Below are 57,253 nucleotides of genomic sequence, written 5' to 3'. Positions count from 1 at the left end.
GCAGCTCGGATCGAAGAGCGATTCCTGAGCCTTGCGCTTTGTTCGCGTGAGTCAGCACCCCCAGCTTCCTAGAGAGCGCGCCGTTTCGGGGTGGAACGCGACCAGCCTTATTACCCTCGATTCCGAACGGCGGTTTCGACCAGAGGCTCAATGTCCTTTTCAAATCTCGGACTATCCGAAAAAGTCCTCGCCGCAGTGGCGGCCACCGGTTACACCACCCCCACCCCCATTCAGGAACAGGCGATCCCTCACGTCCTCGCACGCAAGGACGTCCTCGGCATCGCCCAGACCGGCACCGGCAAGACCGCGGCCTTCGTGCTGCCGATGCTCACCATCCTCGAAAAGGGCAGAGCCCGGGCGCGCATGCCGCGCACCCTGATCCTGGAGCCAACCCGCGAGCTCGCGGCACAGGTCAAAGAGAATTTTGATCGCTACGGTGCCGGCCAGAAGCTCAACGTCGCCCTGCTGATCGGCGGCGTTTCGTTCGGCGACCAGGATGCCAAGCTGACGCGAGGCGTCGACGTGCTGATCGCAACCCCGGGCCGCCTGCTCGACCACACCGAGCGCGGCGGCCTGCTGCTCACCGGCGTGGAACTGCTCGTCATCGACGAAGCCGACCGCATGCTGGACATGGGCTTCATTCCCGACATCGAGCGCATCTGCAAGCTCGTCCCGTTCACGCGGCAGACCCTGTTCTTCACCGCGACCATGCCGCCGGAAATCCGGCGCATCACCGAGACCTTCCTGCACAACCCGCAGAAGGTCGAAGTCTCCAAGCCCGCCACCACCGCCGTCACCGTCACGCAGTCCCAGGTCCCGGCCGGGCGCGAGGCGCATGAAAAGCGCGAACTGCTCCGCCGCCTGCTGCGCGAGGCCAAGGATCTCAAGAACGCGATCATCTTCTGCAATCGCAAGCGCGAAGTCGCGATCGTGCACAAATCGCTCCAGAAGCACGGCTTCAGCGTCGGCGCGCTGCACGGCGACATGGACCAGCCGGCCCGCATGGCCGCACTCGAGCAGTTCCGCAAGGGTGAGCTGCCGTTGCTGGTCGCCTCCGACGTCGCCGCCCGCGGCCTCGACATCCCCGAGGTCAGCCACGTCTTCAATTTCGACGTCCCTCACCATCCCGACGACTACGTCCATCGCGTCGGCCGCACCGGCCGCGCCGGCCGCAGCGGTACGGCGATCTCGATCGTCACGCCGCTCGACCAGAAGTCGATGGTTGCGATCGAAAAGCTGATCGGCCAGAGCATTCCGCGCGCTGAAGGCGACTACGAAGTCCACGCAGAAGCCGGCGATGCGACCGACCGTCCGCGCGAGCAGCGCGGCCGCGAACGTTCACGCGGCGGACGCGGCAAGCCGCAACGCGGCCGCGACCGTGAGCGCAGCCACGAGCCGCGCGAGGCGCGGCCTTCAGCCGAAGCACGCCCCGCCCCCGAGGCGAGGCCCGCACGCGAGCCGAGACCTCCGCGCGAAGCCAAGCCATCACCCGAGCCGCGTCACGGCTCGCGCCCGCAGGCCAATGCGTCGCATGTGCCGTCGATCGGCCGTCCCGAACCGCGCCGCCAGCGCGAGGCCGACACCGAGCCGGGCGATCATTCCCACCTTCCGGCGTTTCTGTTGCGCCCGGTTCGCTCCCCCGCCGGCGCCTGAAGCGCGACGCGTTTCAGGTTGGTTGAGACAGAGCGCCGCACACGTTTTCAGACGCATTCGTGAACGTATTATTTACGGGTCGTTCACGATCGTCCGTTAGCCTACGAACATAATTTAAGCATTGCTGCGGTCGACGATGCATTGGCCGCCGTGGGGTATGTTCCGTGGTCAAGGTGCTTGACGAACACGAACGCACGATGGCGTTCGCCGAGGTGGCGCTCGGTCAGATCCGATCGCTTCGGCAGACGGCAATTCCCCGCAATTACGAGATCTGGTACGTCTACGCGACCGGCTACAACGCACCGTTCAACAAGATCATCAACGAGACGCTGGCCCGCCACGGCAAGCTGACCGAAGCCGATCTCGAGCAGATCTACGAGACCTATCTCTCCCACATCAAGACCACCGACCGCATCGACAAGGTCGGTGCGCGCGTCATCGGCGAGATCGATGACGTGATGAAGGTTCTCGGCGATGCGCTCGGCATGACCGGCTCCTACGACGCCAGCCTGTCGGGCGCGACAGAACGGCTGTCGTCGGCCAAGAGCCGCGAGCAGATCAAGGCGATCGTCGAGACGCTGGTGCGCTCGACCAGCGAGATGCGTGAGACCAACAAGGCGCTGGAAGACCGGCTGACGCTGTCCAGGAACGAGATCAGCAATCTCCAGCAGAGCCTGGAGGCGATCCGTGCCGAGAGCCTGACCGACCCGCTCACGGGTCTCGGCAATCGCAAATATTTCGATCGCATGATCGGCATGGCGGTACAGAGTGCGCTCGCATCAGGCGAGCCGCTGTCGCTGCTGCTGTTCGACATCGACCACTTCAAGTCGTTCAACGATTCCTACGGCCATCTCACCGGCGACCAGGTGCTGCGCCTGGTCGGTCTGTCCATGAAGCAGACCATCAAGGGCCAGGACATCACCGCGCGCTATGGCGGCGAGGAGTTCGCCGTCCTGCTGCCCAACACCGCGCTGCGCCAGGCCCTCACGGTCGCCGACCACATCCGCCGCGCCGTGATGGCGAAGGAGTTGAAGAAGAAGTCCACCGGCGAGATTCTCGGCCGCGTCACCATCTCCGTCGGCGTCTCCATGCTCAAGCCGGGCGACGACACCGACGCGCTGATCGAACGCGCCGATGCCTGCCTCTACGCCGCCAAGCGCAACGGCCGCAACCCCGCGGGTCACTTCAAATTCCTCCGGGTGTGGTCAGTCAAATTCCTCCACCCGCGAGGCAGGACAAGGGACTGTTAGTTTGAGTTTGTTTCCCGGGCAAGAGCTTCAGCGGCTTCTTTGAGCCGATAGCTGCGTCCGTCGAACTCAAGCAGATGGCAATGATGCATAAGGCGATCGAGGATCGTCGTGCTCATAGTGTTGTCCCCAAGGTATGCCCCCCAATCCTGCACGACGCGATTGGAGGTGACGATGACGCTGCGGCGCAGTTTGTAACGCTGATGGATCAGGGTCTGCAGCAAAGTGCCGGCGTCGTCGGGGATGGCGCGTGCGAGGAATAGATCGTCCAGCACGAGGAGATCGCAGTCGATGATGGTTCGCAGCCGGACCTCGCGTTGTGCCGGAGAGTTCAGGGCGTAGCGGTGGAAGAAGTCGTCGGTCTCAAGATACTGGACCTTGTGGCTTTGCAGGATCGCCTGATAGGCAATCGCCTTGGCGATGTGCGACTTCCCGGTGCCAGGTTTGCCAACAAGCAGAGCGTTCTCGCCAGCGGCAATGAACGCCAGGGTGTGGAGCTGGAAGCAGGTCTGACGTGGCAGTTTGGGATTGAAGGACCAGTCGAACTCGGCGAGCGTCAGCTTTTCGTCGAGCCCGGATTGCTGGTATCGCCGCTCGATAAGACGGGACTGACGACGGTCCAGTTCATCCTGCAGGATAAGGGAGAAGGTCTCGAGGAAGGGCTGGTTGGCGCCCTGCGCCTGGAGCACGCGCGTCTGCAGCGTGTCGCGGACACCCGACAGGCGCAGCTGTCGTAGGCAACGCTCAATTTCCGGCATGGTCATCATGTGGCTAGGTCTCCAGTTTAAGGTGAGAAGGTGCAGCGGGAGCGCTCGTGGCGCCGGAGTTGGCCGGGGTTGCGCAGGCGACACGAGCGCGGATTGCCGTGGCGTGATCGTCGTGAGCCTCGGCCTGCCGACCATTGTCGTCGGCGTCGCGCCGCACAGCGCGGCTGAAGAGGTCGCCGTATTCCGCGGGGGTACGGATCAGCGGATGATCCTGGGTGAGCGGCGATGCCGGCTGTGGCGTCACTCCAACCTGCTCGATCGCCTGTTCGAACAACCGCTCGACGGTCGCACGCACGTGCTTGTAGCGGTAGATGCGGTTGTCGATGGCGTGCGCGCAGGCCTGCTCGACCAGCCGCGCCGGGTACTTCCGGCCCAGCCCGACAATGCCCCACATCGCGCGCTGTCCGGGGCGCCCTTCGGTGTCGAACACCTGCTGGCACAAGGCCCTGGTCTGCGGTCCGATGCGCTCGGCGCTCGCCAGCAGCACGGCGGTTTGCCGCGACGGGTTGAACGGCCGTTCGCTGGTCGGCAGGACGACAGAACCGGGGTGCGCCATCCGGGAATGAACACGCAGCAGCGCACGGGTGTGGCGATCACGGATCTCGATCGTGGTGGTGTAGATGCGCACGACGACCTGGCTGCCGATCGGCGCGGGCCGCGCGGCGTAATAGCTGTTGTCGACGCGTACGGTGGTGTCGTCGCAGACAGTCCGGACGACTTCGGTGAAGATGCGGAAGGGAGCGACAGGCAGCGGCCGCAGGTGCGGCTTCTCTTCCTGGAACATCGCCTCGACCTGACGGCGCGTGCTGCCGTGGATGCGTTTGGAAGCCCAGTTCTCCTCCCAGTGCCTCAAGAACTCGTTTTGCGCCTCCAGCGTCTCGAAGCGCCGTCCGGCCAGCGCAGTGCCCTGGGTATGTTGAATCGCATTCTCGACGCATCCTTTCCGATTTGGATCGGCCACGCGCGCGGGATCGGCGACCACGGCGTAATGAGCCAGCATCGCGCTGTAAATCGGGTTGAGCTGGGGCTCGTACAAATCCGGCTTGAGGACGCCTTCCTTCAGGTTGTCGAGCACGACATAGCTGGGGACCCCGCCAAAATACCGGAACGCCTCTTCGTGGAGCTGCGCCCAGACTTGTTGGCTGGACTTCCAGACTACCCGCCGGAAGCTGCGCCGCGAGTAGCGTAGCGTCATCACGAACAGGCGGGGACGACGGTACCGCCCGCTCTTCGGATCAACCGTCGGCGCGCCCTCGCCATAGTCGACCTGAGCTTCCTCGCCGGGGAGGAACTCAAGACGATCAAACTGCTCAGGATCAGCGTGCCGCAACCGGCGCACAAACCGCTTGACACTCTGGTAGCTGGACGGAAAGCCAAATTGATCAACCAGGTCCTGGTAAATCGCCTGCGCGTTCCGCTTCAGCCGGACCTGTTCTTCGATCCACGTCCGATGCGCTTCGCAAGCCGAACGGGCCAGGCTGCTGGTGACCGTCGCTTCCGATGTCCCAAAAGCCGGTGGTCGGGGTGGAGGAATTTGGCCGTCCGCGCTCACCGAGCCGGTGGTCACTTCCCCGGGGGAATTTGCCTCCGCACCGGCCCGCAGCGCCTGATAACGCCGGATCGTCTTGCGATCGACACCCGTCAGCCGGTGAATCTCGCGCTGGCTGGTGTTGCGATCAAGTAATGTAAGTACGGTGCTTTGCAGATGTCGCTTCAAGACGTTCAACTCCCCGGCCCCTTGCTGGCTAAAGGGGTCGAACATAAACGTCCTGCCTGACCGGCTACTGCTGTTCAGCGGCGCTGACGGCGATCATCAGGTGGGGGAGTTTCAAGTGACCATACCCGGGGGATTTTGACCGACCCACGGGGGCAACCGCGTGATCTGCGAAGCGGATCCGGAATTCGCGGTGGAGACGCACAGCCGGGTGGCGTGACGGAAGCACCGCGCCGAACCGCGCGCGCTTGACATTCTTTCCTGACGGGCGACATCTTCCGCGCTGGCTCAACGCGCCTGACGCGAGGACACGTCGTCTTGCCCAACCCTCATGATTTCCACACGCCGCAACCGTCCTACACCAGGGACGAGCTGCTGAGGTCGAGCGAAGGCGGCTATTTCGGTCCCGGCAATGCGCAATTGCCGGCACCGCCGATGCTGATGATGGACCGCATCTCCGAGATCAGCCTGGACGGCGGCGAGTTCGGCAAGGGCCATATCGTCGGCGAGCTCGACATTGTACCGGGCCATTGGTTCTTCGACTGCCACTTTCGCGGCGATCCGCTGATGCCGTCCTCTCTCGGGCTCGACGCCATGTGGCAGATGATCGGCTATTGGCTCGGCTGGTCGGGCTCACCGGGCAAAGGCCGCGCCATCGGCGTCGGCGAGGTGGAATGTACGGGCGAGATCACACCGACCGCGCGACGCGTGCGCTATGAGGTCGCCATGCGCATGGTCCGGCGCGGCAAGCTGGTGCTCGGAATTGCCGACGGCCGGGTGCTTGCCGATGGCGCCTGCGTCTTCACGGCCAAGGACATGCGGGTAGGCCTGACCAAGGCGGTGGAGTGAAGTCCTGTAGGGGTGGGTAAAGGCGCGCAGCGCCGTGCCCACCATGTCTCTCCGCACCAGCACCTCAACGGTGGGCACGCTTCGCTTTGCCTACCCTACGAACCGCTTTCTTGGCTGGCCGCTTCCTCGCAACGGGCTTCTTCGGCGCGACCTTCTTCGACGCCTTCTTGCCCTTGGGCCGCTGCTTCACCTTGGCGCGCTGGGCGGCGGCGAGCGCCGCCCTCGCCCATTGCGCAAGCTCCTGGGAATCGTCGAACAAGCGCGCGGGCAGCTCCCAGTAGGAGTTGACCGTCACGGTCTTGGCGCGGGTCGAGTACTGGAACGGCTTTGAGCCTTCTGTCTCGAAGTCCGGGATGGTCAATTCGTCGGCACGCAAGAACAGGCCCGCGCGCAGGGCGAGCGCGAAGTTGGTACCGTCGGCGGAGATGCCGTAGCCGGAGAACATCTTGCGGATGGTGACGGGGCCGAAATCGGCGAACAGGTCGATCAGGAATTCGCGGTCCATGGCCCCCCTCTCCTCATCGTCGTCCTGGCGAAAGCCAGGACCCATTACCCCAAGGAGGAGTTTAGCGAAGACTCGAAGTCACGCTACGCGGCACCGGCACTTCCCACAATCGAGAGATCACGCGGTATGGGTCCTGGCTTTCGCCAGGACGACGGCGGAGTGAAACGAGAGAGCCGGGCCTACCCGTCGATCTTGGCCGGCCGCAGCTCGACCGATTCGCCGCAGCCGCAGGCGGAGACCTGGTTGGGGTTGTTGAAGACGAACTGGGCCTGCATCTTGTCGGCCTTGTAGTCCATCTCGGTGCCGAGCAGGAACAGCACGGCCTTGGGATCGACCAGGATCTTGACGCCCTTGTCCTCGACGACCTCGTCGGTCGGGCGGACATCATGGGCGTACTCGACGGTGTAGGACTGACCGGCGCAGCCGCCGTTCTTCACACCGACGCGCAGGCCGACGATCTCGGAATCGGCGCGCTGGGTCAGCTCGCTGATGCGCTGGGCGGCGGCATCCGTCAGCCGCATCACCTGCGGGCGCGGCCGCCGCGGCTTCGGAGTGGAGGATGCTGGTGTTGCCTGTGTCATGTCAGTGATGTGGTCCGTTGCGGAGCAAATTCAATGCCAGGAATGAAAAGCAGAACGTACGCGTCACCACATGTTGAGCACGAGGCGGGCCTCGTCGCTCATGCGTTCGGGCGTCCACGGCGGCTCCCAGACGACCTTGACGTCGACCACGCCGACGCCGGGGACGCTGGCGACCGCATTTTCGACCATGGTCGGCAGCTCGCCGGCGGCCGGGCAGTTCGGCGTCGTCAGCGTCATCTGAACGTCGACGGAGCGGTCGTCCTTGATCTCGACCTTGTAGATCAGGCCGAGCTCGTAGATGTCGGCCGGAATCTCCGGATCGAACACGGTCTTGAGGCCCGCGATGATCTCGGTGGTCAGCCGCTCGGTTTCCTCCGGCGGCAGCGCCGACCGGGTTTCCATCGGATTGGCTTTGATTTCGGCCGTGTCACTCATGCGAACAAATCCCGCGCCTTCAAAAGCGCCTGTGCCAGATGATCGACTTCTTCCCGCGTATTATACATGCCGAACGAGGCCCGGCATGTAGCCGTCACGTTGAACCGCTCTAAAAGCGGCATCACGCAATGGGTGCCGGCGCGCACCGCGATGCCCTGGCGGTCGATCACGGTGGCGACGTCGTGGGCATGCGCGCCCTTGAGCTCGAAGGAGATCACCGGGCCCTTGCCGCGGGCGGTGCCGATCAGCCGCAGCGAGTTGATCTCGCGCAGCTTCTCCTGGGCGTAGGTGACGAGATCGTGCTCGTGCGCGGCGATGCGCTCCTTGCCGATCGAATTGACGTAGTCGATCGCGGCGCCAAGGCCGACGGCCTCGACGATCGCGGGTGTGCCGGCCTCGAACTTGTGCGGGGGATCGCCGTAGGTGACGACATCGCGCGAGACCTCGCGGATCATCTCGCCGCCGCCGTTATAGGGGCGCATCGCGACGAGATGGTCGTACTTGGCCCAGAGCACGCCGATGCCGGTCGGCCCGTAGACCTTGTGGCCGGTGAAGACGTAGAAGTCGCAGCCGAGATCCTGGACATCGACGGGCATATGCACCGCGCCCTGGCTGCCGTCGACCAGCACGGGGATGCCGCGGGCGTGGGCGATCTTCACGACGTCCTTGATCGGGACGATGGTGCCGAGCGCGTTCGACATCTGCGTGATCGCAACCAGCCTGGTCCTCGCGGTCAGGAGCTTCTCGAACTCCTCGATGAGGAAATTGCCCTCGTCGTCGACCGGCGACCATTTGATCACCGCGCCCTGTCTTTCCCTGAGGAAATGCCAGGGCACGATGTTGGAGTGGTGCTCCATGATCGAGATGACGATCTCGTCGCCCTCTTTGATGTTCGGCCCGCCCCAGGACGAGGCGACCAGGTTGATGGCCTCCGTCGCGTTGCGGGTGAAGATCACCTCTTCGGTGCGGCCGGCGTTGATGAACTGCGCGACCTTGGTGCGGCCGCCCTCATAGGCTTCGGTCGCGGCGTTGGCGAGGTAATGCAGGCCGCGATGCACGTTGGCGTATTCGCTCGTATAGGCCTGCGTCATGCGGTCGAGCACGACTTGCGGCTTCTGCGCGGAGGCGGCGTTGTCGAGATAGACCAGCGGCTTGCCGTAGACCTGCATGGCCAGCGCCGGGAAATCCTGGCGGACGCGGGCGACGTCGTAGGAGCCGTTCCTGACTGCCGGATGCGTGCTCATGACCGCCGCTCCAGCCAGCGCTCGGCAATGCCGATCACGTGCTCGCGCAAGCCGTCATCGGCGATCTGCTCGATCGCCTCGCCCACGAAGGCCTGGATCAGCAGCGCCTGGGCCTGCTTCTCGGGCAGGCCGCGCGCCTTCAGATAGAACAGCAGGCTGTCGTCCAGCGCGCCGGCGGTGGCGCCGTGGCCGCAGGAGACGTCGTCGGCAAAGATCTCGAGCTCGGGCTTGTTGTCGGCCTCGGCTTCGTCCGAGAGCAGCAGCGCCCGCGTCATCATCTTTCCGTCGGTCTTCTGCGCGTCGGGACGGACGATGATGCGGCCCTGGAACACCGAATGGGCGCGGTCGTCGATCACGGCGCGGAAGATCTCGCGGCTGACGCAATTCGGCACGGCATGGTCCACCACCAGCGTGGTGTCGCCATGCTCGGTCTTCTGCAACAGGTTCACGCCATTGATCGCGAGATCGCTGCCCTCGCCCGCCAGCGTGATGAAGCCCTGGAGGCGGCTGACGGCGGCGCCGCTGGTCATGTTGAAGAAATTGACCTTGGTGTTGGCGCCGACGGTGACGAATTGCGAGGTGATGTTCACCGCGTCAGGCGCGTCGTCCATCAGGCGGATATGCGCGACGTCGGCGTTGTCGCCGATCGTCACGACCACGGCGTCGCTGACCTGGTAGGCCTTGGCACCGGCCGCAACGAAGCTTTCGATGATGGTGGCGCGCGCGCCATTCCCGACCGCGACCTGCGAGCGGGTGAAGGCCGAAGCGGAAGCCGCGGTCGCAATATGAATGATCTGGATCGGCGCGGACAGCTGCGCGCCATCGGCAATTGACAGCACGACGCCGTCGGTCGCCAGCGCCGCGTTCAGCGCGATCACGGCGTCGGTGGACGCCGTCTTCAGGAGAGCGGCATCCTTCTCCAGCGTCTCCCGGAGCGTCTTGAAGCCTACCTCGGAGGCAAGCGCCTTGACGTCGGAAAGGTCGGCCGCGAACACGCCATCGACCAGCACCAGCTTGCGCGCGCCTTCGATCGCGTGCGCCTTCACGGCGTCCGCAGCGCGTTTCAGCGCGGCCGCATCGGGCGCAGCCGCAAGCGGCAACACCTCGCCGACCAGCGCGCGCAGGTCGGTGTATTTCCATTCCTCGATCCGGCGGTGCGGCAGGCCGAGACGCTCATAGGTCTCGAACGCCTCGCGGCGCACTGCTACGACCGCCGGCGAACCCGGCAGGCGGCCTTCGGCGCTGGCGAAGAGATCGCTCACCGCGCGGCCGTTTCCGGTCTTTGCCACAGCAACGTTCATCTCCAACAATCCTTACGCGTCCTCGAACTGGGCGTAGCCGGAATCTTCCAGCTCCAGCGCCAGCTCCTTGCCGCCGCTCTTCACGACGCGGCCCTTCGACATCACGTGCACGAAATCAGGCACGATGTAGTTCAGCAGCCGCTGATAATGGGTGATGACGACCATCGCGCGCTTGGGCGCGCGCAGCGCGTTGACGCCGTCGGCCGCAATCCGCAGCGCGTCGATGTCGAGGCCGGAATCCATCTCGTCGAGAATGCACAGGCTCGGCTCGAACAGCGCCATCTGAAGCACCTCGTTGCGCTTCTTCTCGCCGCCGGAGAAGCCGACATTGACGCCGCGCTTGAGCATGTCCTGCGGGATGTTCAGCGACTTCGAGACTTCGCGGACCTTCTTCAGGAAGTCCGGGGTCGAATATTCGCTCTCGCCGCGCGCCTTGCGCTGCGCGTTCAGCGCGGTGCGCAGGAAGGTCATGGTGGCGACGCCGGGGATTTCCACCGGATACTGGAACGCCAGGAACACGCCCTTCGCGGCGCGCTCGTCCGGGGCCATCTCCAGGAGGTCCTCGCCCTTGAACAGGATCTGGCCGCCGGTGACTTCATAACCGGGCTTGCCGGCGATGACGTGGGAGAGCGTCGACTTGCCGGAGCCGTTCGGCCCCATGATCGCGTGCACCTCGCCTTCGTTCACGGTCAGCGTCAGCCCGTGGAGGATCTCACGCTCCTCGACACGAACCTGCAGGTCTTTCACTTCAAGCAAAGCCATTTTGGTGTCCAGTCTATTCAAATGATGCATGGAGCGCCGAAGCGCACCGCGAGGGTCGGTGTTAACCGACCGACCCTTCAAGCGAGATCGAGATCAGCTTCTGCGCTTCCACCGCGAACTCCATCGGGAGCTGCTGGAGCACGTCCTTGACGAAGCCGTTGACCACGAGGCCGACGGCTTCCTCCTGGGAAAGGCCGCGCTGGATGCAGTAGAACAGCACGTCCTCGGAGATCTTCGAGGTCGTCGCTTCGTGCTCGAACGTCGCCGAGGAGTTCTTCGCCTCGATATACGGCACGGTGTGCGCGCCGCATTTGTCGCCGATCAGCAGCGAATCGCAGGCGGTGAAGTTGCGCGCGCCGGTCGCCTTGCGATGCGCGGTCACGAGCCCACGATAGGTGTTCTGCGATTTGCCCGCCGCGATGCCCTTGGAGATGATGCGGCTCGATGTGTTCTTGCCGAGATGGATCATCTTGGTGCCCGAATCGACCTGCTGGAAGCCGTTCGAGATCGCGATCGAGTAGAACTCGCCGCTGGAATTGTCGCCGCGCAGGATGCAGCTCGGATATTTCCAGGTGATGGCGGAGCCGGTCTCGACCTGGGTCCAGGAAATCTTGGAGCGGTCACCGCGGCAGTCGCCACGCTTGGTGACGAAATTGTAGATGCCGCCCTTGCCTTCCGAATTGCCGGGATACCAGTTCTGCACCGTCGAATATTTGATCTCGGCGTCGTCATGCGCGACGAGCTCGACCACGGCGGCGTGCAGCTGGTTCTCGTCGCGCTGCGGCGCGGTGCAGCCTTCGAGATAGGACACGTAGGAGCCCTTGTCCGCGATGATCAGCGTGCGCTCGAACTGGCCGGTGTTGCGCTCGTTGATGCGGAAATAGGTCGACAGCTCCATCGGGCAGCGCACGCCCGGCGGCACGTAGACAAACGAGCCGTCGGAGAACACCGCTGAGTTCAGCGTCGCGTAGAAATTGTCGGAGGTCGGAACCACCGAGCCTAGATACTTCTGCACCAGTTCGGGATGCTCGCGGATGGCCTCCGAGATCGGCATGAAGATCACGCCGGCCTTCTTCAGCTCCGCCTTGAAGGTGGTGGCAACCGAGACCGAGTCGAACACCGCATCGACCGCGATCTTGCGCCGGGCCGGGTCTTCCTCGCCCACCTTCGGCTCGACGCCTTCGAGCATGGCGACTTCCCGCAGGGGAATGCCGAGCTTCTCGTAGGTCTTCAGGATCTCCGGATCGATCTCGTCGAGCGAGGTGATCGACTTCTTCGGCTTCGGCGCCGAATAGTAATAGAGGTCCTGGAAATCGATCCTGGGATAGTCGACGCGCGCCCAGGTCGGCTCGGTCATGGTCAGCCAGCGCCGATAGGCCTCGAGCCGCCACTGGAGCATCCAGGCGGGTTCGTTCTTCTTTTCGGAGATGAACTTGACGGTCTCTTCCGACAATCCCTTGGGGGCCTTGTCGGACTCGATCAGGGTCTCAAACCCATAACGATACTGATCGACGTCGATGCGCTTCACGCGCTCGACCGTCTCTTGCACGGCTGGCATTCTATCCTCCGCTCGCGGTTTCAAGGACCGCGGTGGATCAAACTCGGACGAGTATTACGATGTTTTCTGGCCGAAAGCACGCGCTTAGAACCGTTCAAGCCGTGTTTCGTCGCTTAGTCTCTAAGTAGGGTATTACCGAGCTTTCGCCAAGCCTCTAACGCCCTATTGATGTCGTCCGGTTCTGTAGACCAGCCCAGACTGAGGCGCACCGCTCCCTGGGCCACGGCTGGATTGAATCCCATGGCGGACAGCACGTGGGACGGCTGGACCTTGCCCGAGGAACAGGCGGAGCCGGAGGAAACAGCGATGCCTTCGAGGTCGAAGCCGATCACCGCGGTTTCGGCCTTCAGGCCGGGGGCGGTGAACAGGATGGTATTTGGCAACCGCTCGGTGTCGTCAGAGAAGATCGTCGCTCCAGCGATCGCCCGGATGCCATTTTCCAAGCGATCTCTGAGGCTTGCCATCCGCTTTGCATCCTCCGGAAAAGCCTGAAGCGCGACCTTCACGGCCGAGCCGAAGCCGGCAATGCCCGCGACATTCTCGGTTCCCGCGCGCCGGTTCAGCTCCTGCCCGCCGCCGCGCAGCACCGGCTCCAGGCCCGCAAGCCCTTCGGCCACGACCAGCGCCCCGATGCCCTTGGGGCCACCGATCTTGTGTGCAGAAAAGGTCGCAAGGTCCGCGCCTACCGCGTTAATATTGAACGGAATTTTGCCCAGCGCCTGGATCGCGTCGACATGCAGGAGGCCCCCGGCCTCGTGAACGATCCGGGCGGCTTCCGCAACCGGCTGGAGCGCGCCGGTCTCGTTGTTGGCCGCCATGATCGAGACCAGCGCCGGCGGGCCGTCCTTCAGCAGCGCCCTGAGGTGGTCGAGATCGACCACGCCGGCGCGGGTCACCTTGATATGACCGACCTTGTCCGCCGGGAACCGGCCACCCGCCAGCACCGAGGCATGCTCAACGGCGGAGACCAGAAGCCGCTCGACCGGGCCGCCGGATGGCCCCCGCAGACCGGGCGACAGCGCCAGCGCATTGGCCTCGGTTCCAGCGGAGGTGAAGACGACGTTCCGCGGCAACGCCCCCACCGCCGCGGCAAGCGTGGCGCGGGCGTCCTCGACCAGCCGCCGGGCCTGCCGCCCCTCGGCATGAACCGAGGACGGATTGCCGATCAAGTCGAAGGCAGCGACCATCGCCGCCCGCGCCTCGGGGCGCAGCGGCGTGGTCGCATTCCAGTCGAGATAGACGCGGCTTGGCATGGCGCCCTCTTAGCACCTTTTATCAACGCGCCAATCGCGAGCCGTCGCAGATCAGGCCGGCTCGCGCAATCCCGGCCGCGGAACGGGACTCGATTCGCAGTCCGAACAGCGGCCGCAGCCAGGCGATCCGGCGCGCGATCTCGTAGCTGATCAAACACGTGAGCGCGGTACCGGCAATCACGATCACGGCCTCGCTTCCGGCTGACAGCCCGCTGTCCCGCAGCGCGTGCGCAATCACGATAATCGCGGTCTGATGTACGATGTAATAGGGAAAGATCGCATCGGTCAGATAGCGGCGCACGGGGCTGTCGGCCGTCAAATGGCGTCGGGCAAAGCCGAGCACCGCCGCCATCGCCAGCCATTGGTGGCAGCCATAGACCGAGCCGGCGAACCAGCTCAGCATCGGCGACCGCGGGAACAAGCCGGCATAAACGAGGGCGAAGGCGGCGAAGCAGGCGGCTGCAAGCGTCAGCGCCACCCACCGTTGCCGCTCGATGTCGCGCCAGATGCTGTTCTCGCGCGCGAGCAGGAAGCCGATCAGAAACGCGGTCGCATAGTCTGCGTGATTGTACCAATCGCCGAACAGCGCATGGGTCGACGGGAAGATTGGCGAGAGAAACAGCCGCCAAGCTGCAAACAGCAGGCACGGCAGCAACAGCAGCCATGGTCCGGCGAGCGCGGCCGCCACCCTCTCGCCGATCCAATCCGCGGCTGCCGGCCACAACGCCAGCACGCCGACCAAGACCATGGTGTAGATCCAGAGATAGACCACGAACCAGAGATGGTTCCAGGTCGGCTGTACGATGCAGGGGTTCGGACAGAATTGCGAGCTGAACGCGAGGTAGTGCCGGATGTAAAAATCGACGAAGCCTCCTGGATAGCCGAGGCTCTCGACGATCTGGAGGTAGGATTGCGGCGGCACGATCACGAGCATGCCGAAGATCAGCGGGATCAAAAGCCGCGCCGACCGCGCGCGGGCGAAGGCGGCGAGCCGGTACTTTCCCAGCATGAAGCGGCTGGCGACCCCGGAGACCAGGAACAGCAACGACAGCCGCCAGGGATTGAGGAACAACATTACGGGCTCGAGCCAGGTCAGCCGATGCACGCTCTTGATGTGAAATCCCCACGACACGTAGAGCATGCCGACGTGGTAGAAGATCAACAGCCCGAAGGCTAAAATCCGCACCCAATCCAGATCGATGCGCCGTTCCGAGATCGAAATTTGCTGCGGTGTTGACATGGTGTTCTGCTCCTTCACGGGACGACAAACGCGGTTTTCGGGCCATGGCTGACGGCCAAAATGCCCCCGAAACGAAGCGCGTCGAGACGGTTTGGGATCAGGACCGGGCGCGCGGGGACGAGGCGTCGGCGCCCGGGACAAGCGGTTGGCGCGGCGGGATCAGCGGCGGCGATTGGACGATTTTCGGTGCGATCGCGGCCGTCGCGTTCGCCATCGGAATCGTCAATGCACTCTCCGGCGCGCAGGACGCCGCCTGGCGCGGCGACAGCTATGACATTGGCCGGCGACTGTTCTGGGAACTGTCGAGCATCATCGTCATCCTGCTGCTGGTGCCGATCCTGGTGCTGGCCGTCCGGCGCATGCGCCAGCCACGGGGGCTGGCGATACGCATCGGAATCGCTGCGGTCGCCCTGCTCGGCTTCTCGGCCCTCCACATCACCGGAATGGTCTGGGTCCGGAAGCTCGCGCTCTGGCTCGCGGGAAGCGCCTACGACTTCCATTTCTCGCTCGCGGTGATCCTGTACGAGTTCCGCAAGGATGCCGTGACCGCTTCGCTGCTCGGAGCAACACTCTGGCTGATCGAAAGCCGACGAGAGCTGAGGAAGGCCGCGCGCGCGGCGATGTTTATGCCTGCCGCTCCACTGGAGCAGCCGCCCCCCGGTTTGATCTGGCTCCGGGACGGCGCCAGCCGTATTCGCGTCGCACCGCGCGACATCCTGTGGGTCGCCTCCGCCGGCAATTACATCGAATACAGCCTCGCCGACGGCACCCGGCGCCTGATCCGCGGCACGCTCGCCGCGACCGAAAACGACCTCGCCCGCTTCGCCATCGTGCGCGTTCACCGGACAAGGCTCGCCAATCTCGACCGGGTGCGTGGCGTGGAGTTCAAGCCGTCAGGGGATTTAGAGCTCACCTTCGACACCGGGCAGACGCTGGGAGGCAGCCGCCGCTACCGGCCCGCGGTCGCCTCGCTCGGAGACCGCACCGCCTTGTGTGAATCGCCTCCGAAGGCGCCCGACAGCCGATAAACAATCGTGATTCCAATTGGTTGTCGGCGCAATGGCGCTCCTCGTCATCACCTTGTTCGATCCCGACCGCTGTTGGCGTGACATGCGGACGACAGGTTAAGCTCTTGAGCCCATTGCGATATGTCGAAGATGCTTGCTTTTTGACCCACGCCTCATGTTAGAACGCGCGCGTCAGTTCACCGCGCGCCGCTCGCGCATCATCCGAGGGCGCCACCGCTTCCTTCCATTCGCGCTTTCGTCGGCATCGCTGTCGATGAGGCCACAATCGGTTGATTGCCAAGGACCGCTTCTCCACGGAATCAACCAAGAGATCATCGATGCCTGAAGTTATTTTCGCCGGCCCCGCCGGCCGTCTCGAAGGCCGCTACCACCCGGCCAAGCAGAAGAACGCGCCGATCGCGATGATCCTGCATCCGCATCCGCAGTTTCACGGCACGATGAACCATCAGATCGTGTACCAGTGCTACTACGCCTTCGCGCACCGCGGCTTTTCGGTGCTGCGCTTCAATTTCCGCGGCGTCGGCCGCAGCCAGGGCTCGTTCGACCACGGCACCGGCGAATTGTCGGATGCGGCGGCAGCGCTCGACTGGGCGCAGACCATCAACCCCGAAGCGCGTGCCTGCTGGGTCGCCGGCTTCTCCTTCGGCGCCTGGATCGGCATGCAGCTCCTGATGCGCCGTCCCGAGGTCGAGGGCTTCATCTCGATCGCGCCGCCCGCCAACCTCTACGACTTCTCCTTCCTCGCGCCCTGCCCGTCCTCGGGCCTGATCGTGCATGGCGAGAAGGACGCGGTGGTGCCGCCCAAGGACGTCAACACGCTGGTCGAGAAACTGAAGACGCAGAAGGGCATCGTGATCGACCAGCAGGTCATCCCCGGCGCCAACCATTTCTTCGACGCCAAGCTCGAGCCGCTGATGGAAACCATCACGGCCTATCTGGACATGCGTCTGGCGAACGTGCGCTGAGGCCCCAAATGGGCTCGTTCGTCGCCTTGCTGCGTGCCGTGAATGTCGGCGGCACCGGCAAGCTGGCGATGAGCGAGCTCAAGGCGATGTGTGAGGATCTCGGCTTTGCCGCCGTGCGCACCTATATCGCCAGCGGCAACGTCGTCTTCACCAGCCGCAAATCAGAAGCTGCGATCAAGAGCGCACTCGAACAGCGCCTCCATGCCTACGCCGGTGCGCCGGTTGGCGTGCTTGTGCGCAGCGCCGCCGAAATGGCGCAAGTCGCGACCGACAATCCCTTTCCGAAAGCCGCGCCCAACCGCACGGTTGCGATCTTCCTCGACAAGGCTCCGCCCGCGGATGCGCTGTCCGGGATTCGCGGCCAGAAGAACGAGGAGCTGCGCCTCGGCCGCCGCGAGATCTACGTCCACTATGGCGACGGCATGGGGACATCGAAGCTCGTCATCCCCGCCGCGAAAACCGGCACCGCGCGTAACATGAATACGATCGCGACGCTGGCCAGGATGGCCGCGGAGCTCTAGGCCAGCTTCAGCGCGGCGATCCCTGTCAGCACCAGCACGATACCGGCGATCTTCATTGCACTCAGGGTCTCGCCGAACAGCACCACGCCCATGACGAAGGTGCCGGCAGCACCAATACCGGTCCAGACCGAATAGGCGACGCCGACCTCGAGCACCTTCAGCGCGCGTCCGAGCAGGAACACGAAGGCCGCGAGCAGCGCGAGCGACGCGATGCTCCAGCCCGGCCGCGTGTAGCCTTCCGCATATTTCATCGAGATCGCCCAGCCGACATCGAGCACGCCGGCGATCACCAGCATGAGCCAGGCCAATGATGGTGACATCGGTGCGGGCTCAGGCCGCGAGCTTGAGCAGGTGCGCGTCGTGGCGCACGAGGAAGGCGCGGAGCAATTGCGGATAGTCCGCTCCGACCGCGCTCCGCACGCTCGGACGCTTCGCCAGCTCAGCTCGCCACGCCCGGACCTTCGGCACATCCGTGAAGATGCCATGCTCGGTCAGCTCATCGAACAGATCGAAATAGCGGAAGACGGGTGCGAACACGGCATCGACAAGGCTGAACGCCTCGCCCGCAAAATACGGACCAGCGCCGAGCGCAGCTTCGACACGCGCGAACTTGGCCGCCAGCGCCTGACGCTTGCTCTCGAACGTCGCGGGATCGGTCGTCGTCTCCAGCCCCCAGAGATCGCCAAGGATCGCCGAACCGAACTCCATCCAGGCGCGGTGCTCGGCACGGCTCAGCGCATCCGCCGGATGCAGCTTCGCGCCCGCTTGCGTCTCCTCGATGTATTCGCAGATCACGTTGCTCTCGAACAGCGCGACCTCGCCCTTGTCGGTCGTCACCACCAGCACCGGCACCTTGCCGAGCGGCGACAGCTTGAGAAACCAGTCGGGCTTGTTGGCGAGATCGATGTCGACGCGCTCGAACGGCACGCCCTTCTCTTTGAGCGCGATCACCGCGCGCTGCACATAGGGGCAAAGCTTGTGGCTGATCAGTTTGAGCGAAGCGGTCATGGCCAATCCCGGCGGTTGGATGCAACTGCACCCATAATAGATGCATTTGCATCTATCCGTCAAGATCCATGCACTTGCATTAACCGACCTTGTTTTTAAGGCCTGGACCTCAGGGCCGCGCGATCACCCCGCCCGTCATCGGCATCGGCACGCCCGTGGTAGCCGGATAGGACAGCGGCAGGCCCTTCAGCCCACGCGCGGCGAGGAAGCCGAACGCTTGGGCCTCGATGGCGTCGGAGGCCCATCCGAGGGCCTCGGCGGCCTCGACGGTGGCCGACCCCACCCGCTCCCGCAACATCCGCAGCATGGTGAGGTTGCGGGCGCCGCCGCCGCAGACGATCCAGCTTCGCGGCCGCCGCGGCAGCAGCGGAATGATGCGGGCGATGGCGGCCGCGGTGAAAGCTGTCAGCGTCGCGGCGCCGTCGGCCGGCGGCACGTCGCCAAGTTTCAGCGCGGCAAAATCGTTACGGTCGAGCGATTTTGGCGGCGGCAGCGCGAAGAACGGTAATTCCAGCGCCCGCGCGATCCAGGCCTCATCCGCCTTGCCGAGCGCGGCGAACTTGCCCTCCGTGTCGAACGCCTGGTTCATGGTGCGGTACATGAAATCGTCGAGCAGCGCGTTGCCGGGCCCGGTATCGCAGGCGATCAACGTGTCGTTGCCGTCGATATAGGTGATGTTGGAGACGCCGCCGATATTGACCACGACGATCGGCCCTTCGCGCTCGAGCGATTGCGCCAGCGCCCGGTGGTAGACCGGCACGAAGGGCGCGCCCTGCCCGCCGGCCTCGACGTCGGCGGCGCGGAAGTCGTGCATCACGGGGATATGGATCGCCCTGGCCAGCGCCGGCGCGTCGCCGATCTGCACCGTCAGCCGCTTCTCGGGCCGATGCAGCACGGTCTGGCCGTGAAAGCCGACGATGTCGATGTCCTCCGGCCTCATCCGGTTCTGGGCCACGAAGGCGGCGACGGCTTCGGCATGCGCCTGCGTCACTGCGCGTTCGGCCTCGGCCAGTATCCCCGGCCGGGCATCGCGCCGCGTCAGGTGCACGGCCTCGCTCAGCGCCTGGCGCAGCAGGTTGCGCTCGACCGGGCTGTAGGGCCGGTAGCCGGACGGACCGAACGCCTTCACCTGCTTTCCGTCGGTTTCGATCAGCGCGACATCGACCCCGTCCAGCGAGGTGCCGCTCATCAAACCGAGTGCCGTCAACATCATGGATCAGCGTCCTCAATACCCCCCTCTGGCATGCCGATCTTGTGCCAGAGGGACACATCTTATAATGCCACAGCGCCAAGTGGCGGGCAGCAATCGAGTTCCCACGGAAGACCGTTAAATTGCTCCCGAAACAGTAAACCAAGAATTGTCAGGCACGCCGACAGATGACTGCATTTAAATCGGATTTCCTCAATATCCTGCAGGAACGTGGTTTCATCCATCAATGCTCCGATTTCGAGGGGCTGGACGCGCTCGCCGCCAAGGGCGAGGCCACCGCCTATGTCGGCTACGATTGCACCGCCCGCTCGCTGCATATCGGCAACTACCTGACCATGATGATGCTGCACTGGCTCCAGCAGTCCGGCAACAAGCCGATCACCCTGATGGGCGGCGGCACCACCATGGTCGGCGATCCCTCCGGCAAGGACGAGACGCGTGCGATGCGCACCGTCGCCGAGATCGAGGCCAACAAGGAATCGATCCGCGGCGTGTTCGCAAAGGTGCTGCGTTACGGCGACGGCAAGAGCGACGCCATCATGCTCGACAATGCGGAGTGGCTGACCAAGCTGAACTGGATCGAGATGCTGCGCGACGTCGGCCGGCACTTTTCGGTCAACCGCATGCTCACCATGGACTCCGTGCGGCTGCGCCTCGAGCGCGAGCAGGAGATGAGCTTCATCGAATTCAACTACATGGTCTGCCAGGCCTACGACTTCGTCGAGCTCGCCAAGCGCACCGGCTGCAAATTGCAGATGGGCGGCTCGGACCAGTGGGGCAACATCATCATGGGCGTCGACCTCGGCCGCCGCATGGGCACGCACCAGCTGTTCGCGCTGACGACGCCGCTGCTGACGACGGCCTCCGGCGCCAAGATGGGCAAGACCGCGCAAGGCGCGGTGTGGCTCAACGCCGACCAATTCTCGCCGTACGATTTCTGGCAGTACTGGCGCAACACCGAGGACGCCGACGTCGGCAAATTCCTGAAGCTGTTCACGACGCTGCCGATGAGCGAGATCGGCAAGCTCGAGGCGCTCGGCGGCTCGGAGATCAACGAGGCCAAGAAGGTGCTCGCCACCGAGGCGACCGCGCTCTTGCACGGCCGTGACGCAGCGAATGAGGCGGCTGAGACCGCGCGCCGCACCTTCGAGGAAGGCGCGCTCGCCGAAAGTCTTCCAACGGTGGAAATTCCGCGCGGCGAGCTCGACGCCGGCTTCGGCGTGCTCAACGCCTTCGTCAAGGCGGGCCTCGTTACGTCCAACGGTGAGGCGCGGCGCCAGATCAAGGGCGGCGGCCTGCGCGTCAACGACGAGCCCGTCACCGACGAGAAGATGGCGCTCTCGGCGGCCCATCTGACGCCTGAGGGCGTGATCAAGCTGTCGTTCGGCAAGAAGAAGCACATCCTCATCAAGCCTGCATAGGCGTATGAGCTTTTCGCTGCTTGTCAGAGCGCGCCGAAGCGCGCTCCCTGACCGGCAATGGATCAGAAGACGCCCAGGGAATCGCGCAAGGATGGCGTCGCGGCGGCGCCGGAAGGCGCCGTACGCATCGCACTCACCGTGCTTGCACTCTGCTTCACGCTTGCCGTTCTCGGCCGCGGGCTCGGCGACAGCTTTACGGTATTCCTGAAGCCGATCTCGGAAAGCTTTGGCTGGGACCGCGCACAGATCGTCTCGGTCTATTCGCTCACATGGCTCGCCAGCGGCCTCACCGCCCCCTTCGTCGGACGGCTGTTCGACCATTCCGGGCCGCGCATCGTCTATGCGCTCGGACTATCGCTGCTCGGCGCGGCATTCCTGATTGCGGCGCACGCACAGCACCTGTGGCAGTTCCAGCTCTCGATCGGCCTCTGCGTCGGCATCGGCGTCGCCTTCATCGGCATCGTGCCGAACTCGATCCTGCTCGGCCGCTGGTTCGGGCCGCGCCTGCCGACCGCGATGTCGGTGGTGTATTCGGCCATGGGCGGCGGCGTGCTGGCGCTGCTGCCGGCCTCGCAGCTGCTGATCGATCACATCGGCTGGCGCGACACCTACCAGCTGTTCGGCTTCGCAGCATTGGGCCTGCTGGTGCCGCTGCTGCTGCTGCCGTGGCGGCTGTTCGCCACGGGCTCGCCGCATGTGGTGAAGAGGACCGATCCTGACTTCATCGACAACGGCTGGACGCTTCTCGGCGCGATGCGCCATCACGCCTTCTGGGCGCTGTTCTCGACCTTCTTCTTCACCGCCGTCGGCATGTACGCGATCGCCGCGCAGATCGTGGCCTATCTGATCGACGCAGGCTTCCCGCCGCTCCAGGCCGCGACGGCCTGGGGCTTCTCCGGCGTCGTGCTTGTGTTCGGCATGTTGGGGGTCTCCGCGCTCGACGGCCTGATCGGGCGCAGGCCTTCCGTGCTGTTGAGTTACGCGATCTCGATCCTCGGCATCGCCCTGCTCTGGCTGCTGCAATACGTCCCCAACATCCTGGTGCTCAGCGGATTCGTCGTCTGCTTCGGCAGCATGATGGGCTCGCGCGGCCCGCTGATCAGTGCGACCGCGATGCGGATCTTTCAGGGCAAGCGGGTCGGCACGATCTACGGCACCATCTCGATCGGCAGCGGATTGGGCTCGGCGTTCGGCTCCTGGAGCGGCGGCCTGATCCACGACGCGACCCACGGCTATAACGCATTGCTCGCCTTCGCACTTGCGAGCGTGGTGCTCGGGATGATTCCATTCCTGGTTGTCCCCGCCTTGCGGCGGTAGGTGTGTCCGAGGTAACCTGCACCCCTCCGCGCCACCGGGAAATTACGGGCTCGCGCGACATGGCCACCCGCGAATAATCCGAACTCGCCGGGCTCAATTGCCGGTCTGCGGTGTTTTGTCCAACATGACGAAAAAGTAAGCGTGGATTAGGCGCGTACGGCTTGCAGGGTGGAACCGAATGCGATTCAAGTCGCTTGGGAATTGGATGGAAGGGCGCAAATCATGAACTTCAACTATCTCTCTCGCTATCAACCGGCTCTGCTGAGCCTGTTTCGTTTCATCACCGGACTGCTGCTGTTCCAGTACGGCATCGCAAAACTGTTCAAGTTTCCGGCGCTTCCCTACTTCGCCGACATTCCGCCGCTGATCTACGCGGCCGGCACGCTTGAACTGGTGCTCGGCGCGGCCCTGATGCTCGGCCTGTTCACGCGGATCACGGCGTTCATCCTGTCGGGCGAAATGGCCTTCGCCTACTTCATGGGCCACATGCTCAAGACCGGCTCGCCGGTGTTCCTGCCGCTGCTCAATGGCGGCACCGCCGCGATCCTGTTCTGCTTCGCCTGCCTCTATCTCTCGGCAGCCGGGGGCGGCTCGATCAGCGTCGATGCCGTCATGGGCAAGGAGAGCGACGCATCCGGCGAGGCCTACGCCCGGCGCTGACGCGCCCGCGGATCAATCCGCAAGCAGGACGGCACCCGCAGATCTGCCGGTGCCGTCCTAGCGCGCTCCCAGCACGTTCCAGATGAGAACGAGGGCCGCGACGAGCAGCACGGACATGATGATGCGATGAACGAATCGATTCATTGCAGGTCCTGCCAGGCTCCGTAGCCACCAAAGTCCAAGATCGATTTTTTCCAGCGCATGAACCGGTGCCTCCCGGCGCGTGGCGGTTTGCCTGCACGGTTGCGCACAAGCCTGCGAATGCCGTTCCGCGCGGCAGGCCGCCGCATGCCTCCATTCATGATTGGTAAGAACTTCATGCTACCGATGCGAGCAATAATAACCATTCCGTAGAGGCTGCGATGAAGCTGCTGAGTCATCTGAAGATCCGCACCAAGCTGGCCAGCATGGTCTGCCTCGCGGCGCTCACTGTCACGGCCATCATCGGCGTATCGACCGTCCTCAGCAAGAGCCGCATGATGGAGGACCGCGTCCAGCAGATGCGGACCGCGGTGGAGCTCCTCTACAACTACGCGCAATCGCTCCAGGAAGAGGTGACCGCCGGCAAGCTGACGCAGGCCGAGGCCAAGGCCCTGTTCCACCAGCGCGGCCGTCGCATGAGCTTCAATGGCGGCCAGGGCTATCCGGTGGTCTACAATCAGGACACGTCCCTGATGGTGAACGGCGCCAATCAGCAGCTCGAAGGCAAGATCACGGGCGCCAAGGACTCCAATGGCGTGCTGATCGCCGACGCCATCCTCAAGGCTGCCGACCAGGCCGCGCCGGGCGGCGTGACCTCCTATCTCTATCCCCGCCCCGGCCAGACCGAGCCGGTCCGCAAGACCGTGTTCGCGCGCAAGTTCGCGCCCTGGAACGTGACCATCAGCTACGGCCTTTATGTCGACGACATCGACGCCGACGTGCGTGCCTTGACGCTGGAGCTAGCCGTCATCGGCGTCGGCCTGATGCTGCTGATGGCGACACTGTCCTGGCTGATCGCCCGCGACGTGCTCGGCGCGCTCGACCGCCAGAAGAACCGCATGCAGGCGATTTCCGAAGGCGCCATCGACAAGCCGGTCGAGGAGACCGGCCGCGGCGACGAGATCGGCAGCATGGCCGAGACGCTCGAAGTGCTCAGGCAGACCGCACTCACGGCGCGCAACCTCGAGGCCGAGCAGGTCGCCGCCAAGACCCGCAACGAGCAGGAGAAGCGCGACGCCCTGATCGCGCTTGCCGACCGCTTCGATGCGTCCGTCGGCCAGCTCGTCGGCCTGATGGCCTCGGGCTCCGGCGAGCTCGAGACCACCGCCAAGTCGATGTCGTCCACCGCCGAAGGCACCAACCGCCGCGCCGCATTGGTCGGCTCGGCCGCCACCGAAGCCAGCCAGCGCGTCCAGACCGTCGCGGCCGCCGCCGAGGAGCTCTCCTCCTCGATCACCGAGATCAGCCGCCAGGTCGCGCAATCGGCCGAGGTCACCGGCCGCGCCGTGGACAACGCCCGCCGCACCGACAGCATCGTCCGCGCACTCTCGGACGGTGCCCAGCAGATCGAGCACGTCGCCGAGCTGATCTCCAGCATCGCGGCGCAGACCAATCTGCTCGCGCTCAACGCCACCATCGAGGCCGCGCGCGCCGGTGAAGCCGGCCGCGGCTTCGCCGTCGTCGCCTCCGAGGTGAAGTCGCTCGCAAGCCAGACCGCCGAGGCCACCCGCGAGATCGGCGACAAGATCGCCCAGATCCAGGGCGCGACCAAGGAAGCCGTGGACGCCATCGGCGGCATCACCGCCACCATCGAGGAAGTCAGCCGGATCGCCACCTCGATCGGCGCGGCCATCGAGGAGCAAGGCGCCGCCACCGCCGAGATCGCGCGCAGCGTCTCGCAGACCGCGGAGGCCACCAAGGAGGTCACCACCAATATCGGCGGCGTCAGCACCGCGGCGAACGAAACCGGCAACGCCGCCGGCATGGTGCTCGCGGCAGCCAGCAGCCTCTCCAAGCAGGCCGAGCAGCTCTCGGGCGAAGTCGGCACCTTCCTGGCAGGCGTGCGCGCGGCGTAAGCGGCTCGTTACCCTCTCCCGCATGCGGGAGAGGTCGGCATAGGCGGCCTTGGCCGCCGTTCTCGAAAAACGCCGATGCTTCGCATCGGCTACGGCGCCGGGTGAAGGCTTTCTCCTCATTGGGAGTCTCTCTGCGGAGACACCCCTCTCCCCAGCCCTCTCCCGCAAGCGGGAGAGGGAGTGCACCTTACTTCGTGGCTGAAATCGAATCTGACCAGCGACGAACTACACCGAGCTTCGCTTCTAGCGCCGCGCGAGGCTGCAACCGCTCGACAGCGGTCTTGCTGACCCCGTCGGGCTGTCGCCGGATTGTGCCGACGGCAACTGCTCGTCGAACGGCGTGTTCTGCTTGCCGGTGTTGAATTCGAAGATCTTGCGGAACAGGCCGGGCGCCATCGCCGAGATTGGATTGACGCGCATCACGGGCGCGGCCGGCGTGCCGACGACCTCATAGGTCACGCCTATCAAGCCCTCGTTGTTGCCGCCGCCGAGGAAGATGCCGAACAACGGGATCTGGCCGAAGATGTTGTTGACGCCGTACATCGGCACGAAGGTGCCGCTCATGCAGACCTGGTTGCCGGGATAGTCGATCGAGCCTTCGATGGTGCCGCCGATCATCGGTCCCTTGACGACGCCGTCGCGGATCGTGAGCGCGCCGTTCTGCCGGGTGAACTCCGCTCGCAGCGCGGTGAAGGACACGCCGCTCTGCGCGCCATTGGGACCGCCCGCCGCCACGCGATCGAGCTGATCCATTCCCTTGACCGTGAAGTCGCGTACATTGATCAGGCCTTCCCTGGTCGTAGGCTCTGACGTCGGCGGCTCCATCGCCACCACCATCTGGCCGCCGAAGACCTTGTTGGTGGTATCGGTGAAGCGCAGCAACGCGCCGGCATCGTTGGTCTGGAGATAGATCACCTCGCGGGCACCCTGGGCACGGCCGCCGCGCAGATCGGCCGCCACCGGCGTATCGCGGCCGATCTTGCCGCTCAGCGTGAAGGCTTTGACGGCACCGCTGCGCCGCGACATCTTGGCATCGACGCTGCGCATGGCCTCGCCGTTGAATCCGGCGACGGCGCCGAGCTTCACGTCGATGTCGAAATCGACGTTCTTCATCTTGCTCTTGGCATCGTCCTTGGAATTGCCTGAGATCGCCGACTTCAGGAAACCGCGGCCGTCGAACACGTCGCCGCGCATCGTGCCGCGCACCACGCCGTCCTGGCTGCGCTCGACCTTCAACGACGCCTTGTCGCCGTCGGATGGCGCGTAGATCGGGAAGTTCGCGTTCATGAGGTCGCCGTTCGGGTCCACCTCGAGCGAGCCCTTGATCGAGGCGCCGCCGCCTTCGATGACGATGTCCTCGAAGCGCGTCGATTGCGCGGTCGGCACCACCTTGAAGCTGGCCTTGCCCGACTTGCCCGGCAGCTTGACCCAGCCAGGCAGGATGTTGTCGAGCTTGACCGAGGTCAGGTCGGCCTCGACGCCGAGCTTGGTGGTCTGGTCCGCGCCGCCCGCGATCTTGCCCGAGAGCTTGATCGGCAACGAGCCACTGACGGCCGGGCTGAGATCGAAGCCGAGACGCGCGCGGCTCGCATCGTCCAGCGTCGCCTGCAGGCGGACGTCGGCATCGCCCTCGGCCTGCTTGCGATAGTCGAGCGAGGCCGCCTGCCCGTTGATCTTGACGTCGCCCTTGACCTGGTAGCCCTGGTTGCTCGCGACGATCTTAAGATTGTTGGCCTCCAGCTTCTGGTTCATCACCAGCTTGTCGGCGGCAAAGCCGTTGAGATCGGCGGTGACGGCGTAGGTGGTGTCGGCCTTGGTCAGCTCGCCCTTGACCGGCAAGCCGAGCTGGATGTTCGCCGAGAACGTTCCCTTGCTGGTGTTGGGATCGACGACGGTCGCCGACAGATCGCTCAGCCGGTCATTGGCGAGCATTTCGGCCGCCGCAGGCACGGGTCCGTCGACGCGAAACCTGGTGCGCGAGGGCGAGGGTTTGGGTGCCATGTCCGGCACCTCGAAGACGAAGTCGGAGATCGTGACCTTGCGGCCGGCGGGCGTGTCGGCAATGCCCTGCCCGATGCTCACGGTGGCGGTGCGCCCGGTCACGCGCGCCTTCAAATCGGCATCGTGCACGACAGGCATGCCGTCCACCGGACGGACCGCGACGCCGCTCGCCACGATGTTGACCGAGAGGCCGTCGTCGGGAATGGGCGGACCCTTCCGTGGGAGGTTCCTGGTCGGCGAATTGACGCCAATCTCGATGCGCTGGAGCGTGCCGCGTTCGATCCGCTCGATCACCCATTCGCGCAATTCCGGAACGACGAGCGTCGGCCACATCCGCTTGAGCGCGGAAGCCGACATCGGCGTTCCCGCAAAGCCCAGCGTGAGCCGCGGCTCGCCGGAATAGTCGATAGCGCCGGTGCCGGCGACGCCGATCTCGCCATTGCTGATATCGGCCTGCGTCAGCAGGAGGCGCTTGTGGTCGGTATCGAAGCGAAGACCGATCGCAATGCGGTTGAAGACGAGCGGCGGCTCGTTGTCGATGCCGCCCAGGAGGATCGAGCCGCCGCTGAAGCCGAGCTGCCAGTCGTTGATGCTGCCGTTGGGCGGCTCCAGATGCGCCAGCAGCGTCAGGCGGTTCGCACCCGAGAGAATCTTGAACGGTGCGACCAGCACGCGCCGATTGGAGTCCCACTCGACATTGATCTCGGCCGAGTCGATCGCCATCGGATAATCGGGCGTGTCGGTGTCGATGATGTTGCCCGCGCCGACCGTGATCTTGCCGCGGAAGAAGGTCGGCACGCCGTCGCGGCCGAGCTCGCCCTTGAGCTCGCCGGTCAGCGGCAGGTCGGCGGTATAGGTGAGATCCTTGACCCGTAGCGCCAGCAGGATGTTGGCGGTGGAAACCTTGTCGGCGCGGATGTCGACCGAGCGCACGCCGTTCTCGGCGGGACCGATCGTGGCACGCAGCGACCACGGGCGCGCGCCCTCCTCGCCGAGGCTGAGCGCGACGCCGCCGCGGCTCGGCCGGCGCAGGCTGAGCGTGATGTTCTCGAACGTCCATTTGCTGCCGCGCTGCTGATCGTCGACGATCAGATTGCCGTTCTTCAGACCGATCTCGTTGAGGTTCTGGCCATCGAGGCCGGTCATGCTCAGGCTGTCGAGCCAGTCGAGACCCTGGAGAATGCCGCTCTGCGCAGTCGCCTGAGGTGCCGCCTGGGATGCGTCGGGGCTTGCAGGCGCGGTCGCGAACGGCGGCGGCGGGACACCGTTGCGCGGGAATGTCGGCGGCAGGCCGGCGTCCTTCTTGGAGGCCACGCCGGTTGCCAGCGGTTTTGCGGTATCACCGGCCGACACCGTGACGGTCCCGTCGGGCGCGATGCGGATCGCAAGCTCGGCGTCGACGAGATTGAGGCTTTCGGCGCGCAGGTGCCCCATCAGCAGACCCGCACCCGACAGCTTGACCTCGGCCTTCGGCGCGGTGGCGACGATGGCATGGTCGTGGTCGCGAACGACGATGTCGCGGATGCGCACGGCGATACGAATCCGCCCGGCCCGCTCGATCTGCGTGCCGCCGACCTCCACGGTGTTGCCGTGGCCGATGTTGTCCTCGATCGCCGCTGCAAGCCAGGGCGTTGCAATGTCGAGATTGATCGGACCGGTCCCGAGCCGCCACCATAGCGCGCCGAAACAGCCGACGAAGATGACGGCCAGGGCGCCGACGACGATAGCGAGCCGCTTCAGCCAGCGATCGGCCGCCAGCCAGCGGCGCACCGCCCCAAACCCGTCACCGAAGCGATGGAAGCCCGAATTGGAACGCGACAACAGCCGGCGCGCACGATAGCCCGCCGCCGCTTCCTGATCCGGGTCCCAGTCGGCATCGTCCCATTCCTGCGGCTCCGAATGACCGCCGCGCCGATCGAAATCCCGATTGTAATCCTGGGGCGACTTATTCCTTGCCATTGCCTCTCGATACAGGCGCCCATCGTGGGATTGAGCGCCGCCGGGACCGCAGCCGTCGACCGGGAGCGAACGCCCCTGCGCCGGCGTTGCCGCCATACCTCGAATATTCCTGCTGTTCGTCATTTCGCCCCGGGAGCGCGTTCAACGAGCAGTGGGGTGGTGCGTGGAATTCCTTGTAACCATACTCCGGCGTCGTCAGACTTGCCCAGCCGAGGGCGCGAGTCCGGTACACCGGACGAGAGCTGCAATACCGCTTTGGTTGACCCGCCGAAAGCGTCGAAAGGAAGGCGTATGTCCAAGAAATCCCAAAAGAAATCGTCCAAAACGCCCTCCGGCACGACAGCGGCAAAAAAGAAGGCCTCGAAAACCCGGGCAGCGACTCAAACAAAGTCCGCGAAAACACAGCGGACACCGGCGAGCAAATCAACCGGGAGCATAGCAAAAGCAGCATCGCATGGCGCCGCATCGAAACAGTTAAATTCCTCCAGATCGGCCCCTGCGTCTGCGGCCAAGCAGGTCCTGGCCGAGGGGCAGAAGGCCCCAGCCTTCCGCCTGCCCCGCGACGGCGGCGGCGCGGTCACGCTGTCGGATTATGCCGGCCGGAAGCTCGTCCTGTTCTTCTACCCCCGCGCCGATACGCCCGGCTGCACCAGGGAGGCCATCGACTTCACGCGCCTGGCCGACGCCTTCACCGCGGCCGGGACGGCCGTGATCGGTATTTCCGCGGATTCGTTAAAGGCCCAGGAGAAATTCCGCGACAAGCACAGCCTCGGCATTCCACTGATCTCGGACGAGAAGCACGAGATGCTGGAAGCGTATGGCGCCTGGGGCGAAAAATCCATGTATGGCAAGAGCTTCCTCGGGATTCTTCGCACCACGGTGCTGGTCGGAAGCGACGGCAAAGTGGCCAGGATCTGGCGTAACGTCCGGGTCGACGGCCATGCCGACCAGGTGCTGGAAGCGGCAACAAGTCTTTAGCCAGACCTTTAAATACGGCTGTTCCCATTTCCGGAAAATTAACCATGACCGGCCCAGATTGCTGCGGCAATTAGGCCGTACGGACTCATCCGACCGGCGCGGGAGTGCCGATGTCGAAAAGTTCTGCCCAATACTCGCAGTACCCCCAACATCATCCTCACGACCACGGACGGGCCCTTCATCGCCGTCCAGCCGCCGCAGCAGCGGCAGTTACGATTCCCCTGCCCGCGACCGACGACGCCTACACCATCGTCCATGCCGGCAAGCAGGTGCGCTTCGGGCCCGTGGTGTTCTGGATCGTGGTCGGCACGGTCGTGCTGCTCGGACTCTGGTCGGCCGCGACTGCCACCTACTTTGCCTTTCGCGACGATGTCCTGACCCGGCTGATCGCCCGCCAGGCCGAGATGCAGTACGCCTATGAGGACCGCATCGCCGAATTGCGCGCCAAGGTCGATCGCACCACCAGCCGGCAGCTGCTCGACCAGGAACAGTTCGACCAGAAGCTCGACCAGATCATGAAGCGCCAGACGGCGCTGGAGTCCCGGGCCACGGCGCTCGGGGCCATGCCTGACGTGACAGGCTCGATTCCCCGTTCGACCCCGCAGCGTGGCGACGCCGGCCAGAGCACAACGCAGGGCACGCCAAAGCCGTCGCCGATCAGCGACACCGTGATCTTCGTGGCGCCGCCGGATCGCGAAGCGCGGCTCGAGTCGCGCGCGCCGGCGGTCATGGCCCCACAGGCCAATCAGTTCGCCAAGAACCAGGGTTTCGACAATGTCCTGGTCCGCCTCACCACCTCGCTCGATCAGGTCGAGCGTCGTCAGATGGCGGCGCTCAGCGCCGTCGAGGACGGCATGGATTCGCGCATGCGCCGGATGCGCGGCGTGGTCAGCGATCTCGGCCTGAACCTCGCCAGTCTCGAAGCCGCCGTGCCGCGGACCGCGATGGGTGGGCCGTTCGTGCCCGTCAAGCTGACGGCCAATGCCGGGCCGTTCGAGAAGCAGCTCAATCGCATCAACGTCACCCGCGCCGAGATGGATCGCCTCAATCGCACGCTGGCACTGGTGCCCTATCGCAAGCCCGTCATCGGCGAGGTCGAGTTCACCTCCGGCTTCGGCGTGCGCAGCGATCCGTTCCTGGGGCGGCCTGCAATGCATACCGGCCTCGACTTCCGTGCCGCCACGGGCGATCCGGTACGCGTCACCGCCAACGGCAAGGTGGTCTCGGCCGGCTGGTCCGGGGGCTATGGCCGCATGATCGAGGTCGATCACGGCAACGGACTTGCGACCCGCTACGGCCATCTCTCCGAGATCAACGTCAGGGTCGGCGAGATCGTGAAGATCGGTCAGGTCGTCGGTCTCGTCGGCTCGACCGGCCGTTCCACCGGTCCTCATCTGCACTACGAAACCCGCATCGACGGCGAAGCTGTCGATCCGCAGAAGTTCCTGCGCGCGGGCGTGCGTCTCAGCGCGGGCTAGAACGCGCCCCTGCCCTCATTGAACATTCGTGAGCGCTTCAGGCGCGAGGCTGACACGCCTTCAGGAAGAATTTGAGTCCTGCTTCGATCTCCTGCTCGATCGCCTCCTCCGTGAGATCGCTGAGGCCCAGTACAATCAGCAGCGGTAGTTCGCCGCGGACCAGGCTCAGGAATTGTTTGGCGGCTTCCATCGGATCGTCAAACTCCAAGACCTTCGCAGCCCTGGCTTCTTCGAGGAATTGAGCGAGCCGCCGAATCGTCGCCTCGGGTCCGCTTTCATAGAAGAGCCGGGCGAGCACGGGAAACCGACCGCTCTCGTTGGCGATGATGCGGACGAAGGCAACGTCCTTTCGATGGATGAAGGTGTGGAGGTATTGCCTGGCGAAATCCCGCAGCGCCTCAGACAGTCCGGCGGACAGTTTGGGCACCTGCAAATCGCGTTGCAGGCTCTCGCACTCCGCCACGATCAGCGAGGCGAACAAAGCCTCCTTACTCGGGAAATACGCGTAGAGCGTGGCCTTCGACACGCCGGCGGCTTTCGCGATGGCGTCCATACTGGTTGCGGAAAAGCCCTGCTCGAGAAAAAGCTGCCACGCCGCTCGGATGACGATGTCCATCTTGCGGCCCGCTGGTGCGCTCTCCTTCTCGTGAACAGGATGGGCGATCGTTTCGATCAAGGGTGACTCTCCGTCGGCTCGCGAATCGGTGTCGTAGGCGTCAACGCGCACAATGGCTGCGTCTCAACAGCTTGAAAGAACTAAAGAGACGCCCTGAGCACGACACAGGTAGCAAAACTTCTTTACGGTACACAACGAAACTAAACAGTTCAGTACCATTGACAACACCTGCTTGCTCGGTCAAGTACTGAACGGTTCAGTTTCGATATGAGCCTTGGATGCCGTTCAGAACATTCCTCCGTAGAGGCGCCATAATACCGTGCCCAAGCCGCGATCGCCCTCGCCGGCTGTGCCGTCGGCCCGAATTTCGAGGCGCCGGACGCCCCGCCGGTCAGCGGCTACACTGCGGGCGGATTCTCCGCGACCTAGGGCGCAGACGGGCCTGGCGGAACGGCACAGCGGATCGTGAACGGCGCGGACGTGCCGGCGGTCTGGTGGCAGGTGTTTCGCTCACGGCAGATCGAAGCCTTCGTCCGGGAAGCAATCGACAACCATCCGGACCTTGCCGCGGCGCAAGCGGCGCTGCGCCAGGCTCGCGAAGTTGCGGCGGCAGACACCAGCGCCCTGATGCCGTCGATCACCGGGGAAGGCAGTGCGACGCGCAGCCAGGTGCCGCTGGCACAGTCCGGGCAGACCGGACCGTCATCGCTGTACACCCTCTACAAGACCTCGGTCCCGGTTTCGTTCACGCCGGACATCTTCGGTGGCAAAGCGCGCGGGATCGAGGCGGATCTCGCCAATGCGGACTATGAGCGCTTCCAGCTCGAGGCGACCTATCTCTCATTGACGGCAAACGTCGTGACGACCGCGATCAGCGATGCGTCCTACGCGGCGCAGATTCGCGTGACCCAGGAACAGATCGACGGTCAGCGTCAGCTGGTCGCGTTGCTCGAACAGCAGTTTGCCCTCGGCGCCGTCGCCAACAGCGATGTCCTGACTCAGAAGGCCCAGCTGGCGCAGACGCTTGCGACGCTGCCGCCGCTGCAAATGTCGCGCGCGCAAAATCGCAACCAGCTGATGGCGTATCTCGGCAGACTGCCGAGCCAGGACAGAGGCGAGGCCGTGCCGCTGGCAAACCTGCGCCTGCCGCGCGATCTGCCGGTCAGCGTACCGTCGCTGCTGGTGCGGCAGCGTCCGGACATCCGAGCTGCCGAAAGCCAGATGCATCAGGCCAGCGCGAATGTCGGTGTTGCCACGGCCAACATGCTGCCGAACGTGACGCTGTCAGCTTCGGGCGGCAGCTCTGCGCTGGCGCTGTCGGGACTCTACGGCCCGCAATCGGCGGCCTGGAGCGTGGCGGCAAGTGTCACCGGCCCGATCTTCGATGCCGGCTCGCTGTTCCACACCAAGGAGTCCAAGGTCGCTGCACTGGAGCAGAAAGGCGCGCAATATCGCTCGACCGTGATCACCGCGTTCCAGAATGTCGCCGACGCGCTCCGCGCCATCCAGTCGGATGCTGATCTGCTGAAGGCCCAGATCGAGGCGGAGAAGACCGCCGCGGAGAGCCTGAAGATGTCGCAGGCCCAGTTCAAGGCCGGCTCCACCACGTTCATCTCCGTCATCAACGCCGAACAGACGCTGCTGACCGCGCGCATCAACCGCGTGAAGGCGCAGGCCTCGCGCTATGCCGACACCGTCTCGCTGTACCAGGCACTCGGCGGCGGCTGGTGGAATCGCGTCGATGAGTCCCCCGCCTCCGAAGTAAAGCCCGCGGGCGTTGCCGCGATATTCACCCCCGCGGGGGCCCTGCCGGCTCAGCCGACCCCGCCCGCCAACTGATGCGAAAGCCCGAAGCCATGTTGAAGCGCATGATTATCATGTTGTGTGTCGTCGGTGCGGTGTTCGCCGCCCTCGCCTGGTTCGTCAGCTTCCGCGCCGGCATGATCAAACAGGCCATGGCCGCGCTCGCCGATCCCCCGCAGACGGTGTCGACGACCGCCGCGCAGCTCAGCGACTGGCAATCCGCATTGACCGCCATCGGCACGTTTCGCGCGGTGAACGGCGCCGATCTGTCGCTGCAACAGTCAGGCATCGTGGACGGCATTCATTTCGAATCCGGCAAGGATGTCGGCGCCGGTGACGTGTTGCTCGACCTGCGCAAGCAGGACGACGTCGCCAAGCTGCAGTCGTTGCAGGCCACCGCCGACGGCTACGCCATCACGTTGCGGCGCGACCAGGGTCAGCTGAAGATCAATGCGGTCAGCCAGGCGACGGTCGACAGCGATGTCGTGAACGAGCGCAACGCGCTGGCGCTGGTCGCCCAGCAGCAGGCGCTCATGGACCAAAAGACGCTGAAGGCACCTTTTGCCGGGCGTCTCGGCGTGCGTCAGGTCGATGTTGGCCAGTATCTGACCGCGGGCACCACCATCGTCACGCTACAGGCGCTCGACCGGCTCTTTGTCGACTTCACGCTGCCGCAACAGGCACTCGACCAGGTCAAAGTCGGACAGGAGGTCACCGCTCGCATCGACGCCTTTCCGGACCGCAGCTTCAAGGGCGTGGTGCAGGCGTTCAATTCCAAGGTCGATCAGGCCAGCCGCAACGTTCAGGTCCGCGCGATTTTCGACAATACGGATCGCAAGCTCCTGCCCGGCATGTTCGCGCGGATCGATGTCCGTGTCGGACACCCCACGAGCTATCTCACGCTGCCGCAGACCGCCATCGTCTACAACACCTATGGAGAGTCGGTATTCCTCGCCGTCAAGAGCGACGCACCGGACAAGCAGGGTTTGATAGCCCGCCAGACCTTCATCAAGACCGGCGCCACCCGTGGCGATCAGGTGGCGGTGATCTCGGGTCTCGATCAGGGCGCAACCGTCGTCACCGCGGGCCAGGTCAAGCTGCGCAACGGCACCCTGCTGAAAGTCGACAACTCCATTCCCCTGGCGAACGATCCCAATCCGGCACCTGCCGATCAGTGAGGAACGAGAACGTGTCCTTTACCGACATCTTCATTCGCCGGCCGGTGCTTGCGATCGTCGTCAGCCTGATGATCCTGGTGCTGGGTCTGAAGTCGATGACCTCGCTGCCGATCCTGCAATATCCGCGAACCCAGAACGCGATCGTCACCGTGACGACGACGTACTACGGCGCCGATCCGGCGGTCGTTGCCGGGTTCATCACCACGCCGCTGGAAAACGCCATCGCCCAGGCCAATGGCATCGACTACATGACGTCGACCAGCCAGCCCAGCACCTCCACCATCACCGTCAACCTGCGGCTGAACTTCGACTCCGGCAAGGCGCTGACCGAGATCAACACCAAGGTGAACTCGGTGCTCAATCAGCTGCCGAGCGGCGTCCAGCAGCCGGTGCTGACGGTCAAGGTCGGCCAGACCATCGACGCCATGTATCTCGGCTTTAGCAGCGACGTGCTGGCGCCGAACCAGATCACCGACTACCTGATCCGCGTGGTGCAGCCCAAGCTGCAGGCCGTATCCGGCGTGCAGACCGCGGAGCTGCTCGGCAACAAGACCTTCGCGCTGCGCGCCTGGCTCGATCCGATCAAGCTTGCCGCCTACGGGCTGACCGCATCCGACGTATCGACCGCGCTGTCCAGCAACGACTACATCGCCGGGCTCGGCACCACCAAGGGCTAGATGGTGCAGGTCAATTTGACGGCCGCGACCAACCTGAAGTCGTTGCAGGAGTTTCGCGACCTCGTCGTCAAGCAGGCCGGCGCTTCCAACGTCAAGCTGTCCGACGTGGCGAACGTTACGCTGGGCTCCGAGGATTACGACTCGTCGGTCGGCTTCAACGGCAAGCGCGCGGTCTATATCGGCATCCAGGTGGCGCCAAACGCCAACCTTCTCGACGTCATCAAAGGCGTCCGTGCCGTCTATCCCGACATCAAGGCGCAGCAGCCGGAGGGGCTGAACTCCGAGATCATCTACGACTCCACCGATTTCGTGAACAGCTCGATCGACGAGGTGATCCATACCCTGCTCGAAGCGCTTCTGATCGTCACCGTGGTCGTCTTCCTGTTTCTCGGATCGTGGCGTTCGGTGCTGATTCCGGTGATCGCCATACCGCTGTCGCTGGTCGGCACCTTCACGATGCTGCTGGCGCTAGGCTTCTCGATCAACCTCCTGACGCTGCTGGCGCTGGTGCTCGCGATCGGCCTCGTGGTCGACGACGCCATCATCGTCGTCGAGAACGTCAACCGGCATCTGGCCGAGGGTACGAAGCCGTTGCAGGCGGCGATCATGGCCGCGCGCGAGCTTGCGGGTCCTATCGTGGCCATGACCGTCGTGCTGATCGCAGTCTACGTGCCGATCGGCTTCCAGGGCGGCTTGACCGGAGCGCTGTTCACGGAGTTCGCCTTTACCCTTGCCGGCGCCGTTGCAGTGTCGGCCGTCGTCGCGTTGACGCTGACGCCGATGTGCTGCGCCTTCATCCTCAAGCCGCCGAATACCGGCAAACCGACGCTCGACGACCGCATCGTCGGGTTCATCGATGCACGGATGGAGGCGTTGCAACACCGATACCGACGGTTGCTCGAAGGCAGCCTGGCGACGATTCCGGTCACGGTCGTGTTCGCCGCCTTGATCTTGAGCAGTATCTACTGGCTCTATTCCAACTCCAAGAACGAGCTGGCGCCGGAGGAGGACCTGGGCGCGATCCTGATGCAGTCGACGCTGGCACCGAACGCAACACTTCAGCAGAAGCTGCTGTATTCCGCCGAGGTCTACCGGCGCATTTCCGCCTATGCTGAAACGGCGGGCGTGTTTCAGCTCGATCTCACCGGCAGCTCGATCGCGGGATGGGTCCTGAAACCCTGGGACAAACGCGACAAGACTGCGGCGGAACTGCAGCCGGTGCTTCAGCAGGAGATGGCGGGGGTTGCCGGCGCCAAGATCGTGGCGTTCCAGCTGCCGCCGCTGCCCGGAGCGAGCGGCCTTCCGATCCAGTTCGTGATCCAGACCACGGACCCGTTCGACCGGCTCGATGGCGTCGCGAAAGCGTTCACCGCCGAGGCCCTGAAGAGCGGCAAGTTCATCTTCCTCGACAACGACCTGAAGGTGGACCAGCCGCAAACCACGGTGCTGATCGATCGCGAAAAGACCGCTCAGCTCGGGCTGAAGCTCAGTGACGTCGGTGGTGCGCTCGGCAACATGCTGGGCGGCGGGTATGTCAACTATTTCGGCCTGGACGGCCGCTCCTACAAGGTCATTCCCCAGGTCGAGCAGCGCCAGCGACTGAACGCCGATCAGGTGCTGAACTACTACATCAAGACCTCGGACGGCACGTCTGTTCCGCTGTCGACGGTGGCGTCGCTGAAGACGACCACCGTTCCGCAATCGTTGAACCATTTCCAGCAGGTCAATGCCGCCACCATTTCCGGCGTGGCCATGCCCGGTGTGATCACCGGCGAAGCGCTCGCGACGCTGAAGGAGATCGCGGACCGGACCCTGCCCAAGGGCTACACCATCGACTATGGCGGTCAGTCACGGCAGTTCATCCAGGAATCATCCGGATTCGCCGCCACCTTCGGGTTTGCCCTGATCGTCATCTTCCTGGCGCTGTCGGCGCAGTTCGAGAGTTTCCGTGATCCCCTGATCATCCTGGTCTCGGTACCGATGTCGATCGCGGGCGCGCTGATCTTCATCATGCTGGGAATCAAGGGCGCGAGCCTCAATATCTACACCGAGGTCGGCCTCGTGACTCTGATGGGGCTGATCAGCAAGCACGGCATTCTCATCGTCGAGTTCGCCAACGAGCTGCAGCATGCCGGCCGCTCCAAGCGCGATGCGGTCATCGAAGCAACCGCGATCCGGCTGCGCCCGATCCTGATGACGACAGCGGCCATGGTGATCGGCGTGATGCCATTGATCACCGCTACCGGTGCGGGCGCAGCCTCACGCTTCAACATGGGGCTGGTCATCGCCTCGGGACTTTCGATTGGAACGTTGTTCACCCTGTTCGTGGTGCCGGCGTTCTACATTCTGCTTGCGGCCGACCATTCCGCGGCGACGGGCGACGACGCGGTGAAACTCGATGCGGCCGGACTCGGAATGAACGACGAGCCGCGCACCGCCCTATGATGAAGCAAGGCTCGCCGCACCATGCGCTCCACCTGGGTTCCTTTAGCGCCGGCCACCGCCCATCCCGCCTCCGGGACCACCAAAACCGCCACCACCCATTCCACCGCCAGGTCCCATGGACCCGCCGGGGCCCATGGGACCAGTGGGCGAGCCAAGACCGCCGGGGCCCGACGGACCGCTCGGTCCTGTCGGTGCAGAGCCGGGCGCCGGACCGGGGCTCGATCCCGGCGCAGGCGCACCGGGGGCGCCGGGCTGGCCGCCGCCCGGAGTCACGGCGCCGCGATCCGGATGCATGATAGAGCCGCCGGGCGACCGGTTGGGATTGCCGGCACCACCCGGCCCCTGCGGCGGCGATCTCGGGAATTGGCCGACAGCCTGTGCGGAGTCGACCTGAAGGCCGCGCGCGCGATCGAACGAGCCGTTGACCACCATGCGGGCTTCGCCGGCCGCGGGCCCGAAACGCGAGCCGTCACGGGCGACGAGCCCGGAGCCGAGCTGGAGGTTTGCGCCCATCCGCTGCACATAGGCCTCGATCGACAGGCGGCTTGCGCCGACGAGATCCGAAAAATCATCGATACGGGTGCGCGCGGCCTGCATCGCGCCCTGGTTTGCGCTGCCTTCGATCTGGACGCGGTGGCCGACGAGCAAGGGATCGACACCGTTCAGCCTCAGCCCACCGATATGCAGACCGTCAGGGCCGCGCTCGACCAGGCCCGTGACGCGCGCAGCCGCATCGCGTCGCGGCTCGACCAGGCTTGCGACGATCACGCCGTCGGTACGGCGCAAGCCGTAGACCGCGACCTGCGCGCCCGCATGGAGCTTGCTCTCCTTGCCGCTGGTGACGATCTTCTGACCGAGCACCGTCAGCTCGTTGCCCTTCACCTGTTCGATCGGACCCGAGACCTCGCTCGCGATCGCGATGCTGCGCGTGACCAGCGTGCCGTCAGCCCGACGGGTCGCGACCACGCGCGCAAGCTGGCCGATGCGCAGCGAATTGGCGCTGGCCGCCTCGCCGTCGATTCGGACCGGAACGTCGCTCGCATAGGTGATGCGCTCGCCATTGACGTAGATACTGCCGAAGCGCTGGATCACGCCGACGATGCCGGTGCCGCCGATGCCGTGATCATCGCCTCGCGTGATCCCGGTGCCGCCGATGCCCTGATCGGTGCCGCGCCTGACCTGCGCGTGGGCAATGGCCGTGCCGGCGAGCCAGAATCCCGTCAGCAGCAGACGGCGGGAGATGAGCGGCGCCCGGCTCATGAAGAACCGCCTTCTTTGCCGCTATCCTTGGCGCTTTCCTTAGCGTTTTCCTTGGCCTCGCCCTCTTCGTCGGCGTCCTCGCAATAGATGTAGATGCCGAAATTCCAGCGGGCGTCGCCGCCCTTGTCCTTGGCGAGCGCGCGGTTGGCTTCGCGGTTGGCGGTCTTCAGCGCGTCCATGGCGAGTTCGCGCGAGCGCGCCTCGAGGCGCCGCGCCAGCTTCGGCGAGATGTTGTTGTAGTGCACTGCGCGTTCGAGGAAGCGCGGCGCGGCGCCTGAGACGTTCTGCGCGGCGGCCGCGATGTGGTCGTGCAAGTTGCGGCCGAGATAGTGCCATTTGCTGTCGTCCTCGCCGCTCGGAACGAAGGCGGCCTCGACCAGCTCGATCTCGTCAGCCTCGTTGATGGTGACGAGCTTGCGGTCGACCCATTCGTCGAGCACCGCACGCGGGCGCACGTCCTTGGTGACGGAGGCGACGAGCTGCTCGAACGACGGCGCATCGCCCTCGGCCGTACGCGGCAGCGCGAGCGGCTCGCCTTTCGCGTCGGTGAACTCCGGCGCGGCGAGCCAGCGCGCGATCACGGCGCTGGTCAGCGACACCGCCGCCGGGGCTTCGTGCACCGGCGCGCCTGCGCCACGCAGCCGCGCCACCTCCTTGCGATGGATGCCGGTGAGCAGGCTGACCCGGCTGTCGGTCTGCTCCTTTCCCTCGAGCGCGAAATCGTGCTCGGCGACGTTGACGAAAAGCTCGCGAAGCAATTGCGCCAACGCCGGAAAGGTCATGCCGCTGCGGATGCACAGTCGCACGAGCGGGCGCAGCAGCCGCGCCAGCGGGGCGTGCAGCTTCCCCGCAGCATTCGGCTGTGGCGCGCTCGACCTGTCAGCCGCCTTGGACCCGGACTTGGCATTCATGTCTGAATTGTACCGATGCATCACGTGGGACACAATCCCACTTTTCTCCACTCTCCGATTGACGTGGTAAATTTTCCCACATATACGAGACGCCACTGAGGGCGCGACGTAAAGGGACTCACACCCATGGCTGACCGCTTGGTCCGCAATTTCATTTCGCTGCGTGCTATGCCGGCCCCCGATCGGGGGCGCGGCGTCATCGAACCGATGCTGCCGGCGCTTCTGCGCGGCGTCATCTTCATCTCGGTGCTGGCCGCACCGTTCGTTGCCGCGCTACTCGCAGGCTGACCGCTGACATGCATCACATCAGCGAGTCCCCGCGCCGTCCGTCGGTGCTGCACATCTTCAAGATCTACTATCCCGACCTGTTCGGCGGCACGCTCACGGTGATCCGCGACATCTGCGCCAGCCTGAAGGACGCTTTCGCCTCAGCCGTGCTGGTCTGTTCGCAATCGGCCGAGCGGCGCGAGATCGTCGTCAACGACGTTCCGGTCGAGCGCGTCCGCTCGTTCGGCAACGTGCTGTCGCTGCCCGCGGCTCCCACCTATCCCTGGCGGCTATGGCGCAAGATCGCCGAGCACGACCTGCTCGCGCTTCACGCCCCCTTCCCGCTCGCCGACCTCGTCTTCGCCTTCGGATTTGGCGCCAAGCGGCCGCTGGTGGTGCATTGGCACGCCGACATCGTCACCCATGCCGGCCTGCGCTGGTTCATCGAACCCCTGATGCGGCGAACGCTGCGTCGCGCCAAGGCGATCATCGTCTCGGACCACGTGCTGGTCGACAACACGCCGCTGCTGCGCGAATTCGAGGAAAAATGCCATGTCGTGCCGTTCGGCATCGACATCACGGGTTACGACTGGCCGAAGATCGAGCCGCACCATGTCAATGATCGCGGCCGGCTTGTGCTCGCCTGCGGCCGGCTGGTGCCCTACAAGGGCTTCGACGTGCTGATCCGCGCCGCGGCGGCGCACAATTTCGAGACCTGGATCATCGGTGAAGGTGTCGAACGGCCGCGGCTCGAGCAACTGATCCAGGAGCTCGGCCTCGGTGACCGCGTCCGCCTGCTCGGCTCGGTGGACGATTGCGAACGCATCAAGCTGATGTGCCTGGCCGACGTCTTCGTGATGCCGTCGGTGACCAATGCCGAGACCTTCGGCCTTGTCCAGCTCGAGGCCATGGCCGCCGGCCGGCCGGTCGTGAACACGGCGCTCGACACGGCGGTGCCGCACGTCGCCCGCCACGGCATGGAGGCGATCACCGTTCCGCCCGGCGATGCCGAGAAACTGGGTGAGGCGATCGACACCCTGATCCGCGACCCCGAGCGCCGCCGCAGCATGGGACTTGCGGCGCGCACGCGCGCCCTCACCCGCTATTCGGCCACGGCCTTCAAGCAGGGCATGGAGACCGTCTACCGCGACGCTGTCGCCGCCCCGAGCGAGGAGCGATCGGCAATCTCCGAGCCGCCGCAAGCTGCCGGCTGGCTGGACACGGTCCGGATCGCGGCGGCGCTGGCCTGGTCCGACATGCGGCACCGCTACGTCCGCTCGCTGCTCGGCCCGTTCTGGATGTCACTGCAGATGGCGATCGTGGTCGCCGTGCTCGGCTCGGTGATCGGCCAGATGTCGAATGGCAACATGATGACACGCCTGCCGATGCTGGCGCTGTCGATGACGGCCTGGACCTTCCTTAACGGCGTGGTACTCGATGCGACTACGGCGCTCCAGAACTCCGCGAGCCTGATCCGCGACCGCGCGCTGCCGCCCGTCATCTTCCTCCTGCAATGCACCTTCCGCCAGGCGCTGTTCGCACTCCACAACGTCTGTGTTCCGCTGGTGCTGTGGCTCCTCCTCTCGCCCCACGACCTCTCTCACGCGCTGGCGGCACTGCCCGGTCTGCTGCTGTTCGTGGCCTGCACCTTCGCCCTGAGCCTCGTTCTCGGCGCCATGGCGACGCGCTATCGCGACCTCAAGCCGATCATCGAATCCACCCTGATGCTCGCCTTTCTCGCTTCGCCCGTGATCTGGTCGTCGGACATGATCAACCACCGCTCGACGGTGATGCGGCTCAATCCGCTGACGCATCTGTTCGCGGTGTGGCGCGAGCCGCTGGCGGGCAGCGCTGTCGATCCGGTCAGCATCGTCTACGTCCTCGTCGCGCTGGCGCTCCTGGTCTTTGCGAGCGTGCTGACGCTGGTCCACCTGCGCAAAGCCGCATTCTGGATCTGACGCATGGTCTCGATGAACCTTCGCAACGTCTGTCTCGACTATCCGCTCTACGGCGCCTACGACTTCTCGCTGAAGCGGCGGCTGCTCGGGCACATCATCCGCGAGCCGGGCGAGATGCGGATCATCCGCGCCGTCGACAATGTCACGATCAAGGCCGAAGCAGGCAGCCGCATCGGGCTTGCCGGTCCCAACGGCTCCGGCAAGTCGACGCTCCTGCGACTGATCGCCGGCGTCTATCCGCCGAGCAGCGGCAGCGTCTCGCTCCAGGGCAACGTCGTGCCCCTGCTCGGCCTCAACGCCGGGGTCAACCTGGATTTCGTGGCCGAGGACAACATCGCGCTGCTGCTGCGGATCAGCGGCCGCAAGCCGACCCGCGCCGTGATCGACGATATCTGGGCTTTCACCGAGCTCGAGGCGCGCATGCAGCGGCTGCCGCTGCGGATGTTCTCCTCGGGAATGCTGATGCGGGTGTTGTTTGCGACCGCGACGGCCTTTCCGGCCGACATCCTGCTGCTCGACGAATGGCTCAGCGTGGTCGACGAGCACTTTGCGGAGAAAGCACAGGAGCGGCTGCTGCACATGGTGTCGCAGGCGGCGATCGTAATCATCGCCTCGCACGACCAGCCGCTGCTGCGCCGCACCTGCACCAGCATCATCAACCTCGATCACGGCCGCATCGCCTCGACCGTCACGGTCGAGCCGCCGGCAACGCACTCTTTCGAGCTCCGCGAGAAACGCGCATGAAACAGAACATCCTGGTCGTCTCCGAGTCGCTCGGACAACCAAACCACAAGCGCGGCATCTTCCATTTCACCCGGGAGTTGGTGCGTTCGCTCGCCTCGGAGGGCCACGAACTCACGCTGTTGGTCGAGACCTCGAAGCGCTACCGCAAACTGTGCCGGCGCGAGCGACGCACAAAGCTGTTCGCGGCGCAGGCGCGCAACATCGAGCTGCTGGCGCTTTATCGCTTCCTTGACGAGATCAACGTGAGCGGGCCGGTGACGCTCAGCGGCACGCGCCGCAAATTCGACTGGCTCCGCCAAAGGGGCGGCATGTTGCTGTCGCGGGACAACATGCTCTGCCTCCTGCGCGCGATCGGCCTGCGCAGCCTGAACGCGCGACTGATCGAGAACCGGCCCGCCGCGCTCGAATACATTCCGCCGGATCTGAGCCACCTCGAACTGTTCGGCGACTTTCAGCTAGAGCCCGGATTCTTCAACTATCAGGATTCCTCGGCCTTCTTCCTGCTGCCGCCGCCGCGGATAGATGCGCGCGACTACGACGTGATCGTCGTGGACACCCCGACCCGCGTGACGATCAAGCGCAGGCCGGACGCCAAGGTGATCTGCGTCGTCCACGACCTGTTGCCGCTCACCGATCTCAAGCTCAGCGACATCGCCACGCGGCAGTTCCTGGCGCGAATCCGCACCAGCCTGCGCCAGGCCGACGAGCTCGCCTTCGTTTCGAACTACAGCATGATGCGGTTCAGGGAACTGTTGCCGCAATTTGCGCACCTACCGGCGCGGGTCGTGTATCCCCGCACCCGGTTCGACGCCCCGGATGTCCTGCACCTCCCAGCCCCGTCGGGGCGTCCGGGGCGGCCGAGCTTCGTCGTCATCGTCTCGAACGAGCCGCGCAAGAACGTCGCCGCCGTCATCCGTGCCTTCCGTGGTGTGCCCCAGGCCGATCTCGTCGTGATCGGCTATGCCGGCGAGATCAGCCGGATGCGCAACCTCCCGCCGAACGTCCGCTTCGCCGGCTATGTCGACGAGCACGAGAAGGCAGCCCTGATCGCGGAGGCGCATGGCCTGATCATGCCGAGCCTTGCCGAAGGCTTTGGCGTGCCGATCATCGAGGCGCTGGCCGCGAACACGCCGGTGCTGTGCTCGGATATCGCAGTGTTCCGCGAAGTCGCGGGCGAGCTCGCCGATTATTTCGACCCGTTCTCGACCGACTCGATCGCCGCCTCCGTCACCCGCGTGCTGACGCGGCAGGAGGAGTGGCGCGGCAAGATCCGCGCGAGGCGCCACGAGCTTGCCGAACGCTTTGGCTATGAGACCCAGGCCCGCGATTTCCTCGGGCGCGAGATGCGCACGGAAAGCCTCGTCGCCGCACCGCTCGCATCGTACGGATGACGGCCGAATCCGCTGCGTGGTCCGGGCCTGCCGATCGGCAAGGCGGCCGGAAAGGATGGCAGAGCTGGCGCAACTCGGCCGCGCTGCTCCGGGCGGCAGATGTGCTCGTCATCCTGATCGCGGCATCGCTGCCGTGGTCCACAACGGCACCTTCGATCTTCGTCGGGCTGTGGCTGCTGGCGGTCACCCCGACCATCGACTGGCGCGACTATGCGTACGAGCTCACGCGGCCGGCGTTTGCCCTGCCGTTCGCGCTCCTGCTGCTCGCACTCCTCGGCGTGCTGTGGTCGGACGACGCCTGGCCGGACCGGCTGCATGCGATCAAGCCGGTCGCAAAGCTCGTGCTGATTCCGCCGCTGCTCTACCATTTCAGCCGGTCCGAGCGCGGCTTCCAGGTTTGCCTTGCTTTTCTCGCCTCCTGCGCGCTGCTGGCGGTGTTCTCCTGGGTCGTGCTGCTCAATCCCGCCTGGAAGATCGCCGCGACGGCGTCATCAGGCGTTCCCGTCAAGAACTACATCGACCAGAGCCAGGAATTCACGCTCTGCGCCTTTACGCTCGCGCTGCCGGCGCTGACGTTTTGGCGCGGCGGACGCGCGATCGCGGCGACCGCCTGCCTCGCATTGATCCTGCTGTACGCGACCAACATGGTGTTCGTGGCCTCGGCCCGCACGGCGCTGCTCTACATCCCGGTGCTGCTCGCCCTGTTCGCCTGGAAGCATCTGAGCCGGCGGGCAGCGCTGGTCCTGCTCGCGGGCGCGGTCGCCGCGAGCGCGCTCGCCTGGACGACCTCGTCCTATCTGCGCCAGCGCATCACCGACATCGCCGTCGAATACCGCCACGGCCATGAGGACATCAGCCGCGCCTCGACCGCCCAGCGGCTGACCTATTGGCGCAAGTCACTTCATGCCTTTACCGAAGCCCCTCTGATCGGCCATGGCACCGGCGCGATCAAGCGCCAGTTCGAACGCGCCGCCACGGGCGAGAGCAGCCTCGACGCGGAGATCGTCAGCAATCCGCACAACCAGACCCTCAACGTCGCGGTGCAATGGGGCCTCTTGGGCGTCGCCCTGCTCTACGCGATGTGGATCGCGCAGCTTCGCCTGTTCCTGGGCGAGGGTCTTGCCGCCTGGATCGGCCTTGTGGTCGTCGCGCAGAACATCGCGAGCTCGCTATTGAACTCGCATCTGTTCGATTTCCACGAGGGATGGATGTACGTGCTGGGCGTCGGCGTGGCCGGGGGCATGGTCCTAAAGGTTCAGGCCCGCAGCCAGCCGTGACTATGGACTGCGCTCGTGGCCGACTTCGCCGGTGATGACGTCGCCGAACAGCTCCCAGGCCTGCCCGTTGAAGCGCATCAACTGCATCTGCTCGATCGGGAAGTAATCATCGGGCGAGGTGTTGACCATGATGCCCGGCAGCATCAGGTCGGTGTGGAAATCCTTCAGGTTCGCGGCCTGCTTCATGACGTTCTCGCGGGTGAGATTGTCGCCGCACTGCTTCAGGACCTGCGCCATCGCCTCGGCCTGCACGTAGCCGTAGATGTTGTTGGAGTTGGCCTTGTCGCCATCGGGATAATATTTGTCCATGAATTCGCGCCACTTCACCACCGCCGGGTCCTTGTCCCAAGTCGGATCGGTCGGGTCCTTCAGATAGACGGTCGAGATGATATCCTTGGAATAGTCGAGCCCGGCGGGCTTGAGCACTGAGGCAACCGAGGTCGCGGTGTTGGCCAGGAAGAATTTTGGCTTCCAGCCGAGCTCGCCGACCTTGCGGATCGCCTGCGCCGACCCTTTCGGCGCCGCCCACGAGAAGAAGATATCCGCGCCGGAATCATGCAGCGCGACGATCTGCGAGTCGATCGAGGGATCGCTGACCTCATAGGACTTGTCGGCGATGATCATGCCGGCCTTGTCGCCGAGCCCGTCCTTCAGACCCTTGAACTGGTCCTTGCCGGCGTCGTCGTTCTGCCAGAACACCGCGATCTTGCCGTTCGGAAAGTTATCGCGGATGTATTTGGCGTAGATCCGGCCCTCGCTCTGGTAATTCGGCTGGAAGCCCATCGTCCAGGGAAAGTTCCTGGGATCGCCGAACTTGGTGCCGCCGGACGCGACGAAGAGCTGCGGCACCTTCTTGGCGTTCATATATTTCATGATCGCGGAGTTCGAGGGTGTGCCGAGCGGCTGGAAGATCAACAAAACCTCGTCGCTCTCGACCAGCTTGCGCGCCTGCTCGATCGCCTTCGGCGGCGAATAGGCGTCGTCATAGCTGATGAAGTTGATCTTGCGGCCGTTGATGCCGCCCTGGTCGTTGATCATCCTGAAGAACGCGGCCTCAGTCTTTCCGATCACGCCATAGGACGAGGCAGGCCCGCTATAGGGCATGATGTTGCCGATCTTGATGTCGGTGTCGCTGGCGCCGGGGTCGTATTTCTTCTGCGCCGAGGCCGGTGTCGCGGCCAGCACTACGGCAGCAAGCATGGCGAGGGCAGCAAGGTTCTTGCGACGACCCGGCATCGTTCTCTCCCCTGTATTTTGTAGTCTTGTTTTGCGGAGAGTGTCGCAAGGTGGCTTGCCGCTGGCAAGCGCCGCGATTTTCCGCGAGGTGAAACGGTAGAGCAGGAACTTACGCGACGCGCTGCAACATCCTTAGAGCGCGCCCGTCGATCACGAGCAACGCGCTGCCAATGACGATGGCGCCCGCGATCTCGCGCATGGAGATCGGCTCGCCCAGCACCAGCCATCCCAACAGAATGGCGGTGACGGGAATGAGCAGCGTCACCAGCATGACATTGGTCGCGCCCGAACGGCGCAGGATCTGAAAGAAGACGATGTAGGCGAGCGCCGTCGACAAGCCGGCAAGTCCAAGCACCGCGAGCCAGGTTGTAAGGCCCGGCGCCGGCAGATGCCATGGCTGTTCCATGACGGCGGCGACGACCGCCATCATCACCGTGGACGCCATCAGTTGAAAAGTCGCCGTTCCCAGCGGAGCTGAGTCCTTCAACAACCGCCGCGCCGCCAGCGCCGCAAAGCCATAGCTGCACGCGCCACCGAGGCAGAGCAGAATGCCGAACCCCTGCCCCGGCCGCGTCTCGATGCCCCATCCGCGCAGGATGACCACGCCGACGACGCCCAGAACCACGCCGGCGACCCGCCGCATCTGCAGGGCTTCCTCGCCCGCCATCGCCATGACGGTCACCGTGAACAGCGGCGTGGTGGCATTCAGGATGGAGGCCAGCCCGCTGGGAATGATGGTCTGGCCGATCACGATCAGCGAGAACGGGATGACGTTGTTGAGCAGCCCGATCACGAAGAACGGCTTCCAGCCCAACGTGCCCTTGGGAAAGCTGATGCCTTGAACATGGAGCAGCGGCAAAAGAACGGCCGCACCCAGCGCGACGCGCAGGAACACCAGGGTGAGCGGCGGCAATTCCCGCAAGCCCGCGCTGTTGAAGAAGAACGAGCCGCCCCAGAGGATCGAGAGCACGGCGAGCAGCGACCAGTCTCGCGCATCGATCCGGTTGTCGTTCGGGGGCATGGCGTCTCACATCGGCAGTTGACCTCCGCCTAGTATGGCGCGACGCGCTTTGCCACCCGATTTCCGAGTTGACGCCGCTCAGGAGGATCGGCGTTTGCGTGCATCCCCCGCGATATCGGCAACCCCCGCCCCGATCACCAGGGCGCCACCAATGAGCGCATGCACGGCGGGCACCTCCCGGAAAGCCACCCAGATCCAGAACGGCATCAGCGGTGTTTCCAGCGTCGCGATCAGGGAGGCCTGCCCCGACGGCAGCAGGCGTGAGCCGAGCATGTAGAACGTCAGGCCGAGCGCGACCTGAAGGCAGCCGAACATTGCGAGGATTGCGAGGTCGTTGCCGCCGACGTGGGCGATGTCATGGGCGAACGGGAGGCTGACAAGACTGCCCATGAAATTCGACAATGCTGCCGCCGCCACCATCGATGTCTGGCGATGACGTCGGATCACAACTGTCATGGAGGAGATTGCGAGCACCATGAGGCAACTCAGTGCAAGACCACCGAGATCGGCACCGGCCTGCACGCCGCCGACCGTGATGACGACTCCGGCGAAGGCAATCAGGCTCGCAATCAGCGTGCGCCACGTCGCGGCTTCGCCGAGCCACAGCCATGCCAGCGCGGCGGCGACGAAGGGCTGAGTGGCGATCAGCACCGCGACGTTCATGACGTTGGTCATCTGAAGAGCGGGAATGAACGAGATCATGCCGAGCGCAGACAGTGACGCGACGAGCAGGCCGCCCCTCCCCGGCACGACCAATTGCCACAGGGCGGCGCGGCCCTGCATCGCGACGAGAAACACGCTGATCAGGCTGCCTGCGAACACGCCGCGCCAGAACAGAATGGTCCAAGGATCGAACCGCAGCAGCCGGGTGAAGAACGGCGCGGTGCTCCAGGCAATCGCAGCGGCGATGACGAGGGCAATGCCGAGACCGCGTTCTGAACGAGGCTGCCCCATATTGATGCGGCCGGCTTAAGACGGCTTCTTCGGCCGCGACACCAGCTCGATCATCTTGCCTTCGTCGTCATCAGGCATCGCAGCTTTCGCCCGCGCATAGGATTCGACCGCCGCGCGCGCCACCAGCGGCTTGTCGGCGAGCAGGCTCTCGGCGAGCTTCACGGCGTAGGCGGCATCCTTGTGCCGCAGCGCCGAGGTGAAGGTCGCGCCGCTGAAGTCGCGGGCGACCATGCGCTTGGAATGACGCTGGACCTGCGGGCTCGCAGCAACGCCGGCCTGAATCGATTCCAGCACCAGGGTCATGTCGAGCCCGGCCTGCTCGGCGATCGCGAGCCCTTCGGCGAGTCCGGCAATCTGGATCGCGCCCATCAGATTGTTGATGAGCTTGTAGACCGTGCCGGAGCCGACCGCGCCGAAATGGCGGATGGTCGAGCCGATCGGTTCGAGATAGGGCCGCGCGCGTTCGAGGTCGGCGGCATCAGCCCCGACCAGCAAGGTCAGCTTTCCGGCGGCCGCGGCATCCGGCAATCCCGTCACGGGACAATCGATGTAGATCAGCCGCGCGCGTTGAGTTCGCGGCCCATCTCGCGCGCGTGGTCATAGGAGACGGTGGAGCATTCGATCGCGATGGTGCCGGCCTTGGCCGTCTTGGCCGCGCCCTTCGGCCCCAGCCAGACCGCGCGCGAGGCCTCGTCGTCGGCGACCATGGTCACGACCGCATCGGCATCGATCGCGGCATCCTCAGGCGAGGTCGCCCAATGCGCGCCGCGCGCGATCAGGTCTTCCGCTTTTGTCTTGCTGCGATTCCACAGCGTCACCGTGAAGCCGGCATCGAGATAGCGGCCGGCCATGCCATGGCCCATCCGTCCAAGCCCGATGAAGGCGACGCGGGGCATGGCTAGTCCACATCCTCGATGTCAGCGCCGGTGGTTCCGAAGGCGCGCTGCGCCAGCGTCGCGGCCATGAAGTCGTCGAGTTCGCCGTTGAGCACGCCCGAGGTGTCGGAGGTCTGCACGCCCGTGCGCAGATCCTTCACCATCTGATAGGGCTGCAGCACGTAGGAGCGGATCTGGTGGCCCCAGCCGATATCGGTCTTGGCGGCCTGGTCGGCGGCGGCCTTCTCCTCGCGCTTCTTCAACTCCATTTCGTACAACCGCGCGCGCAGCATGTCCCAGGCCTGCGCCCGGTTCTTGTGCTGCGAGCGGCCGGCCTGGCAGACCACCGCGACACCGGTCGGGATATGCGTCAGGCGCACCGCGGATTCGGTCTTGTTGACGTGCTGGCCGCCGGCGCCGCCCGACCGCATGGTATCGACGCGGACGTCGGATTCCTTGATGTCGATCTTGATGCTGTCGTCGATGACCGGGAACACCTGCACGCTGGAGAAAGATGTGTGCCGCCGCGCGTTGGAATCGAACGGCGAGATGCGCACCAGCCGATGCACGCCCGCCTCGGTCTTCAGCCAGCCATAGGCATTGTGGCCCGAGACCTGGATCGTCGCCGACTTGATTCCGGCTTCTTCGCCCTCGGACTCTTCGAGATACTCGACCTTGAAGCCGTGCGTCTCCGCCCAGCGCGTGTACATGCGCAGCAGCATCTGCGCCCAGTCCTGGCTTTCGGTGCCGCCGGCGCCGGCGTGGACCTCGAGATAGGAATCGAAGCGGTCGGCTTCGCCCGACAGCAGCGCCTCGAGCTCGCGCCGCGCGACTTCCTTCTTCAGGGCCTTCAGCGCAGCTTCGGCTTCGGCGACGACGCCGTCATCGCCCTCGGCTTCGCCGAGCTCGATCATGCCGATGTCGTCTTCGAGCTCCTGCTCGACCTTGCCGATGCCCGACAGCGAATCCTCCAGCGAGGTCCGCTCCTGCATCAGCTTCTGGGCCTTCTGGGGATCGTTCCAGAGGTTGGGATCTTCTGCGAGCTTGTTCAGCTCAGCGAGGCGCGCCGTCGATTTCTCGACGTCAAAGATGCCTCCTCAGCAGCCCGACTGACTGCTTGATCTCTTCTACCAACCGTTCGATTTCGGCGCGCATGTCGTTCTCGTGTCTCGCGGAATTGGTTCCGCGTGCAATTCAAGATCGGGATGTAGCGGCGGCGGCTGCAAAGCGCAACCGCCGCCGCGACAAACGTCTGCCTTGTCCTAAGCCTTAGTACAGTCCGCCGGTGCCCGGCCGCATGAAGAAGCCGGAATCCGGCTGCTGCTGCTGCGACGCCGGCACGCCGCCGCGTCCGTCGGCGTCGGCAACGCCGATGACCGAATAATTGTCCGGCGGCGCCGTGCCCGGCTTGAAGGCTTCGAGGATGGTGCCGCCGGTCTCACCCGGGCCGGCGCGCATGCCGGTCTTGGCGACGACGCGCACGAGCTTGATGCCGGCCGGCACCTTGAACGGAACGGCGGGCTTGTCGGCGAGCGCGAGCTTGAGGAAATCGCGCGCGATGGGAGCCGCCAGATGGCCGCCGGTCGCAGCGTTGCCTTTGCCGAGCGCACGCGGCTTGTCGTAGCCCATATAGATCGCGACGGCGACGTCGGGCGAGAAGCCGACGAACCAGGCGTCCTTGGCCTCGTTGGTCGTGCCGGTCTTGCCGGCGATCGGCTTGCCGACCTCCTTGACCACGGTCGCGGTACCGGCCTGGACCACGCCCTCCATCAGCTCGGTGATCTGGTAGGCGGTCATGGAATCCAGCACCTGCTCGCGGCGGTCGATCAGCTGCGGCTCGTTCTGGTTCTTCCAGCCGCCCGGCGCGTCGCAGCCGCGACATTCGCGCTGGTCGTGCTTGAAGATGGTGCGGCCGTAGCGATCCTGGATACGGTCGATCAGCGTCGGCTTCACGCGGCGACCGCCATTGGCGAGCATCGAGTACGCCGTGACCATGCGCATCGCTGTCGTCTCGCCGGCGCCGAGCGCGTAGGAGAGATAGTTCGGCAGCTCGTCATAGACGCCGAAGCGGCGGGCATATTCGCCGATCAGCGGCATGCCGATGTCCTGCGCGAGGCGCACCGTCACGGTGTTGAGCGACTGCCGCAGCGCGTTGCGCAGCGTCACCGGCCCCTGGAACTTGCCCGAGGAGAAGTTTTCCGGCCGCCATACGCCGGCGCCCTGGCCCTGGTCGATTTCGATCGGCGCGTCGAGCACCACGGTCGAGGGCGTATAGCCGTTGTCGAGCGCGGCCGAATAGACGATCGGCTTGAACGACGAGCCCGGCTGCCGGTAGGCCTGGGTGGCGCGGTTGAACTGGCTCTGGTCGAACGAGAAGCCGCCGACCATCGCGAGCACGCGGCCGGTCCAGGGGTCCATCACCACCATCGCGCCCGACACTTCGGGGATCTGGCGCAGCCGGTACTGTCCCTCGACCGGGTTGCCGTCCTTGTAGAGCGGATCGGCGTAGATCACGTCGCCGGGCTGGAGCACCTGCGACACCGCCGTTGCCGCCCTGCCCTTCGCAGGGCCGGTCGCCGCCCTTGCCCATTTGATGCCGTCGAGCGTGATCAGGCCGGTTTCGCGCTGCTTGCTGACGGCGCCGCCGAGCTCGCGGCTCGGCTGGAATCCGATGCGCGCCGACTGGTCGCTGGTCTCCAGCACCACCGCCATGCGCCACGGCGAGATGTCGGAGAGCGACTTGATCTCGGCGAGCTTCACGCCCCAATCGCCCGAAATATCGAGCTTGCTCATGGCGCCGCGATAGCCCTGCTGCTCGTCATAGTTGACGAGGCCGGCGACCATGGTCTTGCGCGCCATCACCTGGATCTTCGGATCGAGCGTGGTGCGGACAGACAGACCGCCCTCGTAAAGCTTCTTCTCGCCGTAGCGCTCGAAGATGTCGCGGCGGACTTCCTCGGCGAAATATTCGCCGGCGAAGGTGTGGGCGCCGTTGGACCGGTTGGTGACGGCCAGCGGCTCCTTGCGCGCCTTGTCGGCGTCGGCCTGCTTGATCCAGCCGTTCTCCTGGAGGCGGTCGATCACATAGTTGCGGCGCTCGATGGCGCGGTCGCGGTTACGCACCGGATGCAGGGTCGCCGGCATCTTCGGCAGCGCGGCCAGATAGGAGGCCTCCGCCACCGTCAGCTCGTTCACCGACTTGTCGAAATAGACCAGCGAGGCGGCCGCGATGCCGTAGGCACCGAGGCCCAGATAGATCTCGTTCAGATACAGCTCGAGGATCTTGTCCTTCGAGTAGGTCTTCTCGATCCGCATCGCCAGCAAGGCTTCCTTGATCTTGCGGGCGAAGGAGACCTCGTTGGTCAGAAGGAAGTTCTTGGCGACCTGCTGGGTGATGGTGGAGGCGCCCTGCGGACGCCGGTTGGAGCCGTAGTTCTGGATATAGACCAGACCTGCGCGCGCCATGCCGGTGTAGTCGATGCCGCCGTGCTCATAGAAATTCTTGTCCTCGGCCGCGAGGAACGCGTTGATCACGAGCTTGGGCACGGCCTGGATCGGCAGATACAGCCGTCGCTCCTTGGCGTACTCGCCGAGCAGCGACCCGTCGACCGCGTGCACACGCGTCATCACCGGCGGCTCGTAATCCTGAAGCTGAGAGTAGTCCGGCAAGTCCTTGGAGAAATGCCAGATCAGGCCTGCCACGGCCCCGACACCGACAAGGAACACCACCGTTCCCGCGGCGAACAGGAAGCCCATGAACCGCACCAGCAAGCGCATTATCTGTTTATCCGTTCAAACTCTGGATCAGCCCAGTATCAGCCCCTTGGCGCTCAAAAACAGGCGCCAACCTCACGTCGCGCATTCACCGGCCTACTCAATTACGTCAGTGCCGGACCTAAGACGCTCGCCGAACGGGATTCTCGCCGATTCCGGAACCCCCTGCGGCGTTTTTATAAATCGCCCGCTGTGGCCAAACTAGGGCTTTTGCGGCGGGACGGAAAAACCCTTCCTCAATTCTCTCAATTCGACGATCCCCCGGTCGTCAATTCGACGATCCGGCGGTCGCCAGCCGCTTGGCCAGGAACCCGTCGATGGCTTGCGCCATCGCGCCCACGGCACGGGACCGCCAGCCCTCGGAGACCAGATGCTCGAGATCGCCCTTATTGGAGACATAACCGATCTCGACCAGCACCGACGGCACGTCGGGTGCCTTCAGCACCCGGAAACCGGCCGATTTCAGCGGATGCTTGTGCATCCGCACCGTCGACTTCATTTCGCCCATCAGCACATGCGCAAAACGGTTTGAAAACGTGCGGGTTTCCCGCTGCGTCAGATCGATCAGGATGTCCGCGACGTCGGTCGGCTCCTCCGCGAGATTGAAGCCGGCGATCGCGTCCGCGCGGTTTTCCGCGTCCGCCAGACGCTGGGCCTCGGCGTCGGACGCCTTGTCGGACAGCGTATAGATGGTGGCGCCCTGGGCATCCCCCTCGGCGCGCGGCAGCGCGTCGGCATGAATCGAGACGAACAGCGCCGCCTTGATGTTGCGGGCGACCTTGACCCGGTCATTGAGCGGGATGAACGTGTCGTCGTTGCGCGTCATCACGACACGGTATTTGCCTGCCTTTTCCAGCCGGTCGCGCAGCGCCAGGCCAAAGGCCAGCACCAGGTTCTTCTCGCTCTCGCCGCTCGACTGCGTGCCGTTGTCGATGCCGCCATGGCCGGGATCGATCACCACGATCGGCCGGCCATCGGCCTTCTGCTGCGCCGTTTCCGGGCCCGCCGTCGCGGGGACCGTGGCGGGCGGCGCATCGGCGATCGCGGGCCGCAGCTCGGGCCGGTTTTCCGGGGCGAGCGATTGCACGAAGGCGGCGCGGTCGACCTCCTCCAGCTCGAGCACGAGCCGGGCCGGCTGGCCGTTGGCCGCCTCCAATACGTAGGAATTGGCGATCTTGGCCGGCCCCGTCAGGTCGAACACGATTCGCGAGCCGCCGGGCATGACGAGCCCGTAGCGGAAGGCCTTGACCAGTCCCCGCCCGCCGGACCCGGTCCCCGCGGGCAGCTGAAAATTGACCTGGGGCACGTCCACCACCACCCGGTACGGGTCGGCGAGCGTGACGGCGCGGAAGCTGACGGTCCGGTCGATGTCGAGGATGAAGCGGGTCTGCTTGCCGTCGCCAGCCAGCCGGGCGGCCGAGGCGATTGGAAAATTCGCTACCGCAACAGAGGGTTGCGGCTGGCTTTCCGCGGCGCTCAGGCGGGAGGAATCAGCATATGGCAATGCCGCGGCGCACAGAAGCACGCATCCCAGCAGGACTCTTTGTTTTGCGCGGCTCGCCACCGATTTCGTGCCTCCGAGCAGCTTGTTTAACGCAATAGAACCACAGGGTTAATCGATCCTTAATGACAGGCGCGCGAAACTCGCTGACTGTGACCGCCGTGCGACGCTCCCTTGCACGGATGGCCCATTCCTCGTATGTACGGAATGCTGACGGCCGATATTTTCGGTTGTGTCGCATTCAGCCTCCCGGTGCAGCGCCGGAACTCTCAAGATTTGGGAATTCCAGCGTTTTCCGTTCTCCTCTAAGACCAGCGCGGTGCGCGGCAGCGAGGTGGAGCGGGCCAAGCCCCGGCGGCGGACGGTTCCCGGGTACCACTTTTCCGGGACGGTTCGGACAGCGACGTAACCCATTACCCGGTCCCTTGATCCCAAGGGAGCGGTTCGTGATCCCCAAGGCGAGCGCGCTCGCGCCATGCCTGGCCAGCAGCAACTGATTGAGGGGCGGCCCCGCCGCCCAATGTTTCATACGGGCCGACGCTTGATGCGCCAGACTGTGCCGACGAATTCTGAAGGACCATTCGCGACGCTGCGGAGTGATAATCCCGCGCGCCGCCACGGCCCTGAGGCTTCCGGTCCGGCAAGGCGCGAGAGACGGCGTTTCGGCCTTCCCCTCACCCCCGAATCAGGTGGACCGTCGCGTCTCCCGGCGGCGCGATACGCGCCCACGGTGAATCGCGCCCGCCGCCGCCAAGAGTTAAGACATGCCCAACAAGATGTTGATCGATGCCACCCACCCGGAGGAGACCCGGGTCGTCGTGGTCCGCGGCAATCGCGTCGAAGAGTTTGATTTCGAGACGGCGCAACGCAAGCAACTGCGCGGGAATATCTACCTCGCCAAGGTCACCAGGGTCGAACCCTCGCTCCAGGCCGCCTTCGTCGAATATGGCGGCAACCGCCACGGCTTCCTCGCCTTCAGCGAAATCCATCCCGACTACTACCAGATCCCGGTTGCCGACCGGCAGGCGCTGATCGAGGCCGAGGAGCAGGCCCATCGCGAAGCCGAGGAAGAGAGCGAGAACCGCTCGCACGGCCGCCGCCGCTCGCGTCACCGCAACGCCCGCCGCCGCGGTCACGGCGAACGCGTCCGCAGCGACATCGTCGAAGGCCTCGACGCCGGCACCGATCCCGCGGCGCAGCCGGTCGAGGGCCAGATTCTGACTGAGCACGCCGAGGGCGCTCCGCAAGAGGGCGAGCATCTGCACGCCGACGCGGAGCATCACGGCGAGCACGATGCCCATGATCACCACGAACATGATCACCACGATCATGATCACCATGAACACGCGCACGACGACCATCATCACGATCACGCTCACGATCATAACGACCATGGCCATGACGGCGGGCACGATCATCACGACCACGATCATGCCGACGAGACGCCCGCGCCTGTCGCGGCCTTTGGCGCCGAACCGGTGGTCGCGGCCGAGGCCGTTGCCGAACCGCAGGAGGCGACCTCCGAAGCGCACGCAGAGGCTCTGGCCGAAGCCGTAACCGCCGCCGCTGAACCGGCTGATGCAGTGTACGCTGCCGGCGAAAGCACCGAAGCTCTGCATCACGACGCTGACGCGGCGGCCGAGGACGACGACG

46 protein-coding genes and 2 pseudogenes (1 of these 48 running past the window's edge) are annotated in these 57,253 nt (G+C 64.9%); 21 read left to right on the top strand and 27 right to left on the bottom strand.

What is annotated here, in order from left to right; translation table 11 throughout:
- The first annotated feature begins 150 nt into the window (after nt 1-150).
- Entirely contained in the window at nt 151-1,653 is a 1,503-nt protein-coding gene (locus tag ACFLEY_RS21200; RefSeq protein ID WP_211433955.1) for a DEAD/DEAH box helicase, read from the top strand.
- 164 nt (nt 1,654-1,817) lie between these two features.
- Nucleotides 1,818-2,903 (top strand): GGDEF domain-containing protein, encoded by a 1,086-nt coding sequence (locus ACFLEY_RS21195; RefSeq protein WP_309142103.1) that lies wholly within the window; start codon nt 1,818-1,820, stop codon nt 2,901-2,903.
- Here the strand turns inward: ACFLEY_RS21195 and istB are convergent.
- Entirely contained in the window at nt 2,900-3,667 is a 768-nt protein-coding gene (istB, locus tag ACFLEY_RS21190) for an IS21-like element IS1631 family helper ATPase IstB (protein WP_038952109.1), read from the bottom strand. The genes ACFLEY_RS21195 and istB overlap by 4 nt on opposite strands.
- A gap of 4 nt (nt 3,668-3,671) precedes the next feature.
- Nucleotides 3,672-5,429 carry an IS21-like element IS1631 family transposase gene (gene istA / locus ACFLEY_RS21185; protein WP_100214066.1) on the bottom strand — a complete coding sequence of 586 codons (1,758 nt, stop codon included), beginning with the start codon at nt 5,427-5,429 and terminating at the stop codon, nt 3,672-3,674.
- A gap of 270 nt (nt 5,430-5,699) precedes the next feature.
- Here istA and fabA point away from each other — a divergent pair, with 270 nt between their 5' ends.
- Nucleotides 5,700-6,230, top strand: a complete 531-nt coding sequence (fabA, locus tag ACFLEY_RS21180; protein WP_028171269.1) for a bifunctional 3-hydroxydecanoyl-ACP dehydratase/trans-2-decenoyl-ACP isomerase — start codon at nt 5,700-5,702, stop codon at nt 6,228-6,230.
- A gap of 64 nt (nt 6,231-6,294) precedes the next feature.
- On the opposite strand, the gene ACFLEY_RS21175 is transcribed toward fabA, so the two are convergent.
- The 9 genes from ACFLEY_RS21175 to ACFLEY_RS21135 all read right to left on the bottom strand — a co-directional run bounded on the left by ACFLEY_RS21175 (nt 6,295) and on the right by ACFLEY_RS21135 (nt 15,109).
- A complete protein-coding gene (locus tag ACFLEY_RS21175; RefSeq protein WP_028171268.1) occupies nt 6,295-6,735 on the bottom strand; it encodes a TfoX/Sxy family protein in 441 nt (146 codons plus the stop codon).
- Nucleotides 6,736-6,914: 179 nt separating this feature from the next.
- Nucleotides 6,915-7,256 carry an iron-sulfur cluster assembly accessory protein gene (locus ACFLEY_RS21170; protein WP_014495548.1) on the bottom strand — a complete coding sequence of 114 codons (342 nt, stop codon included), beginning with the start codon at nt 7,254-7,256 and terminating at the stop codon, nt 6,915-6,917.
- 123 nt (nt 7,257-7,379) lie between these two features.
- Nucleotides 7,380-7,751 (bottom strand): SUF system Fe-S cluster assembly protein, encoded by a 372-nt coding sequence (locus ACFLEY_RS21165; RefSeq protein ID WP_011087115.1) that lies wholly within the window; start codon nt 7,749-7,751, stop codon nt 7,380-7,382.
- On the bottom strand, nt 7,748-8,995 hold the full coding sequence (locus ACFLEY_RS21160; protein WP_060911850.1) for a cysteine desulfurase: 1,248 nt from the start codon (nt 8,993-8,995) through the stop codon (nt 7,748-7,750). The genes ACFLEY_RS21165 and ACFLEY_RS21160 overlap by 4 nt, the downstream gene beginning before the upstream one ends.
- On the bottom strand, nt 8,992-10,296 hold the full coding sequence (gene sufD, locus ACFLEY_RS21155) for a Fe-S cluster assembly protein SufD (RefSeq protein WP_060913078.1): 1,305 nt from the start codon (nt 10,294-10,296) through the stop codon (nt 8,992-8,994). Before sufD ends, ACFLEY_RS21160 begins: the two co-directional genes overlap by 4 nt.
- Nucleotides 10,297-10,308: 12 nt before the next feature.
- Complete coding sequence (sufC, locus tag ACFLEY_RS21150) at nt 10,309-11,058, bottom strand: Fe-S cluster assembly ATPase SufC (RefSeq protein WP_028171266.1); 750 nt, start codon at nt 11,056-11,058, stop codon at nt 10,309-10,311.
- A 61-nt stretch (nt 11,059-11,119) separates the two neighbouring features.
- The gene (sufB, locus tag ACFLEY_RS21145) at nt 11,120-12,616 is read right to left on the bottom strand and encodes a Fe-S cluster assembly protein SufB (protein ID WP_060911849.1); all 1,497 of its coding nucleotides are present in this window, start codon (nt 12,614-12,616) and stop codon (nt 11,120-11,122) included.
- A 113-nt stretch (nt 12,617-12,729) separates the two neighbouring features.
- The gene (locus ACFLEY_RS21140) at nt 12,730-13,869 is read right to left on the bottom strand and encodes a cysteine desulfurase family protein (protein WP_396604748.1); all 1,140 of its coding nucleotides are present in this window, start codon (nt 13,867-13,869) and stop codon (nt 12,730-12,732) included.
- A 22-nt stretch (nt 13,870-13,891) separates the two neighbouring features.
- The gene (locus ACFLEY_RS21135) at nt 13,892-15,109 is read right to left on the bottom strand and encodes an acyltransferase family protein (protein WP_060913076.1); all 1,218 of its coding nucleotides are present in this window, start codon (nt 15,107-15,109) and stop codon (nt 13,892-13,894) included.
- Between the two features lie 44 nt (nt 15,110-15,153).
- On the opposite strand from ACFLEY_RS21135, the gene ACFLEY_RS21130 reads away from it, so the two are divergent.
- From ACFLEY_RS21130 to ACFLEY_RS21120, 3 genes are all read left to right on the top strand, one after another.
- Nucleotides 15,154-16,137 (top strand): LytTR family DNA-binding domain-containing protein, encoded by a 984-nt coding sequence (locus ACFLEY_RS21130; protein WP_171901268.1) that lies wholly within the window; start codon nt 15,154-15,156, stop codon nt 16,135-16,137.
- A 317-nt stretch (nt 16,138-16,454) separates the two neighbouring features.
- The gene (locus tag ACFLEY_RS21125; protein WP_008143006.1) at nt 16,455-17,102 is read left to right on the top strand and encodes an alpha/beta hydrolase; all 648 of its coding nucleotides are present in this window, start codon (nt 16,455-16,457) and stop codon (nt 17,100-17,102) included.
- 8 nt (nt 17,103-17,110) lie between these two features.
- A complete protein-coding gene (locus ACFLEY_RS21120) occupies nt 17,111-17,623 on the top strand; it encodes a DUF1697 domain-containing protein (RefSeq protein ID WP_028171262.1) in 513 nt (170 codons plus the stop codon).
- Here the strand turns inward: ACFLEY_RS21120 and ACFLEY_RS21115 are convergent.
- The 3 genes from ACFLEY_RS21115 to ACFLEY_RS21105 all read right to left on the bottom strand — a co-directional run bounded on the left by ACFLEY_RS21115 (nt 17,620) and on the right by ACFLEY_RS21105 (nt 19,844).
- Entirely contained in the window at nt 17,620-17,943 is a 324-nt protein-coding gene (locus ACFLEY_RS21115; RefSeq protein WP_011087106.1) for a multidrug efflux SMR transporter, read from the bottom strand. The two genes, ACFLEY_RS21120 and ACFLEY_RS21115, sit on opposite strands and share 4 nt — an antisense overlap.
- Before the next feature lie 10 nt (nt 17,944-17,953).
- The gene (locus ACFLEY_RS21110) at nt 17,954-18,631 is read right to left on the bottom strand and encodes a glutathione S-transferase family protein (RefSeq protein WP_011087105.1); all 678 of its coding nucleotides are present in this window, start codon (nt 18,629-18,631) and stop codon (nt 17,954-17,956) included.
- Between the two features lie 109 nt (nt 18,632-18,740).
- Nucleotides 18,741-19,844: an anhydro-N-acetylmuramic acid kinase gene (locus tag ACFLEY_RS21105; protein ID WP_060911847.1), complete on the bottom strand. Its 1,104-nt coding sequence runs from the start codon at nt 19,842-19,844 to the stop codon at nt 18,741-18,743.
- Between the two features lie 164 nt (nt 19,845-20,008).
- On the opposite strand from ACFLEY_RS21105, the gene tyrS reads away from it, so the two are divergent.
- The 3 genes from tyrS (at nt 20,009) to ACFLEY_RS21090 (ending at nt 23,239) form a co-directional block, all read left to right on the top strand.
- Nucleotides 20,009-21,262: a tyrosine--tRNA ligase gene (gene tyrS, locus ACFLEY_RS21100; protein WP_028171259.1), complete on the top strand. Its 1,254-nt coding sequence runs from the start codon at nt 20,009-20,011 to the stop codon at nt 21,260-21,262.
- Nucleotides 21,263-21,319: 57 nt separating this feature from the next.
- On the top strand, nt 21,320-22,579 hold the full coding sequence (locus ACFLEY_RS21095) for an MFS transporter (RefSeq protein WP_060911846.1): 1,260 nt from the start codon (nt 21,320-21,322) through the stop codon (nt 22,577-22,579).
- Nucleotides 22,580-22,801: 222 nt separating this feature from the next.
- Nucleotides 22,802-23,239, top strand: coding sequence for a DoxX family protein (locus tag ACFLEY_RS21090; protein ID WP_038967103.1), 438 nt, complete (start codon nt 22,802-22,804; stop codon nt 23,237-23,239).
- 140 nt (nt 23,240-23,379) lie between these two features.
- Here the strand turns inward: ACFLEY_RS21090 and ACFLEY_RS21085 are convergent, their stop codons facing one another.
- Nucleotides 23,380-23,619 (bottom strand): hypothetical protein, encoded by a 240-nt coding sequence (locus ACFLEY_RS21085; RefSeq protein ID WP_129557569.1) that lies wholly within the window; start codon nt 23,617-23,619, stop codon nt 23,380-23,382.
- On the opposite strand from ACFLEY_RS21085, the gene ACFLEY_RS21080 reads away from it, so the two are divergent.
- On the top strand, nt 23,602-25,296 hold the full coding sequence (locus ACFLEY_RS21080) for a methyl-accepting chemotaxis protein (RefSeq protein ID WP_396604747.1): 1,695 nt from the start codon (nt 23,602-23,604) through the stop codon (nt 25,294-25,296). The genes ACFLEY_RS21085 and ACFLEY_RS21080 overlap by 18 nt on opposite strands.
- A gap of 243 nt (nt 25,297-25,539) precedes the next feature.
- Here the strand turns inward: ACFLEY_RS21080 and ACFLEY_RS21075 are convergent, their stop codons facing one another.
- Nucleotides 25,540-29,352, bottom strand: a complete 3,813-nt coding sequence (locus tag ACFLEY_RS21075; protein ID WP_028171255.1) for a DUF3971 domain-containing protein — start codon at nt 29,350-29,352, stop codon at nt 25,540-25,542.
- A gap of 195 nt (nt 29,353-29,547) precedes the next feature.
- On the opposite strand from ACFLEY_RS21075, the gene ACFLEY_RS21070 reads away from it, so the two are divergent.
- Both ACFLEY_RS21070 and ACFLEY_RS21065 read left to right on the top strand, forming a co-directional pair.
- The gene (locus ACFLEY_RS21070; RefSeq protein ID WP_074076989.1) at nt 29,548-30,234 is read left to right on the top strand and encodes a peroxiredoxin; all 687 of its coding nucleotides are present in this window, start codon (nt 29,548-29,550) and stop codon (nt 30,232-30,234) included.
- Nucleotides 30,235-30,344: 110 nt separating this feature from the next.
- A complete protein-coding gene (locus ACFLEY_RS21065) occupies nt 30,345-31,712 on the top strand; it encodes a M23 family metallopeptidase (protein ID WP_171901267.1) in 1,368 nt (455 codons plus the stop codon).
- Nucleotides 31,713-31,749: 37 nt separating this feature from the next.
- Here the strand turns inward: ACFLEY_RS21065 and ACFLEY_RS21060 are convergent, their stop codons facing one another.
- Nucleotides 31,750-32,388 (bottom strand): TetR/AcrR family transcriptional regulator, encoded by a 639-nt coding sequence (locus ACFLEY_RS21060; protein ID WP_060913074.1) that lies wholly within the window; start codon nt 32,386-32,388, stop codon nt 31,750-31,752.
- Nucleotides 32,389-32,793: 405 nt separating this feature from the next.
- On the opposite strand from ACFLEY_RS21060, the gene ACFLEY_RS21055 reads away from it, so the two are divergent.
- From ACFLEY_RS21055 to ACFLEY_RS21045, 3 genes and pseudogenes are all read left to right on the top strand, one after another.
- A complete protein-coding gene (locus ACFLEY_RS21055; protein WP_309142080.1) occupies nt 32,794-34,167 on the top strand; it encodes an efflux transporter outer membrane subunit in 1,374 nt (457 codons plus the stop codon).
- A 17-nt stretch (nt 34,168-34,184) separates the two neighbouring features.
- Nucleotides 34,185-35,309, top strand: a complete 1,125-nt coding sequence (locus ACFLEY_RS21050) for an efflux RND transporter periplasmic adaptor subunit (RefSeq protein WP_028171251.1) — start codon at nt 34,185-34,187, stop codon at nt 35,307-35,309.
- A gap of 11 nt (nt 35,310-35,320) precedes the next feature.
- Nucleotides 35,321-38,431: pseudogene (locus ACFLEY_RS21045) on the top strand (efflux RND transporter permease subunit).
- A gap of 42 nt (nt 38,432-38,473) precedes the next feature.
- Here the strand turns inward: ACFLEY_RS21045 and ACFLEY_RS21040 are convergent.
- Both ACFLEY_RS21040 and ACFLEY_RS21035 read right to left on the bottom strand, forming a co-directional pair.
- A complete protein-coding gene (locus tag ACFLEY_RS21040; protein WP_060911843.1) occupies nt 38,474-39,691 on the bottom strand; it encodes a DUF5666 domain-containing protein in 1,218 nt (405 codons plus the stop codon).
- Nucleotides 39,688-40,602, bottom strand: a complete 915-nt coding sequence (locus tag ACFLEY_RS21035) for a DUF6502 family protein (protein WP_039184419.1) — start codon at nt 40,600-40,602, stop codon at nt 39,688-39,690. Before ACFLEY_RS21035 ends, ACFLEY_RS21040 begins: the two co-directional genes overlap by 4 nt.
- A 126-nt stretch (nt 40,603-40,728) precedes the next feature.
- Between ACFLEY_RS21035 and ACFLEY_RS21030 the strand changes: the two genes are divergently transcribed.
- Genes ACFLEY_RS21030 through ACFLEY_RS21010 form a run of 5 tightly spaced genes read left to right on the top strand, consistent with a single transcriptional unit; the run spans nt 40,729 to nt 46,239 of the window.
- Entirely contained in the window at nt 40,729-40,890 is a 162-nt protein-coding gene (locus ACFLEY_RS21030; RefSeq protein WP_165448155.1) for a hypothetical protein, read from the top strand.
- Nucleotides 40,891-40,898: 8 nt separating this feature from the next.
- The gene (locus tag ACFLEY_RS21025; protein ID WP_396604746.1) at nt 40,899-42,827 is read left to right on the top strand and encodes a glycosyltransferase; all 1,929 of its coding nucleotides are present in this window, start codon (nt 40,899-40,901) and stop codon (nt 42,825-42,827) included.
- A 3-nt stretch (nt 42,828-42,830) separates the two neighbouring features.
- Nucleotides 42,831-43,571 (top strand): ABC transporter ATP-binding protein, encoded by a 741-nt coding sequence (locus ACFLEY_RS21020; RefSeq protein ID WP_211433558.1) that lies wholly within the window; start codon nt 42,831-42,833, stop codon nt 43,569-43,571.
- Complete coding sequence (locus tag ACFLEY_RS21015; RefSeq protein WP_028171246.1) at nt 43,568-44,962, top strand: glycosyltransferase family 1 protein; 1,395 nt, start codon at nt 43,568-43,570, stop codon at nt 44,960-44,962. Before ACFLEY_RS21020 ends, ACFLEY_RS21015 begins: the two co-directional genes overlap by 4 nt.
- Nucleotides 44,959-46,239 carry an O-antigen ligase gene (locus ACFLEY_RS21010; RefSeq protein ID WP_060911839.1) on the top strand — a complete coding sequence of 427 codons (1,281 nt, stop codon included), beginning with the start codon at nt 44,959-44,961 and terminating at the stop codon, nt 46,237-46,239. The genes ACFLEY_RS21015 and ACFLEY_RS21010 overlap by 4 nt, the downstream gene beginning before the upstream one ends.
- Here the strand turns inward: ACFLEY_RS21010 and ACFLEY_RS21005 are convergent, their stop codons facing one another.
- From ACFLEY_RS21005 to ACFLEY_RS20970, 8 genes and pseudogenes are all read right to left on the bottom strand, one after another.
- Nucleotides 46,240-47,475, bottom strand: coding sequence for an ABC transporter substrate-binding protein (locus ACFLEY_RS21005; RefSeq protein ID WP_011087085.1), 1,236 nt, complete (start codon nt 47,473-47,475; stop codon nt 46,240-46,242).
- 109 nt (nt 47,476-47,584) lie between these two features.
- Nucleotides 47,585-48,496 carry a DMT family transporter gene (locus tag ACFLEY_RS21000; RefSeq protein WP_011087084.1) on the bottom strand — a complete coding sequence of 304 codons (912 nt, stop codon included), beginning with the start codon at nt 48,494-48,496 and terminating at the stop codon, nt 47,585-47,587.
- Between the two features lie 78 nt (nt 48,497-48,574).
- Nucleotides 48,575-49,450: a DMT family transporter gene (locus ACFLEY_RS20995; RefSeq protein ID WP_211433559.1), complete on the bottom strand. Its 876-nt coding sequence runs from the start codon at nt 49,448-49,450 to the stop codon at nt 48,575-48,577.
- 15 nt (nt 49,451-49,465) lie between these two features.
- Nucleotides 49,466-50,346, bottom strand: a pseudogene (locus ACFLEY_RS20990) (NAD(P)-dependent oxidoreductase).
- Between the two features lie 2 nt (nt 50,347-50,348).
- Nucleotides 50,349-51,480, bottom strand: a protein-coding gene (prfB, locus tag ACFLEY_RS20985) for a peptide chain release factor 2 (RefSeq protein ID WP_122975474.1) whose coding sequence is annotated in 2 segments (ribosomal slippage) — nt 50,349-51,410 and nt 51,412-51,480 — 1,131 coding nt in all. Because the reading frame shifts where the segments join, the coding sequence is not laid out codon by codon here.
- Between the two features lie 114 nt (nt 51,481-51,594).
- Nucleotides 51,595-54,102 (bottom strand): penicillin-binding protein 1A, encoded by a 2,508-nt coding sequence (locus tag ACFLEY_RS20980; protein ID WP_161535066.1) that lies wholly within the window; start codon nt 54,100-54,102, stop codon nt 51,595-51,597.
- A 265-nt stretch (nt 54,103-54,367) separates the two neighbouring features.
- Nucleotides 54,368-55,663, bottom strand: a complete 1,296-nt coding sequence (locus tag ACFLEY_RS20975; RefSeq protein WP_060911837.1) for an N-acetylmuramoyl-L-alanine amidase — start codon at nt 55,661-55,663, stop codon at nt 54,368-54,370.
- A gap of 611 nt (nt 55,664-56,274) precedes the next feature.
- Nucleotides 56,275-57,219 carry a hypothetical protein gene (locus tag ACFLEY_RS20970; RefSeq protein WP_309142081.1) on the bottom strand — a complete coding sequence of 315 codons (945 nt, stop codon included), beginning with the start codon at nt 57,217-57,219 and terminating at the stop codon, nt 56,275-56,277.
- Here ACFLEY_RS20970 and ACFLEY_RS20965 point away from each other — a divergent pair.
- Nucleotides 57,184-57,253 carry the start of a ribonuclease E/G gene (locus tag ACFLEY_RS20965; protein ID WP_304564958.1) on the top strand. The gene runs 2,204 nt beyond the window's last position, so 70 of the gene's 2,274 nt are visible here — the first part of the coding sequence; it begins with the start codon at nt 57,184-57,186; its stop codon lies off the right edge, out of view. The genes ACFLEY_RS20970 and ACFLEY_RS20965 overlap by 36 nt on opposite strands.

The organism is Bradyrhizobium sp. YCK136 (assembly GCF_044570075.1).
In the GTDB taxonomy this organism is placed as follows: domain Bacteria; phylum Pseudomonadota; class Alphaproteobacteria; order Rhizobiales; family Xanthobacteraceae; genus Bradyrhizobium; species Bradyrhizobium diazoefficiens.
Note: the sequence above shows the minus strand (reverse complement) of the source record. Positions and strands in the feature narration are given on the sequence as shown.

Coding starts and splice junctions, on each gene's coding strand:
- ACFLEY_RS21050 (WP_028171251.1), top strand. CDS start 34,185: ATGTTGAAGCGCATGATTATCATGTTGTGTGTCGTCGGTGCGGTGTTC.
- ACFLEY_RS21200 (WP_211433955.1), top strand. CDS start 151: ATGTCCTTTTCAAATCTCGGACTATCCGAAAAAGTCCTCGCCGCAGTG.
- ACFLEY_RS21040 (WP_060911843.1), bottom strand. CDS start 39,691: ATGAGCCGGGCGCCGCTCATCTCCCGCCGTCTGCTGCTGACGGGATTC.
- ACFLEY_RS21090 (WP_038967103.1), top strand. CDS start 22,802: ATGAACTTCAACTATCTCTCTCGCTATCAACCGGCTCTGCTGAGCCTG.
- ACFLEY_RS21015 (WP_028171246.1), top strand. CDS start 43,568: ATGAAACAGAACATCCTGGTCGTCTCCGAGTCGCTCGGACAACCAAAC.
- ACFLEY_RS21120 (WP_028171262.1), top strand. CDS start 17,111: ATGGGCTCGTTCGTCGCCTTGCTGCGTGCCGTGAATGTCGGCGGCACC.
- ACFLEY_RS21085 (WP_129557569.1), bottom strand. CDS start 23,619: ATGACTCAGCAGCTTCATCGCAGCCTCTACGGAATGGTTATTATTGCT.
- ACFLEY_RS21075 (WP_028171255.1), bottom strand. CDS start 29,352: ATGGCGGCAACGCCGGCGCAGGGGCGTTCGCTCCCGGTCGACGGCTGC.
- sufD (WP_060913078.1), bottom strand. CDS start 10,296: ATGAACGTTGCTGTGGCAAAGACCGGAAACGGCCGCGCGGTGAGCGAT.
- ACFLEY_RS21175 (WP_028171268.1), bottom strand. CDS start 6,735: ATGGACCGCGAATTCCTGATCGACCTGTTCGCCGATTTCGGCCCCGTC.
- ACFLEY_RS20980 (WP_161535066.1), bottom strand. CDS start 54,102: ATGCGCTTGCTGGTGCGGTTCATGGGCTTCCTGTTCGCCGCGGGAACG.
- ACFLEY_RS20995 (WP_211433559.1), bottom strand. CDS start 49,450: ATGGGGCAGCCTCGTTCAGAACGCGGTCTCGGCATTGCCCTCGTCATC.
- ACFLEY_RS21140 (WP_396604748.1), bottom strand. CDS start 13,869: ATGCCAAGCCGCGTCTATCTCGACTGGAATGCGACCACGCCGCTGCGC.
- ACFLEY_RS21110 (WP_011087105.1), bottom strand. CDS start 18,631: ATGACCGCTTCGCTCAAACTGATCAGCCACAAGCTTTGCCCCTATGTG.
- ACFLEY_RS21095 (WP_060911846.1), top strand. CDS start 21,320: ATGGATCAGAAGACGCCCAGGGAATCGCGCAAGGATGGCGTCGCGGCG.
- ACFLEY_RS21165 (WP_011087115.1), bottom strand. CDS start 7,751: ATGAGTGACACGGCCGAAATCAAAGCCAATCCGATGGAAACCCGGTCG.
- ACFLEY_RS20970 (WP_309142081.1), bottom strand. CDS start 57,219: ATGCAGAGCTTCGGTGCTTTCGCCGGCAGCGTACACTGCATCAGCCGG.
- ACFLEY_RS21010 (WP_060911839.1), top strand. CDS start 44,959: ATGACGGCCGAATCCGCTGCGTGGTCCGGGCCTGCCGATCGGCAAGGC.
- ACFLEY_RS21160 (WP_060911850.1), bottom strand. CDS start 8,995: ATGAGCACGCATCCGGCAGTCAGGAACGGCTCCTACGACGTCGCCCGC.
- ACFLEY_RS21020 (WP_211433558.1), top strand. CDS start 42,831: ATGGTCTCGATGAACCTTCGCAACGTCTGTCTCGACTATCCGCTCTAC.
- ACFLEY_RS21035 (WP_039184419.1), bottom strand. CDS start 40,602: ATGAATGCCAAGTCCGGGTCCAAGGCGGCTGACAGGTCGAGCGCGCCA.
- ACFLEY_RS21065 (WP_171901267.1), top strand. CDS start 30,345: ATGTCGAAAAGTTCTGCCCAATACTCGCAGTACCCCCAACATCATCCT.
- tyrS (WP_028171259.1), top strand. CDS start 20,009: ATGACTGCATTTAAATCGGATTTCCTCAATATCCTGCAGGAACGTGGT.
- istB (WP_038952109.1), bottom strand. CDS start 3,667: ATGATGACCATGCCGGAAATTGAGCGTTGCCTACGACAGCTGCGCCTG.
- ACFLEY_RS21170 (WP_014495548.1), bottom strand. CDS start 7,256: ATGCGGCTGACGGATGCCGCCGCCCAGCGCATCAGCGAGCTGACCCAG.
- ACFLEY_RS21115 (WP_011087106.1), bottom strand. CDS start 17,943: ATGTCACCATCATTGGCCTGGCTCATGCTGGTGATCGCCGGCGTGCTC.
- ACFLEY_RS21105 (WP_060911847.1), bottom strand. CDS start 19,844: ATGATGTTGACGGCACTCGGTTTGATGAGCGGCACCTCGCTGGACGGG.
- ACFLEY_RS21135 (WP_060913076.1), bottom strand. CDS start 15,109: ATGTCAACACCGCAGCAAATTTCGATCTCGGAACGGCGCATCGATCTG.
- ACFLEY_RS21125 (WP_008143006.1), top strand. CDS start 16,455: ATGCCTGAAGTTATTTTCGCCGGCCCCGCCGGCCGTCTCGAAGGCCGC.
- ACFLEY_RS21130 (WP_171901268.1), top strand. CDS start 15,154: ATGGCTGACGGCCAAAATGCCCCCGAAACGAAGCGCGTCGAGACGGTT.
- ACFLEY_RS21080 (WP_396604747.1), top strand. CDS start 23,602: ATGAAGCTGCTGAGTCATCTGAAGATCCGCACCAAGCTGGCCAGCATG.
- sufC (WP_028171266.1), bottom strand. CDS start 11,058: ATGGCTTTGCTTGAAGTGAAAGACCTGCAGGTTCGTGTCGAGGAGCGT.
- ACFLEY_RS21070 (WP_074076989.1), top strand. CDS start 29,548: ATGTCCAAGAAATCCCAAAAGAAATCGTCCAAAACGCCCTCCGGCACG.
- ACFLEY_RS21000 (WP_011087084.1), bottom strand. CDS start 48,496: ATGCCCCCGAACGACAACCGGATCGATGCGCGAGACTGGTCGCTGCTC.
- sufB (WP_060911849.1), bottom strand. CDS start 12,616: ATGCCAGCCGTGCAAGAGACGGTCGAGCGCGTGAAGCGCATCGACGTC.
- ACFLEY_RS21005 (WP_011087085.1), bottom strand. CDS start 47,475: ATGCCGGGTCGTCGCAAGAACCTTGCTGCCCTCGCCATGCTTGCTGCC.
- ACFLEY_RS21030 (WP_165448155.1), top strand. CDS start 40,729: ATGGCTGACCGCTTGGTCCGCAATTTCATTTCGCTGCGTGCTATGCCG.
- istA (WP_100214066.1), bottom strand. CDS start 5,429: ATGTTCGACCCCTTTAGCCAGCAAGGGGCCGGGGAGTTGAACGTCTTG.
- ACFLEY_RS21025 (WP_396604746.1), top strand. CDS start 40,899: ATGCATCACATCAGCGAGTCCCCGCGCCGTCCGTCGGTGCTGCACATC.